Consider the following 57671-nt stretch of genomic DNA (forward strand, 5'->3'; position numbering starts at 1 on the left):
GTGGTGGCAGACCAGGCCGTGCTCAGCTCGTGGCGCTCCGTCGTGGGCTCCCTCGAGGACGACGCGCGGGTCAGCGCCCGCCTCATGGGCTTCGTCTACCTGGCCCAGCCGCAGGGCCTCATCGGCAACACGCTCCTGCTGGCCGTGCCGAACGAGACCACCCGCGAGACGCTCCAGGGCACCCAGGTGGCCGACGCCCTCACGGACGCCCTGACCAAGGAGTTCCGCGAGGAGATCCTGCTGGCCATCTCGATCGACGCGAACCTGCAGCCGCCGCGGACCCCCTCCTCCGAGGCCCGCCGCTCCTCCCTCGCCGGCGGGCCGTCCGGCGCCGCGGCGCCGGACGTCGAGCTGCCCCCGGCCGCGACCGCCGCCACCTCCCGCCGCGCCGTCGCCGAGGAGCTGCCGGGCTTCCGCATCGAGCCGCCGGCCGACGTCGTGCCCGCCGCGACCGCGGCCCCGAGCGGGAACGGCAAGCCGACCCCCGCGCCGCCGTCGACGTCCGCGGAGACCAGCCGCCTCAACGACCGCTACCACTTCGAGACGTTCGTGATCGGCTCGTCCAACCGGTTCGCGCACGCCGCCGCGAACGCGGTGGCCGAGGCGCCGGCGAAGGCGTACAACCCGCTGTTCATCTACGGCGAGTCCGGCCTGGGCAAGACGCACCTGCTGCACGCGATCGGCCACTACGCCCGCCGCCTCTACCCGGGCCTGCGGGTGCGGTATGTGAACTCGGAGGAGTTCACCAACGACTTCATCAACTCCATCCGCCACGACGAGGGCGCCTCGTTCAAGCAGGTCTACCGCAACGTGGACATCCTGCTGATCGACGACATCCAGTTCCTGGCGGACAAGGAGGCGACGGTCGAGGAGTTCTTCCACACCTTCAACACGCTCTACAACAACAACAAGCAGGTGGTCATCACCTCGGACCTGCCGCCCAAGCAGCTCTCCGGGTTCGAGGACCGGCTGCGCTCCCGCTTCGAGTGGGGGCTGATCACGGACATCCAGCCGCCGGACCTCGAGACGCGCATCGCGATCCTCCGGAAGAAGGCGGAGGCCGAGGGGCTTGTGGCCCCGCCGGAGGCGCTGGAGTACATCGCCTCGCGCATCTCCACGAACATCCGCGAGCTCGAGGGCGCGCTGATCCGCGTGACCGCATTCGCCTCGCTCAACCGGCAGACCGTGGACATCGAGCTGGCCGAGCATGTGCTCAAGGACCTGATCACGGACGAGACGGCGCACGAGATCACCCCGGAGCTGATCCTGCACGCCACGGGGGAGTACTTCAATCTGACCCTCGAGGAGCTGACCAGCAAGTCCCGCACCCGCACGCTGGTGACGGCGCGGCAGATCGCCATGTACCTGCTGCGCGAGCTGACCGAGATGTCCCTGCCCAAGATCGGTCAGGTCCTGGGCGGCCGCGACCACACCACCGTCATCCACGCGGACCGCAAGATCCGCGAGCTGATGGCCGAGCGGCGGACGATCTACAACCAGGTCACCGAGCTCACCAACGAGATCAAGCGGAAACAGCGCGGCGCCTGAGCCACCCGCTGTCCCACCCTTGGGCGCCTGAGCCACCCGCTGTCCCACCCTCGAGTCCCGGTTCGAACCTTCGACCGGGACTCGACCCTTCTTCCACATTGTCCACCGGTGTGGACAACTCTGTGGAGAACCCCCGGTGCTGTGGACAACCTCCGCCCCTGTGGATGGCGGAATCAGGCCGCTCACGCCGCGTCCACACCCCTGGGGACGACGACGGTGCACAGGCTGGTGAATCACACGGGTGTCATTCGGTGGTCCACATGTATCCACAGATCTCCACAGCTGAAAACCGCATGATCTCGCGGGTTTCGACGGGTGTGGACGCGCCCTGTGGACAGGAATGTGGACAACTGGGGGGTGGATCCGGGGATGAGTCTGGACAACTCCGGTCGACCCTGTGCAGAGCGGGGCGAGGAGCTCCGGGGCTCGTCCACACCGGATGCACACCCCGAACGAGCGGGCGTCCACACGGTTCCCCCAACCGGATCCGCATGCTGACGCGGCAGAACGGCGTTCTCCACAGGATCCACACCCGCTACCACTCCTTCTGATCCCTCTGGAGAGATTCCGCCAAGCAACATCATCTCCGCGGCCCCGCACCGCGTGGAGCACCTCGAGTGCCCGGGCTGCGCCCGAGCGCTCAGAATCCTTGGAATCACACGCTTGTCATTCGCTTCCGACCTGACACCGTCCGCGCGGACCGCCTATGCTGAGGCCCGCGTGTCGCCGTTCCCCCCGGGCCCGCAATCCCCGTCATCACCCCCAGAGAGGCAGTGCAGCTCGTGAAGTTCACCGTCGAACGCGACATCCTCACCGACGCCGTCTCCTGGGCCGCCCGCTCCCTGTCCCCGCGCCCGCCGGTGCCGGTGCTCTCGGGCCTGCTGATCACGGCCGAGGCCGGCGTGGTGTCCATCGCGAGCTTCGACTACGAGACCTCCGCGCGCCTGGAGATCGAGGCGGACGTCGAGACCGCGGGCCAGGTGCTCGTCTCCGGCCGTCTGCTGAACGACATCGTCCGCTCCCTGCCGCAGGCCCAGGTCACGGTGGAGCTCGACGGCGGCAAGGTGCTCGTCACCTGCCGCTCCTCCCGCTTCTCCCTGGCCACCATGCCCGTCGGCGACTACCCGGCCCTGCCCGAGCTGCCGGCCCCCGCAGGCACCGTGGACGGGGCCGCGTTCGCCCACGCCGTCGCCCAGGTCACCGTCGCCGCCTCCAAGGACGACACCCTGCCGATCCTCACCGCCGTGAAGGTGGAGATCGAGGGCGACACCATGACCTTCCTGGCCACGGACCGCTATCGGCTGGCCATGAAGGAGATCCGCTGGACCCCGGCGGACCCGTCCATCTCGACGTCGCTGCTCATCAAGGCGCGCACGCTCACCGAGGTCGCCAAGTCCCTCGGCTCCGGCGGCGACCTGGAGATCCTGCTCGGTCAGACCGCCGACCTCGTGGGCTTCGCCTCCGGTGGCCGCCGCACCACCTCCGTGCTCGTGGACGGCGAGTACCCCAAGATCCGCTCGCTCTTCCCCGAGTCCAGCCCCATCCAGGCCGTGGTGGACACCGCCGCCCTGGTCGAGGCGTCCCGCCGCGTGGCCCTCGTGGCCGAGCGCAACACCGCCCTGCGCATGGTGTTCACGGAGGGCCAGGTCACCCTGGACGCCGGCACCGGCGACGACGCGAGCGCCAACGAGTCCGTGCCGTGCACGCTCGAGGGCGAGGACATCACCGTGGCGTTCAACCCGTCCTACCTCTCCGAGGGCCTGGCCGTGGTGGACCAGCCGCAGGTGCGCTTCGCCTTCACGTCCGCGCCCAAGCCCGCCCTGCTCACCGGCGTGAACCAGGAGGACGGCGTCGTCTCCGACTACCGCTACCTCGTGATGCCGGTGCGCATCGCCTGACGCAGGGGGCCGGACGCTCCCGTGTACCTGTCCCACCTCACCGTCGCGGACTTCCGGTCCTACAGCTGGGCCGACCTGGAGCTGACGCCGGGGTCCACGGTGCTGCTCGGGGCCAACGGGGTGGGCAAGACCAACCTCGTGGAGGCGATCGGCTACCTCGGCGCCCAGCAGTCCCACCGGGTCAGCTCGGACGCGCAGCTCGTGCGCTTCGGTCGGGACCGGGCCCGGATCGCCGGGCGCGTGCACCGCGGTTCCCGCACCGTCGCCCTCGAGCTGGAGATCCTGCCGGGCCGGTCCAACCGGGTGACCATCAACCGCGGCGCCCCCGTGCGGGCGAAGGAGGGCCTCGGGATCCTGCGCACCGTGGTCTTCGCCCCGGAGGACCTGAGCCTCGTGACGGGGGAGCCGGGTGGGCGCCGTCGTCTCCTCGACCAGCTCATGGTGCAGCTGCGTCCGGCGCTCGGCGAAGCCGCCGCCGACTACGAACGCGTGCTGCGCCAACGCAACGCCCTGCTCAAGTCGGGCCGCGGCTCTCGCCGCTGGGGCCCCGAGGAGGACGCGACGCTCGCCGTCTGGGACGAGCACCTCTGCGCCGCCGGCGCCCGCCTGCTCCACGGCCGCCTGCACGTGCTGCGCCTGCTGGCCCGCCCCCTCCAGGAGATGTACGCGGCGCTGACCAACGGCTCCAAGGCGGCGGCCTACGCCTACGAGTCCACCGTCCCGCTGGCCCGCGGCACCCACGCGGAGGTCCCGGCCGTGGCGGACCTGGCCGCGGACATGCGCCGGACGCTCGAGGCCCAGCGGGAGGAGGAACGGGCACGGTCGCTCACCCTGGTGGGCCCGCACCGGGACGAGCTCGCCCTCTTCCTGGGCCCGGCGCCCGCGCGCGGCTACGCCTCCCACGGGGAGACGTGGTCGCTGGCGCTCGCCCTGCGCATGGCGGCCTACGACGTGCTCGTGGCCGACGACCCGGACCCCGACGCCCGGCCCGTCCTGATCCTGGACGACGTGTTCGCGGAGCTCGACGCCGCCCGTCGTCGCCGCCTCGCCGCGCTCGTCCACCGGGCCGAGCAGGTGATCGTCACGGCCGCCGCGCTCGAGGACGTCCCCGAGGAGCTCACGGCCCACCGCGTGCTCATCCGCCAGGACGCGGAGGGCTCCGAGGCCGTGGCCGCCGCGGCCCCCGTGGAGGGCGACATCCGCGAGCCCCGGCGCGAGGGCGGGGCCGATGGCTGAGACCCCCGCCCCGTTCGAGCCGGACCGGCCGGACCTGGCGCTCGTGCAGCTGCGCCGGGCCCGCGAGGCCGCCCGGGAGCGGGGCGAGGCGCCGCTGCGGGCGCGGGGGACGGGCGCGGGCCTGGCCGGGGCCATGGCGGGCACGACGTCGGCCGGCCGGGAGCGGCAGGACCGTCGGCGCCCGTTCGGGGGTGCGGACCGGGACCCGGCCACGGTGTCCACCGTGTTCGGCCGGCTCATCCGCGACCGCGGCTGGTCCACCCCCGTGGCGGTCGGCTCCGTGCTCACCCGCTGGGCCGAGCTGGTGGGGCCGGAGATCGCGCTGCACTGCCGCCCGGAGAGCTTCGAGGACTCCGTGGTGCGGGTCCGCACGAGCTCCACCGCGTGGGCCACGCAGCTGCGCCTGATGAGCCCCGTGCTCCTGCAGCGCTTCGACGAGGCGCTCGGGCCCGGCGTCGTGACCCGCATCGAGGTGGCGGGGCCGCAGGCCCCGAGCTGGCGCAAGGGGCCGCGCACCGTGCGCGGCGGCCGGGGGCCGCGCGACACCTACGGCTGAGTCCGCGGCCACCCCGCGCCGCCCGACGAGGTCCCGGACACCGCGAGGCCATGGGCGCCGCTCTGGCGCGCTCACAGGGTCGGTGACGGCCCGGGAGGCATGGGCGGTCTCCCGCGCGCGTCCTGAGCCGTGTCCCTGGCCGCTGAGCGGGTGTTCTCCCGCGGCGGACCCCCGTCGATGCGGGCCCTCGGGGTGTCAGGCGGTACACTGGGACCAGTGAGAGGGGGCCGGCCGTCGTCCGTCCCCCGCCCCCGTGGAGCTGCGGGAGCGTGTCGCGTGCCGGTCCTGTCCGGGCGGCGTCGCGCGCCCGCGCGCGGGTCGACCCTGCCGCCGACGTCCGAGGAAGTGAGCCACCCGTGGTTGACGCCATGCCCGAGAACCCCGCGGAGGAGCCGACCGCCGCGTCGGCCGCGCCGAACCCGGAGGCCGTGCCGGACGCCGTCGGGCAGCCCGAGGCCCCGGTGAAGGACCGGAAGGTGCCCGGTGAGTACGGCGCCAGCGCCATCACCGTGCTCGAGGGCCTCGAGGCCGTCCGCAAGCGCCCCGGCATGTACATCGGCTCCACCGGCCCGCGGGGCCTGCATCACCTCGTGTACGAGGTCGTGGACAACTCCGTGGACGAGGCGCTGGCCGGCTACGCCACCGGCATCGACGTCACGCTGCAGGCCGACGGCGGCGTGCGCGTGGCGGACGACGGCCGCGGCATCCCCGTGGACCTGCACCCCACCGAGGGGAGGCCGACCGTCGAGGTCGTCATGACGATCCTGCACGCCGGCGGCAAGTTCGGCGGCGGCGGCTACGCCGTCTCGGGCGGCCTGCACGGCGTGGGCATCTCCGTGGTCAACGCGCTCTCCCGCCGCGTGGACACCGAGGTCCGCCGTCAGGGGCACGTGTGGCGCATGTCCTTCGCGGACGGCGGCGTGCCCCAGGGCGAGCTGGTCAAGGGGGAGGCCACGGACGCCACGGGCACCGTGCAGACGTTCTACCCGGACGCGGAGATCTTCGAATCGATCGAGTTCGACTACGAGACCCTGCGCGCCCGCTTCCAGCAGATGGCCTTCCTCAACAAGGGCCTGCGCATCACCCTCACGGACGAGCGCGTCCAGGAGTCCAACGAGGTCGTCGACGACGAGATCGCGGGCGAGGGCGCCGCCGGCGAGGACGTCGCGGAGAACGGCCTGGCGGAGGACGCGGAGCAGGAGCCCCAGCGCCGCTCCGTCACCTACCTGTACGAGAACGGCCTGCTCGACTACGTCCAGCACCTCAACTCCGCCAAGAAGGTCGAGTACGTCCACGACGACGTCATCGCCTTCGAGGCCGAGGACGCCTCGGACGGCCGCTCCATGGCCGTCGAGGTGGCCATGCAGTGGACCTCCGCCTACTCGGAGTCCGTGCACACCTACGCGAACACGATCAACACCCACGAGGGCGGCACCCACGAGGAGGGCTTCCGCGCCGCGCTGACCTCCCTGGTCAACCGCTACGCGCGGGAGAAGGAGATCCTCAAGCCCAAGGAGGACAACCTCTCGGGCGAGGACATCCGCGAGGGCCTGACGGCCGTGATCTCCGTGAAGCTCTCCGAGCCGCAGTTCGAGGGCCAGACCAAGACCAAGCTCGGCAACTCCGAGGCCCGCGGGTTCGTGTCCAAGGCGGTCACGGACCACCTCGGCGACTGGTTCGAGCGCAATCCGGGCCCGGCCAAGGAGATCATCCGCAAGGCCATCATGGCCTCGCACGCCCGCCTGGCTGCCCGCAAGGCCCGGGACAACGCGCGCCGCAAGTCCCCGCTGGAGTCCTTCGGCATGCCCGGCAAGCTGGCCGACTGCTCCTCGAAGGACCCCGAGCGCTGCGAGGTGTACATCGTGGAGGGCGACTCCGCCGGCGGCTCGGCCAAGCAGGGCCGCAACCCGGAGACGCAGGCCATCCTGCCGCTGCGCGGCAAGATCCTGAACGTGGAGCGCGCCCGCCTGGACAAGGCCCTCGGCAACGCCGAGATCCAGTCGATGATCACGGCGTTCGGCACCAACATCGGCGAGGAGTTCGACATCTCCAAGCTGCGGTACCACAAGATCGTGCTCATGGCGGACGCGGACGTGGACGGCCAGCACATCACCACGCTGCTGCTGACCGTCCTGTTCCGGTACATGCGCCCGCTCATCGAGGCCGGCCACGTGTTCCTCGCGCAGCCGCCGCTGTACCGCATCAAGTGGTCCAACGCCCCGCACGACTACGTGTTCTCGGACGAGGAGCGCGACGCCGCCGTCGAGGCCGGCCTGGCCAAGGGCTGGCGCTACCCCAAGGACAACGGGGTGCAGCGCTACAAGGGCCTGGGCGAGATGAACTACCAGGAGCTGTGGGACACCACCATGGATCCGGAGCACCGCACCCTGCTGCAGGTGACCATGGAGGACGCCGCCGCCGCGGACGCCGTCTTCTCCATGCTGATGGGCGAGGACGTGGAGTCCCGCCGCAGCTTCATCCAGCAGAACGCCAAGGACATCCGCTTCCTGGACGTCTGAGCCGGACCCGCAGACCTGCCTGAGCCGACCACCTCCCCGCCTGAGGGGAGCACGAGAGGACCCGCGTGAGCGACGAGACCACCCCCCAGACCCCGGACGAGCCCGTCGAGGGCGCCCCGACCCCGGGGACCCCGCAGACCGGCCTGGACATCGAGGTCGAGCACTACGTGCTCCCCGAGGGCGCCGCCGACAAGGTCGAGCCCGTCGACCTCGAGTCGGAGATGAAGCGCTCGTACCTGGACTACGCGATGGCCGTGATCGTCGGCCGCGCGCTGCCGGACGTGCGCGACGGCCTCAAGCCGGTGCACCGTCGTGTGCTCTACGCGATGTACGACGGCGGCTACCGCCCGGACCGCGCCTTCAACAAGTCCGCCCGCGTGGTGGGCGACGTGATGGGCAACTACCACCCGCACGGCGACACCGCGATCTACGACGCCCTCGTGCGCCTCATCCAGGACTGGGTCCAGCGCTACCCGCTGGCGCTCGGCCAGGGCAACTTCGGCTCCCCGGGCAACGACGGCGCGGCCGCCCAGCGCTACACCGAGACCAAGATGGCCCCGCTGGCCATGGAGATGGTCCGGGACATCGACGAGGACACCGTCGACATGCAGGACAACTACGACGGCAAGCAGCAGGAGCCCGTCGTCCTGCCCTCCCGGTACCCGAACCTGCTGGTCAACGGCTCCTCGGGCATCGCCGTCGGCATGGCCACGAACATCCCGCCGCACAACATGCGCGAGGTGGCCGCGGGCGTGCAGTGGTACCTCGAGCACCCCGAGGCCACCCGCGAGGAGCTGCTCGAGGCGCTCCTGGCCCGCGTGCACGGCCCCGACTTCCCCACGGGCGCCCAGATCCTGGGCCGCAAGGGCATCGAGGAGGTCTACCGGACCGGCCGCGGCCCCATCACCATGCGGGCCGTGGTCAACGTGGAGGAGATCCAGGGCCGCACGTGCCTCGTGGTCACCGAGCTGCCCTACATGACCAACCCGGACAACCTCGCCGCGAAGATCGCGGAGATGGTGCGGGACGGCAAGATCAACGGCATCGCGGACATGCGCGACGAGACCTCGGGTCGCACCGGCCAGCGCCTGGTGATCGTGCTCAAGCGCGACGCCGTGGCCAAGGTGGTGCTGAACAACCTCTACAAGCACACCGAGCTGCAGTCGAACTTCTCGGCGAACATGCTCGCGCTCGTGGACGGCGTGCCACGCACCCTGTCCCTGGACGGCTTCGTCCACCACTGGGTGAAGCACCAGATCGACGTGATCGTGCGCCGCACCGCGTTCCGCAAGCGCAAGGCCGAGGAGCGCGCGCACATCCTGCGCGGCCTGCTCAAGGCGCTGGACATGCTGGACGAGGTCATCGCGACGATCCGCCGTTCGGCCTCGGCGGACGTGGCCCGGGAGGCCCTCAAGGACCTCCTGGACATCGACGACGTCCAGGCCCAGGCCATCCTGCAGATGCAGCTGCGCCAGCTCGCCGCCCTGGAGTCCCGGAAGATCCAGGACGAGTACGACGACCTCATGGCGAAGATCGCCGAGTACAACCGGATCCTGGAGTCCCCGCAGCGTCAGCGCGAGGTCATCTCCGAGGAGCTCGCCGAGATCGTGGCCAAGCACGGCGACGACCGCCGCACCGAGATCATGGCCGGCTTCGACGGGGACATGTCCATCGAGGACCTGATCCCCGAGGAGGAGATGGTCGTCTCCATCACCCGCGGCGGCTACGTCAAGCGCACTCGGATCGACCAGTACCGGTCCCAGGGGCGCGGCGGCAAGGGCGTGCGCGGGGCGACGCTGCGCGGCGACGACGTCGTCGAGCACTTCCTGACCGTGTCCACGCACCACTGGCTGCTGTTCTTCACGAACTTCGGCCGCGTGTACCGCATCAAGACGTACGAGCTGCTCGAGGCCGGCCGCGACGCGAAGGGCCAGCACGTGGCCAACCTGCTCGCGTTCCAGCCGGACGAGCGGATCGCCCAGATCCAGCCGCTCGTGGACTACGGCCGGGCCCCGTACCTCGTGCTCGCCACGCGCGGCGGCCTCGTGAAGAAGACGCCGCTGCTGGACTACGACACGAACCGCACCGCCGGCCTGATCGCCATCAAGCTGCGCGAGGGGGACGAGCTGGTCTCGGCCCGCGTGGTCTCGCCCGACGACGACCTCATCCTGATCTCGCACAAGGGCCAGTCCCTGCGGTTCACCGCCACGGACGAGGCGCTGCGTCCCATGGGCCGTGCGACCTCGGGCGTGACCGGCATGAAGTTCCGCGACGACGACTCCCTGCTGACCATGGACGTGGTGGAGGAGGACGGCTACGTCTTCACCGTCACGGACGGCGGCTTCGCCAAGCGCACCCACGTGGACGAGTACCGCCTGCAGAACCGCGGCGGCCTCGGCATCAAGGTCGCCAAGCTCGTGGACGACCGCGGCGAGCTCGCCGGCGGTCTCGTGGTGCGCGAGGACCAGGAGGTCCTCGTGGTGATGGCCTCGGGCAAGGTGGTGCGCTCCGCCGTCGCCGGCGTGCCGGCCAAGGGCCGCGACACGATGGGCGTGATCTTCGCCAAGCCGGACAAGCGGGACCGGATCGTCGCCGTCACCCTGAACAACGAGCAGGAGATGGAGGCGAAGGCGGACGCCGAGGCCGAAGCGGGGCCGGATGTACCCTTGGACGCAGACATCGACCCGACCGACCCCGTAGCCGCACCGGAGGACGTCCTGACGCAGGACGCCGGTGAGGGTGCAGACGGAGGAGAGCAGTGAGCACGTCCGCGTCGTCGCGTCCCGGCCAGGGACGGAGCACCGGGAAGGCCGCCGGGCCGCGGTCCGGCCGTCCGGTGCGCAAGGCCAGCGGGTCCTCGCAGGAGGACCTGGTCCGCGCCGTCCCGAAGGCCAAGGTGCGCCGCGCCCGCCTGGTGCTGACCCGGGTGGATCCGTGGTCCGTGCTGAAGCTGGCGTTCCTGCTCTCGGTGGCGCTGGGCATCCTCACGGTGGTGGCGGCGGTGGCGCTGTACTCGCTGTCCGACGTCCTCGGGATCTTCGACAGGGTCAACGACGTGATCGGCACTGTGCTCGGCTCTGAGGCCGGGCGCTACACCGTGGCGTCCCTGGCCCCGCTGAGCACCGTGACCTCGCTGGCCACCGTGCTGGCCGTGGTCAACGTCATCCTGCTGACCGCCCTGGCCACCCTGGCCGCGCTGCTCTACAACCTCTGCGCGAGCCTCGTGGGCGGCATCGGCGTCACGCTGGCGGACGACTGAGCCGACCCTCGCCGACGCCCCGCGCGGATTTGCGCGGGGCGTCGCCGTTCCTGTACAGTTATCTCCTGTTGTGAACGGCGTCAGCCGTGACCGACGGTGAGGGCGTATAGCTCAGGCGGTTAGAGCGCTTCGCTGATAACGAAGAGGTCCCAAGTTCAAGTCTTGGTACGCCCACTCCCACCACACAGAGCCCCGGTCCGCTGGGGCTCCGTTCGTCTCCGGAGGTCTTCCCATGGGTCGACTGGCACGCGTGGCCCTCGTGGTCGGCGCCGCGGCAGCCGCCTATGGGGCGCGTCTCTGGCGGGAGAACAGTGCGGGGAAGGACGTCTGGGCCACGGCCACGGACGACCTGCCGGAGGACGCGGACGGCGTCGAGCCGGCACCGGAGGACTGACCGGTCCTCACGGGGGCATGGCGCAATTGGTAGCGCACCTGCTTTGCAAGCAGGGGGTTAGGGGTTCGAGTCCCCTTGCCTCCACCGATGAAGGGCCCGGGAGTCGTGAGACCCCCGGGCCCTTCCGCATGTCCGGGGTGGCCGCCGGCGCCGGCACCGTGGGCAGAAACCGGCGACCCGGGGGCTCCTGGGGCACAAACCGCAGGACTTCGGGCCCCGTGGGCAGAAGAGAGGGCGTTTCTGCCCACGGAAGGACGGGCACGGCCTGCCCCGACCCCCCGCCGCCGGACCCGCCCACCGCGCCCGTCGCCGTCGTGCGTGGTGTTGGATGGTCCGGTGAACACCACCATCGAACCCCAGCCCCCCGTCCGGCCCGCCTCTGGGCAGGGCACCCCGGCCTACGCCCGGGTGCCCGCGAGCTACTACGACATCTTCGTGGGCGTCTTCATCGCCCTCCTCATCCTCTCCGGCGTCACCGCGGCCAAGCTCTTCTACGGCCCCACCGTCCCGGTCGTCTCCGACCTCTTCTACGACGGCGGCCCCCTCATCTTCGACGGCGGCGCCTTCCTGTTCCCGTTCGCGTACATCGTCGGTGACATCCTCGCCGAGGTGTACGGCTGGCGCCGGGCCCGCCGGGCCATCGTCCTCGGCTTCGCGATGCTCGTGCTCGCCGCCCTCACCTACACGGTGGTCTCCTGGACCACGCCCGTCGAGGGCTTCGAGGTGTGGGACCAGGCCCTCGCGCCCATGCTGCGGATCACCGTGGCCGGCTTCGTCGCGTTCCTCGTGGGCTCCCTGCTCAACGCGTCCATCGTGGTCCGCCTCAAGGAGCGCATGAAGGAACGGCACGTGGCGTTCCGGCTCATCCTCTCCACCGTGGTCGGCCAGTTCTTCGACACCCTGATCTTCTGCACCATCGCCTACGCCGGCACCATCTCGCTGCTGGAACTGGCGAACTACACGGTGACCGGCTTCGGCTACAAGACGCTCGTGGAGATCCTCATCGTGCCGGTGACCCTGCTCGTCATCCGCGCCCTCAAGCGCCGGGAGCCCACCTACCGGGCACCCGGCTTCGAGATCCACCGCGACGAGAACCCCGCCGTCGCCCCGCCCGCGTCCCGCTGACCCGCACGGGCCCCGGCGTCGGCCGCGCCGGGGCCCGTCCGTCGCGCGCACCCCGCCCACCGACTACCGTCGGTGCCATGGGCAAGGACCTCTTCGAGCACGAGCAGCAGCAGACCCTCAGCCGCGAGCAGGCCGCCTCACGCCTGCGCGACCTCGCCGACCAGCTCTCCCGGCAGAACGAGGTGCGGATCGAGCACGGCGGCCGCGACGTCGTCGTCACCGTCCCGGACCGCGTGGGCCTCGAGGTGGAGCTCGAGGTCGAGGAGGGCGGCGACGCCGAGCTGGAGATCACCCTCAGCTGGTGACCGGCCCCGGGCCGGCCGCCGCCTCCCCGTGCCTCAGAACGTCCAGGGCTCCCCGGGGGCCAAGCGCCGGTAGTCGGTCACGCCCTCGGCGAGCCCCGAGAGCACCCCGTCCACCACGCCCTTGCCGTCCTCGCTGAGGATGCCGTCGTGGATGGGGCGGGTGTGCGTGGCCGCGATGGCCCGCATCTGGTCCACCACGTCCGCGATGCGCAGCCACGGTGCCGCGGCGGGCAGCAGGAGCACCTCGACGTCGGCGTCCGGCACCGTGAACGAGTCGCCGGGGTGCAGCACGGCCCCGTCCACGAGGTAGGACACGTTGACCGGGCGCGGCACCTCGGCGTGGATCACCGCGTGCTCCCCGCCGAGCACCTCCACCCGGAAGCCGGCGGCCTCGAACGTCTCCCCGGGGACGGCCGTGTGCACTCGCCCGGCGTCGAGTCCCGCCTCCGCCAGCGGACCCGTGAGGTCCCGTGGCGCCCACACGTGCGCCTCCGTGCCGGCCACGGCCCTGGCCAGCTGCTCGGGGACCACGTGGTCCGGGTGGCCGTGCGTCACGAGGACGGCGTCGGCGCCGTCCAGGACCGCCGCGTCGCTGAACGCGCCGGGGTCGAACGCGAGGCGTCGGCCGGCCTTCTCGAGGCGGACGGCCGAGTGGCCGAAGAGGGTCAGGGTCGTGCTCATGCGGATCACTCCTCCGCCCGGCGTCGGGATCCCGGGCAGTCCCAGCCTCCCGCGTGCTCCCGGCGGCGGACAAGGCCCGCGCCCCGTTCGACGGCCGCCCACCGGGCCCCGCCCCGACCGGCCCCCGGACGCGCGACGGCCCGCGCCCCTCGGTCCTGCCGAGGATGCGCGGGCCGGGCGCCGTCCGCTGCGCGCTCAGGGCGCGGGGAAGCGAGTCAGCGCTGCTGCCCGGGCTGGACGCCCAGCACCTTCGCGTTGGCAGCGGCCACCGGGTCCGGGGCGGCGGTGTCCACCCGCACGCCCTGGCCCGCCGCGGCCGAGCCGGCCTCGGCCACGACCTTCTGCTGCTGGGCGTAGGGGTTGTTCGCCTCCACCACCGGGATGTTCGCGGTGATCGGGCCCGGGACCGGGGCGGTCCACGGATCCTGCACCGGCTTGGTCAGACGCCACAGGGCGTAGCCGGCGCCGGCCGCGGCGGCCGCCATGCCCGCGACGATCCAGGCGCGGCCGCCCGAGCGAGAGGCCCGGCGACCGGCGGCACGGTTCAGGTCCTTCTCGGCCGCGCCGGCGTACTGCTCGGCACCCTTGCGCAGGCGCTTCACGATCGCCTTGTCCCCGGTGAGCTTGATCAGCGCCTGCTCCAGGGCGTCCGGGACCTCGACGTCGTGGGCGGTCTTGCGGGCGTGCGCGGCGCCGTCGGCCAGGCGGGCGGCGGCCACGGGGAGGACCTCCTCCTTGCGGCGCTGGGCGTAGTCACCGGCGTCGGCCAGGCGGGCCTGCACCTGCGGGGCCACCTTCCCGCCCTGCTCCTGCAGCGCGGACAGGCCCGTGGCGAGGAGACCGGCGAGGGTCAGGCCGCCCGCCGCGGCGGCGTCCTTGGCCTGGCCGGCACGGTCGCTGAACAGGGCGGCGGACCGCTGCGCGTCCTTGCGGGCGCCCTTGGCGGCCCTCTTCGCGTCCTTGCGCAGGCCCTGGGCGGCCTGGCGGCCGTCCCGGCGCAGCTGCTTGGCCTTGCGGCCCCCACGCCGGCGACCCTTCTTCGCGGCCTTCTCGGCGTCCTTGCGCGCGGCGGCGAACTGCTGCTGCACGTCGTGGCCGGCGTCCTGCGCCTGGGCCTGCAGGTGCTCGAGGAAGTCCTGGACGGTGTCCACACCCTTGGCGACGGCGGGGGCCAGCAGCCCGTACTGGTGCGCGACGGCCTCGCCGGCCTTCCGTGCCCCGCGCTCGACGACGGGGCCGTACTCCTTCTTGGCGTCCTGGGCCTTGCGGCGGCCCTCCTCGGCCGCGGCGGAGCCGCCGATCAGCCCGTAGGCCGCGGCCACCTCGCTCCAGGCGCGGGTGGACTCCACCTTCGGGGCGGCCCAGTGGCGCAGGTTCTCCGCCTGGCGTGCGACGAACGTGTTCGTGCCGCCGTCGTGCTGGATCTCGTCGTGCAGGGTCTTGCGAGCCATGTGATGCCTCCCGTGGGTTCTGGATGGTCGTTGAACGCGGTGGTCCTCGAGGGCCAGCCTAGTGGCCGACCCCCGCAGTGGCACGGGTCCCGGCACGCCGGGAGTGCGTACGCCGATCGCGGAAGATCCCGACCCCGGACGGCGGGATCCGGACGGCCCGCCGCCGCGGATGGAACAATGGGGCGCATGGCGAACAAGACGCACACCGCGACCATCCACACGAACCACGGCGACATCGTCGTCGAGCTGTTCGGCAACCACGCCCCGAAGACCGTGAAGAACTTCGTGGGCCTCGCCACCGGCGAGCAGGAGTGGACCCACCCGCAGACCGGTGAGAAGAACAACGGCGCCCCGCTGTACTCCGGCACCGTGTTCCACCGGATCATCAAGGACTTCATGATCCAGGGCGGCGACCCGCTCGGCATGGGCATCGGCGGCCCCGGCTACCAGTTCGGCGACGAGATCCACCCCGAGCTGCAGTTCGACCGCCCCTACCTGCTGGCCATGGCCAACGCCGGCCCCGGCACCAACGGCTCGCAGTTCTTCATCACCTCCGTGCCCACCGGCTGGCTCAACGGCAAGCACACCATCTTCGGCGAGGTGAAGGACGAGGCCTCCCAGAAGGTCGTGGACGAGCTCAACGCCGTCGCCACCGATCCCCGTGACCGCCCGCTCGAGGACGTCGTCATCGAGTCCATCGACATCGACGAGGCCTGAGTAGCCCCTCGGTGAGCACCACCCCCTCTGACCCGCACGGCCCGGACTCCGCGGACGGCACACCCCCGGTGTGCCCGCGGCACCCGGGCCGTGCGGCGTATGTGCGCTGCGCCGTCTGCCGGCGCCCCGCGTGTCTCGACTGCCAGCGTCCCGGCTCCGCGGCCGGACCGGTCTGCGTGGACTGTGCGTCCGGCGTCGTGGCCGGCCCCGCTCCGACGGCGGCCCCCGCCGGCGCCGCCGCGTCGGTCCCGGCCCGACGGCGGACGGGCTTCGCCGCCTCGCCCGTCACCTGGATCCTGCTGGCGGTCACGACGGTGGTCTACGCGGCGCAGTGGATGACCCGGGATCAGGCGTCCGGCGTGACCGAGGCGCTCTGGTACGCCGGGCTCTACACGTCCCCGTACGGCATGGAGCCGTGGCGGATGGCCTCCTACGCGCTCGTGCACGACGTCTCCGGCCCCACACACCTGCTGCTGAACATGCTCGCGCTGTGGGTGATCGGGCGCGTGCTCGAGCCCGCGCTGGGCTGGTGGCGGTTCCTCGCCCTCTACGTGCTCTCCGCCGTGGGCGGTGCGGTGTTCGCGCTGTGGGTCTCGGACCCGCTGCAGCCCGTCGTCGGGGCGTCCGGCGCCGTGTACGGCATGTTCGCGGCCCTGTTCCTGCTCACCCGGGTGCGGGGCGGGCAGGTGCGCTCGATCGCCGTGCTGATCGGCCTGAACCTCGTGTTCTCGTTCCTGCTGCCCGGGGTGGCCTGGCAGGTGCACGTGGGCGGGCTGCTGACGGGCGCCGTCGTCGCCGTCGTGTTCTCCCTGGCCGGCGGGCTGAGCCCCGGCCGCGCGCGCGTGCCGTCCGTGGGCGCCCAGGTGGCCGGCCTCGTGGTCGTGGCGGCGGCGCTGGCGGCGCTCACGGTGCTCGGCGCCGCACGGGTCACGGTGGCCGGCCTGCTCGGCTAGGCCGCCGTCCCCGGAGTTCTCCACAGGCGGGTGTGCACTTCTTCCCACAGGGGTGTCCACACCTGTGGACAACTCCGGGGACAACTCGTCTCCGGGCCGGATCGTGCGGATCCCTCATCCACAGGGTTGTCCACCGCTGTGGAGAACTACACGCGTGTCATTCGCTCCAGCGGGACATCATCAGGAACCCGACGAGCGCGAGGCCGAAGCCCACGAGGATGTTCCAGCCGCCGATCTGCACGATCGGGAAGAGACCCTGGGTCAGGTAGTAGACGATGATCCAGAGCAGGCCGAGGATCAGCAGGCCGAACATCACGGCCTTGTACCCGGGGGAGAGGGGCTTCGGACCCGGGCCCACGTCCCCGAGGTCCGTTCGCACGGCGGAGCGGCTGCGGCGGGCGGCCTCGAGCTCCTCGCGCTTCCGACGGGCCGAGTCCTTGCGCTTGCCGGCGGGTGCTGCCACGGGTCTTCTCCTCGGGTGGGGGGTGGTGGGCGCCCCCACCGGCGGAGACCGGGGCGGGGACGGTATCCTGCTGACCTGCCCAGGACCGGGGTCAGCGACATGCCCGGCCAGTCTATGCACCCCGCTCCCCCGCGGCGGGGAGGAAAGAGCGCCCCCGTGCAGAGCCCCGAGGTCTCCGTCCTCGTCGTCGACAACTACGACAGCTTCGTCTACACCCTGGTGGGCTACCTCGAGCAGCTCGGGGCCCGCACCACCGTGATCCGCAACGACGAGGTCACCCCCGCCCGCGCCCTCGAGCTCGCGGCCGAGCACACGGCGGTGCTCATCTCGCCCGGGCCGGGCGCGCCCGCCGACGCCGGTGTCTCCCTCGACCTCATCCGCTCCGCCGCCGACGGCGGCCGCCCGCTCTTCGGGGTGTGCCTGGGGCACCAGGCCATCGCGGAGGCGTTCGGCGCCACCGTGACGCACGCGGAGTCCCTCATGCACGGCAAGACGTCCCTGGTCCGCCACGGCGAGCACCCCATGTTCGAGGGCGTCCCCTCGCCGTTCACCGCCACCCGCTACCACTCGCTGGCCGCCGTGCGGCCCACCGTGGACGAGGCGGTCCTGGAGATCACCGCCGAGACCGAGGACGGCGTCGTGATGGGACTGGCCCACCGCACCGCGCCCCTGTGGGGCGTGCAGTTCCACCCCGAGTCCGTGCTCACCGAGGGCGGCTACCGGATGCTCGGCAACTGGCTCGAGTCCGTGGGGCTCTCCGGGGCCGCCGAGCGCGGTGGCCGGCTCTCCCCCCTCGTCCGCCAGGACTGACCGGCCCGGGGCCCGGTTCGCGGGTCCGACGGCGCCCCGTCCGCTCAGGTGGACGGCGGCGGATCGATCGAGGGCTCGGGGTCCGGCGTCAGTGTCGGCAGCGGGTCCACCGGCGTCGCGGTGGGCGACGTGCTCGTCGGCTGCCCGGTCGGCTCCGACGGGGCCGCCGACGTCGGCGACGGGCTCTGCGTCGGCGACGGCGTCTCGGTCGTCGTCGGCTCGGGGCTGGGCGTGGCCGAGGCGGACGGCGAGGGTGACGGCTCCGCGCTCTCGGAGGGCTCGGGGCTCTCCGTCGGCGGGGGGCTCGGTGACGCGGACGCCGACGGCGTGGGCTCGGGCGCCGCGCTGGACGGCGGGGCCGGCTCGGAGGGCTCGACCGTGGGCGCGATCCACGAGGAAGCCGTCAGGGTCAGGGAGGAACGGTTGTCCACGCGGACGCCGGCGGGCGGATCCTGGGCCACGACCGTGCCGGTGTCGGTGGTCGCGCCGTCCTCGTCCTGGATCCGCACCCGCAGCTCGGGGGCGCTCAGCGCCAGCTGACGCCGCGCGTCCGGAGCGCTCATCCCCACCACGTCCGGCACGGCGACCATGCCGCTGGACAGGTGCAGCACCACGGAGGAGCCGGGCGGCACGTGCGTGCCCATCGCGGGGTCGGTGCGGGCGAGCAGCCCGCGCTCGAGTCGGCCGTCGTCCTGGTACTGCACGGAGGAGACGCGCAGGCCCAGGCCTTCCAGCTCACGGCGGGCCGCGTCCTCGGACAGCCCGTGCAGGGAGTCGGGCAGCGCGATGCCCTCCTTGCCGCGAGACACCCGGATCCGCACCTCGGCCCCGCGAGGCACCTCCGTGCCCGTCGGCGGGTCGCTCTGGGTGACGGTCCCGTCCGGGGCGTCGGCCATGTACGCGGACGAGGCGATGGCCACCAGGCCTGCGTCCTCGAGCGCCGCGACCGCCTCATCCTGCTGCAGCCCCACCACCGCGGGCACCACCACCGTGGTGCGCAGGGCCGCCGCGAGCCACGGCGCCAGGACCAGGGCCAGCGCCACCAGGACCACGCCGGCCGCCAGGAGCGTGCGCCGGCGGAGGCGCCGGCGGACGCGACGGGGTGTGGCCGTCGCCGGTGCCGGCGTGTCCCCGGGCGCCGTTTCGGGCCGGGGCGTCGCGGCCGCACCGGGCGCACCCGGCGTCACGGGCTGGCCGGCCGTCACCGGGCGGGGACCGTCCATGGCGGCGGCGGCGGCCAGCTGCGCGGCCGAGGCGGCGCCGGGCAGTCCCGCACCCGCGACGGCGTGGTTCGCCGCCTGGGGCTGTGCGGTGTCCGGCTCGGCCGGGACGGGGGGTGTCGGCCGGGTCAGCGGGACCGCGGCCGTCGGCACGTCGGCGTCGTCGGCCCCGTGCTCCGCGGCCGCGGCGCCCGGCACCGCGCCGCCCGCGCCGACGAGGGCGGGAGGGACGCCATCGTGCGGCGGGGTGTGATGGCCGGGGCCGGCGTGCGGATCCGCGGCGGCCTCCTCGAGGGCCGCGAGGAACGCGGTGCCCGTGGGGAACCGGTCCTCCGGATCCTTGCGCAGGGCGCGCAGCACCACGGGGTCGAACGCGGGCGGCAGGTCGGGGTCGACGTCGGAGGGCGCCGGCGGCTCCTCGCGCACGTGCTGGTAGGCCACGGCCAGCGGCGTGTCACCCGTGAAGGGGGGTCGGCCCGTGAGCAGCTCGAACAGCAGGCAGCCGGCCGCGTAGAGGTCGGCGCGGCCGTCCACGGTGCGGCCCGTCGCCTGCTCGGGGGCCAGGTAGAGGGCCGTGCCCACCACGGCCTGGGTCTGCGACGTGGTGGCGGAGGTGTCGGCCAGCGCATGGGCGATCCCGAAGTCCATCACCTTCACGGCGCCCGTCTCCGTGACCATGACGTTCGCGGGCTTCACATCGCGGTGGACGATGCCCTCCTCGTGCGCGTGCTCGAGCGCTTCCAGCACGCCCCGGGTCCAGGCCACGGCACGGTCCGTGCCCACGGCGCCCTCGGCGTGCAGGATCTCCCGCAGCGTCCGGCCGGAGACGAGCTCCATCACCAGGAACGGGCAGTCCACCGGATGGAGGCCGTCCTCGAGGGAGACCTCGCCCGTGTCGTACACCGAGACGATCGAGGGGTGGTTCAGGGAGGCCGCCGAGCGTGCCTCCTTGCGGAAGCGCGCCTGGAAGTGCGGGTCGCGCGCCAGGTCCCGGCGCATCAGCTTGACCGCCACCGGGCGGTGCAGCCGCAGGTCCTCGCCGCGGAAGACGTCCGCCATGCCGCCGCGCCCGATCAGCTCACCGATCCGGTACCGCCCGTTCAGGGTCCTCTGCTCGTCCACAGACACGTCCGCGTGCTCGTCCCGCCCGCCGCTCAGGCGGAGGGCGTGGCGTCGGCGGACGAGGCCTCCGCGCCACGCGCGTCAGCGGACGGGTCGGTGGTGGGCTCGCCCGTCGGCGCCGTGGACTCCCCGGAGGACTCCGTCGTCGGATCCCCCGTGGGCGTCGTCGGCTCCTCGGACGGCTCCGGCGTGGGCTCCGGGTCGGCGGTGGCCGTCGGGGATTCGGCGGTGGGGGACGGGCTGGGCTCGTCCGAGGCCGACGGGCTCGGCTCGGCGCTCGGCTCCTCCGACGCGCTGGGCTCCGGGTCCGAGGCGGGCTGGGACGCCTCGCGGGTCGGCGCGGCGTCGGACCCGCCGGTGGCCACGATCAGCTGCACGTGCGTGTCGTAGCGGTGACGCTCACCCTCGCCGGGCACCACGCGCACCACCTCGCCGTCGGCGCCGTCGGCGGACGGGTCGTCCACCCGGTCCACGGTGAAGCCGCGGTCGCGCAGCGTCTGGATCGCGCTCTCCACGGGCTGGCCCACGAGGCCCTCCGGGATGACGCCCTCACCGGTGGAGACGGCCAGCGTGACGGTCTCACCGCGCCGCAGCGCCCCGACGGGGTTGATCTCCTCGACGGTGCCCTGCGGGCTCTGCGCGTCGCGGTCCTCCTCGCGCACCGCCAGGCCGAGGCCCTCGAGCTCGGTGCGCACCTCGCTCACGGGGCGACCCCTGTACGCCTCCGGGTCCACGCGCACGGACGACTCCTCCTGCGAGGTCGCCGGCGCCGAGCCTCCGACGCCGCGGCCACCCGTGAGCAGCGGCCACAGCAGCGCCCCCAGCAGGGCGAACACCACGAGCCCGAGCAGTGCCCACAGCGGCCAGCGGTTGGCGCGTCGCCGGCGGGCGGGCGCGGAGCCGCCCCCGGCGGGCGGGCCCGGATCCACGACGTCGCCCGGGCGGGTCTGCGGGTCGCGCACGGCGGCGATCTCGTGGTCGCGTGTGCTCGCGCTCGCGGCGGCGCCGGCCGCACCGGCCGCGCCCACGGCCGCCGCACCGGCGGCGCCGGGGCCGCGGGCGTCGTCGTCGGTGCGGGGCTGGGCCGCGGTCACCGGCAGCGCCGCGGTGGCGGGGGAGCCGTCCGTCCGGGTGCCCTCGGCGCGGGGATGGGTGGTGCGCATGCCGTCGTAGTCCAGGGGAGCGGTCTCGGCGCCCGAGGGGTCGGCCACGCCCTGCTCCTCGAGGAAGACGGCCAGGCCGGGCACGGCCTCCACGGCGCCGCGGGTGTCCTTGCGGCGCAGCGCGTCGGCGGCCTCCGAGAGCGCGGTCGCGTCCGAGGGCCGCTCCTTGGGGTCCTTCGAGAGCATGCACATGATCAGGGCGCGCACCGGGGCCGGGACGGTGTCCGGCAGGGGCGGCGGGGTGTCGTTGACCTGGGCGAGGGCGATCGCGATCTGGGACTCGCCCGTGAACGGGCGATGCCCGGCGAGGGCCTCGTAGCCGATGATGCCCAGCGAGTAGAGGTCGGAGGAGCCGGTGGCCTGCTGCCCCGTGGCCTGCTCGGGCGCGAGGTACTGGGCGGTGCCCATCACCTGGCCGGTGGCCGTGAGGGGGACCTGGTCCGCCAGGCGCGCGATGCCGAAGTCCGTCACCTTCACCCGGCCGGTGGGCGTGATCATGAGGTTGCCGGGCTTGACGTCGCGGTGCACGAGCCCCTGGGCGTGGGCCGCCGAGAGCGCGGCCGCCGTCTGCGCGATGATCCGCAGGGTCCGCTCGGGGGAGAGCACCTTCTCCTTCTCGAGGATGGAGGACAGCGGCTGGCCGGGCACGAGCTCCATGACGAGGTAGGCGGAGCCCTCCTCCTCGCCGTAGTCGTAGACGTTGGCGACGCCGGGGTGGTTCAGCAGCGCGGTGTGCTGGGCCTCCGCCCGGAAGCGGCGCAGGAAGTTGGGGTCACCCGTGTACTCCTCCTTGAGGATCTTCACGGCGGTGTTCCGGCCCAGGACCTTGTCCCGCGCCTTCCACACCTCGCCCATGCCGCCGATCGCGATGCGATCGGTCAGCTGGTACCTGCCGCCGAGGGTGATGCCCGATGTCGGCCTCATTCCGTGACCACCGCTTCCATGATTGCCTTCATGCCACTGACGATTGTCTGATGTCCAACCCCCGGCGGCTCGTCCTCCACCACGATCGTCACGGCCGCCCGAGGGTTCTCGCTCGCGTCGAAGCCGGTGATCCAGGAGTGCACGTTGCCCGTGTCTCCGACCTCGGCCGTGCCCGACTTCGCCGCGATCCGCACCGTGTCCGACTGCACGGATCCCAGGATGCCGTCCTCCACCGCCGAGACCATCATGTCCGAGACCTGCCCGGCCACCTCGGGGGTCGTGGCCCGGCCGCGCTCACGGGGGCTGAACTCCTGCACCGTGGTGAGGTCCGAACGGCGGACCGCCTTGATCAGCTGCGGCTCCATGACCACGCCGTCGTTCGCGATGCCGGCGGCCACCATGGCCATCTGCAGCGCGGTGGCCTGCACGTCCCGCTGGCCGATCGAGGACTGCGCCAGCGCGGCGTCGTCCAGGTCGGAGGGGAACACGGAGGCGGTCACGGGCAGCGGGTAGTCGAAGGAGTCGTTGAAGCCGAACCGCTCGGCGACCTCCCGGATCCGGTCCTGGCCCAGCTCGACGGCGGCCATGGCGAACGGCGTGTTGCAGGACTGCGCCAGCGCCCACGTGAGGGTCTGACGCCCCACGGTGTTGCACGGTGAGCCGTCGTAGTTGGGCAGCTCCGTGGTCGTGCCGGGCAGCGTCCACGCGGCGGGGATGTCCACCGTCCCGTCCGGGGTGTAGTCACCGGACTCGAGCATGGCCACCGCGTCGATCAGCTTGAAGGTGGAGCCGGGGGACACGAGCTGCTCCGCGGCGCGGTTGCGGTACGCGCTGGCGCCGGGGATCTGGTCGATCGCGGCCATGGCCGACTGCGCCTCGGTCGCGCTGTGCGAGGAGAGCGCGTTGGAGTCGAAGCCCGGCTTCGACACCATGGCCAGGATCTCGCCCGTCGTCGGGTCCGTGACCACGGCGGAGGCGCGCACGCCGTCCGGGAGCGCGTCGTACGCCAGACGCTGCAGCTCGGGGTCGATCGTCAGCTCCACCTGGTCGCCCTCGGGCGTGGCACCCGTGATGATCTCCATGGCGCGGTCCACGAACTGGGACGTGGGGGTGCCGGAGAGCTGCTCGTTCATGGCCGCCTCCAACCCGTCGGTGCCGTAGGTGAGCGAGTAGAAGCCCGTGAGCGGGGCGTACAGCTCGGGCTCGTGGTAGACGCGCTGGTAGTGGTACGCGTCGTCGGAGGGGACGGACTCGGCGATCGGCTCGCCGTCCACGAGGATCGGCCCGCGCGGGGCGCCGAACTCCAGGAACATCTGCCGCGAGTTCAGGGCGTGCGTCTTGAGCTGGTCCGCGGCCAGCACCTGGATGACGGACGCAGCCAGCGCGAGCACCAGGATCATGGCCGCCATGACGGTCCACGTGCGTCGGATCGCCTCGTTCACCGCTCCTCACCTCCTCCCGGGGGCACAGCGGCCGCCGGGAGCGCCGTGCCGGGGTCGAGGTGGCCGGCGCCGGGCCCGGAGGCGTTGACCATCCCGTCCACGACCACGGGACGGCGGGCGGCGTTCGAGATGCGCAGCACGAGCCCCACGATGATCCAGTTGGCCAGCAGCGACGATCCGCCGGCGGCGAGGAACGGCGTCGTGAGGCCGGTGAGCGGCAGCACGAGGGTCACGCCGCCCATCACCACGAACACCTGCCACGCCATGGTGAAGGCCAGGCCGGAGGCGAGCACCTTGCCGAACGCGTCGCGCACGCCGAGGGCGGCGCGCATCATGCGGGTGACGAGCAGGAGGTACAGGACGAGCACGGCGGCCAGGCCCACGAAGCCGAGCTCCTCGCCGATGGCCGTGAGGATCATGTCCGAGAAGGACAGCGGCACCTGGGTGGGGTTGCCCGCGCCGAGGCCGGTGCCCATCAGCCCGCCCGAGGCCATCGCGAACAGGCCCTGGACCACCTGGTAGGAGCCGCCGAAGTCGCGATGGTAGATCTCGGGGTCGAAGGCCCTCAGCCAGATCTCGAACCGGGCGGTCACGTGCGGCATGAACAGGAACGCCAGCGCCGCGCCGAAGGCGATCAGGCCCAGGCCGAGGAGGATCCAGGAGGCGCGGGACGTGGCGATGTAGAGCATCGCCATGAACATGCCGAAGAATAGCAGGGCCGAGCCCAGGTCGCGCTGGAACACGAGCACGCCGAGCGCCAGGAGCCAGCCGGCCAGCAACGGGCCGAGGTCCCGGGCGCGGGGGAAGGTCACCGGGCCCACGCGGCGGCCGGCCAGCAGGATCAGGTCGCGGTTCGCGGAGAGGTAGCCGGCGAAGAAGATGGCCAGCGTGATCTTGGCGATCTCGCCGGGCTGGAAGGTGCCGAAGCCGACGTCGATCCAGATCCGCGCCCCGTACATGCTCAGGCCCAGTCCGGGCACGAGCGGCAGGAGCAGCAGCACGCCGGACGCGGCGAGGAACAGATAGGGCCAGCGACGCAGCACCCGGTGGTCGCGCACCAGGAACACCAGGGCGGAGGCCACCAGGACGGCCAGGACGGACCACACGAGCTGCGAGGTGGGGTTGGCCATCGCGGCGTCCTGGCTCAGCCGGTGGATCATGGCCAGGCCCAGCCCGTTGAGCAGGGCGGTGATCGGCAGCATGAACGGGTCCGCGTACGGGGCGCGCAGCCGCAGGACCACGTGCAGCACGAGGGTGGCGGCGCCGAAGACGCCCAGGGGCACCCAGGCGGTGGAGTCCAACGCGGCGTCCGTGCCGATCGTGCCCAGCAGGTCCGCCCCCAGGGCGATGGCCAGGGCGGCCAGCAGCAGGACCAGTTCGATGTTCCGGCGCGGGCGCGCGGGGGAGATCACCTCGGTCACGGGGCCTCACCTCCCGTCGCGCTCGGGGACACCGCCGGGCTCGTCGGCGCGGCGGAGCCGGACGCGTCGGAGGGGCGGGCGGAGGACGACGACGGCGTCGCGCTCGGCTGGGCCCGTTCGGAGGGCTCACCGGCGGGGGCGGGGGCGTTCGGGTGCAGCGAGTCGCGCAGCTCGGCGACGATCTGCTCCGCGTGGTCCACGTCCCGGGCGGCCATGCCGGCGTTCACGCGGTCGCGTGCGTATGCGGGCAGCGCGTCCACCGGGAGGTCGGTCTGGCGGTCCACGTGGGACAGCTCGAGCGGGCCCAGCCGCTGGGAGACGCCTTTGAACACGGCGATCCGGCCGTCGTTGGCCCCCACGTAGTACTGCGTCTGGGTCCACAGGTAGCCCCACACGGCCACGGCCGCGAGGGTGAGGGCGAGCAGCGTGGTGAACACGGGGATGAACCAGCCGCGGCGGTACTGCACCGGGCGGTCGTCCTTCCCACGCCGCCGACGCGCGGCCCTGCCCTCGGAGCCGCCGGCGGGCCCGGAGGGCGCCGGGGCCGGGGTGGGGGCCGTGGTCGAGGCCTCGGCGGCCTCGTCGGACGGGTGGTCGGCAGCGGTGGCGGTCGGTGTGGCGGCGGAGGAGCCGGCGGCGACCGCGGTGCCGCTCGGCGCGGCGGGCGGGGCGGACGCGTCCGGACGCGGGGCGGCGTCGGGATCCTGCCCGTCCGTCAGGACGGCCGCGGTGCGCCGGGGACGGTTCTCCGGCACGGGCGTCTCGCCGAGCAGGGCGGCGGCGCGGCGGCGCGTGGAGCTGCGGGTGACCACGGGGATGCGATCGGTCTTCACGGCGTTGGAGGCCGCGCCGACGAGCAGGTGGGGTCGTGCGTCCAGGTCCTCGCGCAGCAGCAGGCCGGAGACCGGGCCGACCTCGGGCGGGTGGGCCGCGGCGAGGGCTTGCTCGGACAGGTGGACGTCCGGGACGGGGGCCAGCTCCTCCGCCGTGCCCTCCGCGATCTCGAACGCCACCACGGTGACGTTGTCCGGGGCACCGCCCTTGAGGGTCAGGTCCACGAGGGTGTCGACGGCCTGGTTGAGAGCCTCCGAGTCCCGCAGCACCTCGTGGATCTTCTCGGGGGAGACCACGTCCGTGAGGCCGTCCGAGCAGAACAGCCAGCGCTCTCCGGGGGCGACGGGCACCTCGAACACGTCCAGCTCGGGGGAGGCGTCCACGTCGCCGAGCACGCGCATGAGCACGTTCTTGTTCGGGTGGAACGGGGCCTCCCCGGCCTCGAGACGCCCCTCGTCCACGAGCTTCTGCACGAACGTGTGGTCCGTGGTGACCTGGGAGAACTCGCCGTCCGCGAGCCGGTAGGCCCGGGAGTCGCCGATATGCGCCATGTACAGCGTGGTCCCCGCGAGCAGGCCGGCGGTGCACGTGGTGCCCATGCCGGCGAGCTTGGGGTTGGCGTGCACCAGCTCGTTGAGGATCAGGTTGGCGTTCTGGATCTCGTCCGGCAGCACCGTGGCCGGGTCCTCGTAGCCCACCGCATCCAGCGGGGCCAGGTCCAGCACCGTGGACGCGCTCGCCACGTCGCCGCCCACGTGCCCGCCCATGCCGTCCGCGAGCACGGCCAGATGACGGCCCACGTAGGCGGAGTCGTCGTTCTTGGCACGGACGCGGCCGACGTCGGAGCGGGCGGCGTAGCGGAGGACGAGGGTCATGGGTCAGGCCTCGAGCTCCATGACGGTCTTGCCGATGCGGATGGCCGTGCCGGGGCCCACGGGCAGCGCGCGGGTGACGGGGGCGCCGTTCACGTAGGTGCCGTTCGTGGAGCCGAGGTCCTCGAGGAACCACCGGGTGCCCTGCGGGAACAGCCGGGCGTGGCGGCCGGAGGCGTAGTCGTCCACGAGCACCAGGTCGGCGTCCTGGGCGCGGCCCATCAGCAGGGGACGGCCCTCCAGAGCGATGGTCTGCCCGGCCTTCGGGCCCTCGACCACCCGCAGGGTCCGGGACAGCCGCGGGGCCGGCGTCGTCGGCGCGGATGCGGCGGGGGACGGCGTCGACGCGGGCGCGGGTCGGTCGACCGCGGACGAGCCCGCCCCGGCGACCCCGGCCGCGGGCACCGCGGTGACCAGGCCGGCGTCGCGCTGGGCCTGCTGGAGGCGCGTCTTGTTGCGCCGGCCGACCACGAGGTCACGGCCCTGCGCCATGACGATGGAGATGATCAGCACCCACAGGGCCAGCAGCAGGCCCATGCGGAGCACGGCGACGGCGAGCTCGCTCATGCGCGGCCCCCCGTCCCGCCGAAGAACAGCAGCTCGGTCTGGCCGACGGTCACCACGTCCCCGTCGCGCAGGGTGACGGAGCCGTCCACGCGGCGGCCGTTGACGAGCACGCCGTTGCGGCTGCCCAGGTCCAGGAGCGTGACCGTGGAGCCGACGGTGAGCAGGCGCAGGTGCTCGCGGGACACCGAGGAGTCCGGGATCACGAGGTCGGCACGCTCGGCCGAGCGGCCGAGGATGAGGTCGTCCCCGTCCAGGGGGAGCATGCGGCCGTCCAGCTCGAGGGCCGGGCCGGCGGGCACGGTCACGGGGCGGCCCATCACGACGGTCGGCTGGTCGGCGTGGGCGGGGGCGGCGGTCGTGGTCGGGGCGGCGGCCCGGCGGGGCGCCGGACGGGGCTCGACGCGCGGGGCGGGGGAGGGCTCGCGGGGTGGAGCCGCCGGCAGGTCCTCGACCAGTCGGTCCGGCGCCGCGGCGGTGGCTCCCGGGCCGTGGGCGGTGGCGGGCGAGGCGCCGTCGTCGTGGGGGGCCGGGGCGGTGAGCGAGCCGTCGTCCAGGCGGGTGACCACGCGCAGGTCCCCGGCGCGCACGTCCGCGTCCGGGTGGAAGGCGACCCGGACCGTGCCGGGCAGCGCATAGCCCTGGGAGTCGGCGTGGCGGATGACCTCGTCGCACAGCTCGCTGGCGAGGGTGGACCCCCACGAGCGGGCGCGCTCGAAGTCGGCGGGGGAGAAATGGACCACGTAGCTGTTGGGCGCGACCGTGTGGCCCTCGGACAGCGCGAACGACTCGTCGTCCATCGCCTGTCGCAGGGCCGAGGCGATCTCCACCGGCTTGACCGCCCGCGGACCGCCGGCCGAGAAGGCCGAGCGCACGGCCCGCTCCAGGCCGCGTTCGAGGTTGTCCAGAAGTCCCACGACGGGGCCCCTTTCCACAGTTGTCCGTCCCGATACTACGGGCCGGGCTGGGAGACCGCCGAGAACAGCGGGATTCTGCGGGGTGGAGAGCGGGTGGGAGAGGTGCCGGAGGGGGCGCGCCACGGGCGTGGCGGGGACGCGGGGGTGGGCGTCGGGGTCGATTTGCACGCCCGGGCGGGCGGGGGTTAGAGTATTCCTCGCTGCCTGTGACGGTCGCCGGATGTCCGGAGCCGAGATCAGGAAGCCGCTCGCGCGAGTGGCGGAATTGGTAGACGCGCTGGCTTCAGGTGCCAGTGTTCGCAAGGACGTGGGGGTTCAAGTCCCCCCTCGCGCACCGAGGACGAAGGCCCCGGAACCACACGGTTCCGGGGCCTTCGGCGTTCCCGGGCTGGTCCGGGCGGGCGGCCCTCACGGCTTGACGCACACCACCGGGACGCGCGCCTCGAGGATGATCTGCTGCGCGGCCGATCCCAGCAGCAGCTTGCCCACGGGGGAGCGGTGCTTCACGCCCACCACGATCCGGCTCGCACCCACGCGCTCGGCGTGCTCGAGCAGGTCGCCGACGGCGTCCCGGCCGCGCTCCTGGGCGTGCGCCACGGACACGGCGACGCCGGCCTCGCGCGACTCCGCCTCGTCCGGCTCGGTCCCGTCGAGGGAGAACCAGACCACGTCCTCTCCGCGCAGGGCCGCCTCGGCCAGGGCGGCCCGCCAGGCCGCGGCGCTCTCGGGGGTGCTGGTTCCGGTGCTGATGATCGTCATGGGGACCACTGTGCGTCATGGTCGCGGTCCCCGTCACCACCCGGACCGGTTGTCGTCGGTCACTCTTCGGACGCAGAGCGCACGCGGCCCCGCTGCGCTGTTACCGTGACCTCCACCACTCGCACCTCTCCCCGGCGCCACTCCCTGGCGGCGGGGTGTCTCTGTTAGGAACCGCCATGTCCTCCACCTCCCCCGACGGCCCCCCGCGCCGACGCACGGGGATCGGCCGGATCGTCTTCAGCGTGATCGCGGTGCTCACCGTGCTCGCGGCCTCCGCCTTCTCCGTCCGCTCGGCCTCGGGAGGCAACGACATCCGCACCAACCTGACCCTCATCGCCCCCGCGGCCGCCGGCGGCGGCTGGGACTCGTTCCAGCGCGAGCTGCAGCAGACCATGCGCGTCAACGGGCTGGTGAACAACGTCCAGGTGGTCAACATCCCCGGTGCCGGTGGCAACATCGCCCTCGGCCAGCTGACCACGCTCGAGGACGCGAACAACCTCATGGTGGGCGGCACCGGACAGATCGCCGCCCACGCGGCCCGTGGCACCGGCCCCGAGCTCTCCCAGGTCACCGCGGTCAGCCGCGTCGTCGAGGAGTACAGCCTCGTGGTGGTCCCGGCGGACTCGCCGTACCAGAGCATGGACGACCTGGTGACCGCCTGGCGCGCCGATCCCGCCCACGTGGCGTGGACCGGCGGCGGCTCCTTCGACCAGCTCGTCATGGCGGACATCGCCCGCACGGCCGACGTGCCGGTCGCGGACACCACCTACATCCCGTCCGACGGCGGCGGCGAGGCCATCCAGGCCCTGCTCAACGGCACCGCCCAGGCCTCCGCCGGCGGCTTCGCGGACATCTACCCGCAGGTCCAGGCCGGCCGACTGCGCGCCCTCGGCGTGGTGGCGGCCGAGCCGCTGGCCGGCGTCGAGGAGATCCCGACCCTGCGCTCCCAGGGCTACGACGTCACGCTCACCAACTGGCGCGCCCTGTTCGTGCCCCCGGGCGTCTCCGCGGAGGAGCGCACCGAGCTCGAGGCCCTCATCGCCGAGGCGGTGGACACCCCCGAGTGGAAGGAGGCGGTGCAGCGCAACTACTGGAACCCCGTGCCCCTCTCCGGCGCCGAACTCGAGGAGTTCATCGCCGCCGAGAAGGAGCGCATCGGCACGCTGACGGAGGAGATCAAGTGAGCCACGCATCCACCGTCCCCCCCGCCGCCGACGCCCCCTCCCGCTGGGGGCGCGCCGCCGGGCTCTCCGGACTCGTCATGCCCGCCGTGCTGGCCGCGTTCAGCCTCTACCTGCTGGTGGGGTCCCTGGCCATGGACACCGACGGCGCCGACTTCCCCGGCCCGGACTTCTTCCCGCTGATCCTCGCGGTCGCGGGCCTCGTGATCGCCGCCGCGCTCGCGGTGGAGGTCGTGCGCGTGCGCCAGGCCCCCGAGGGCCAGGCCGACGCGGACGGCGAGGTCGGCCAGGCGGCCGGCCCGCTGACCCTGTTCCACTCGGACTTCGGCGCGCTGGCCTGGTGCTTCCTCGGCTTCCTCGCGTTCGCCGTCCTGCTGCCCTGGCTGGGGTGGATCCTCGCCGGGGCGCTGCTGTTCTGGTGCGTCACGCGCGCGTTCGGCGCCCCGCACCCCGTGTTCGACATCCTCGTCGCCCTGTTCGTCTCCTCGCTGGCCTACCTCGGCTTCGCGGTGGCCCTGGGCCTGACCCTGCCCTCGGGCATCCTGGGAGGTGGCTTCTGACATGGAGACCCTCGGACTCCTCATGGAGGGCTTCGCCGGAGCCCTCACCCCCATGAACCTGCTCTGGGTGGTGCTGGGCTGTCTGCTCGGCACCGCGGTCGGCGTGATGCCCGGACTGGGCTCCTCGATGGCCGTGGCCCTGCTGCTGCCCATGACCTTCGCCCTCGAGCCCACTGCGGCGTTCATCATGTTCTCCGGCGTGTACTTCGGCGGCCTCTTCGGCGACTCCACCATGGCCATCCTCATGAACACCCCCGGCCAGGCCTCGGCCATCGCCTCCACGTTCGAGGGCCACCGCATGGCCCAGGACGGCCGGGCGGCCCAGGCCCTGGCGACGGCGGCGCTCGGCGCCTTCATCGGCGGCATGGTGGCCTCGGTGTGCGTCGTGTTCCTCGCCCCCGTCCTGGCGGAGTTCTCCACGAGCTTCGGCCCCGCGGAGTACTTCGCGCTCGCGCTCTTCGCGTTCGTGGCCACCTCCTCGGTGGTCGCCGACTCGGTGCTGCGCGGCCTGGCCTCCCTGGTGCTGGGACTGGGCATCGCCGTCGTCGGGATCGACGCGGTGACCGGCACCGAGCGCTTCACGATGGGCTCCCCGCAGCTGTTCGACGGCATCCCGCTCGTGACCGTCACGGTGGCGATCCTCGCGCTCGGCGAGGTGTTCCACGTGGCCTCCCGGGTGCGCCGCGAGCACGAGGACCTGCGCATCCGTCGCACCGGCCGGCCGTGGCTGTCGGGCGCCGAGTTCCGCGAGGCCGCCCCGGCGTGGCTGCGCGGCACGGCGATCGGCCTGCCGTTCGGCATCGTGCCGGTGGGCGGCTCCGAGGTGCCGACGTTCCTGGCGTACTCGGCCGAGCGGCGCCTGGACCGGCGCCGGGCGCATCCGCAGTTCGGCCGCGGCGCGATCCGCGGGCTGGCGGCCCCGGAGGCCGCGGGCAACTCGACCACCGGCATGGCGATGGGTGCCCTGCTCACGCTCGGCCTGCCCGTCTCCGCGACGGCGGCCATCATGCTGGCGGCGTTCCGCCAGTACGGGCTGCAGCCCGGCCCCCTGCTGTTCGACCGCAGCCCGGACCTCGTGTGGGCGCTGTTGGCGAGCTTCTTCATCGCGATGATCGTGCTGCTGGCGATCAACCTGCCGTTCGCGCAGCTGTGGGCCAAGCTCCTGCTCATCCCGAAGCACTACCTCTACGCGGGGATCACGCTGTTCTGCGGGCTGGGCATCTACGCCACCACGGGCGCGGTGTTCGACCTGCTGATGCTTCTGGGGATCGGCGTGCTGGGCTTCCTGATGCGGCGGTACGGCTACCCGCTGGCGCCGCTGATGATCGGCATGGTGCTCGGCCCGCTCGCGGAGACCAGCCTGCGCGACGCCCTGCTCAGCTCGGTGGGCGACCCGGCCGTGCTCGTCTCCACCCCCATCACGTGGGTGATCTACGGGATCCTGGCGATCGTGCTGGCGTTCTCGGTGCGGGCCGCCGTCGTGCGCCGGACGCGTCAGGACGTGTGAGCGGAGGCGGGATCCGCGCCCCCCAAGGCAACGCGGGTTGAGTTGTCACCGGTGTGCGGCCTCCGCACCCGTGACAACTCAACCCGCGTTTCTGGTGGGCGGTGGCCCCGCTCAGTAGTGGTACGTGTCCGAGGGTGCCGTGATCGCGTTGTCCTGGTCCGGATACCGCGTGGAGTGCACCCCGAACGCGGCGGCCAGCCCGAGGATCTTCTCCGCGCGGGCCTTGCGGGGCAGGTCGGAGCCGTTGCGGATCTCGCCGCCGTCGGCCTCGAAGTCCGCGAGGAACTCGTGGGCCCACGCCAGCTCCTCCTGGGACGGGCTGAGCCCTTCGTTCACGGCCGCGCACTGCTCCGGCGCGAGGCACAGCTTGCCGGTCATGCCGAACTCCGCGGTCACCGCCGTCGCCTCGGCGAGCTTCACGCCGGTGGAGCCCACGGTGGGCCCGTCGATCGCGCCCGGCAGCCCCGTGGCCTTCGCCGCGATCGTGAACTGGGACCGCGTGTACGCCAGCGCCATCGGCGACTCGCCCAGGCCGGTGTCACGGCGGAAGTCGCCGATCCCGAAGGCCAGCCGGAACGTGCCCTTCGCGGCGGCGATCGAGTCGATCCGCTGCAGCCCGCGCGCCGTCTCCACGAGCGCCACGACGGGCACCCCGGGCAGCCGTCGGGCGGTCTCGTTCACGTGGTCCGTGGACTCCACCATCGCCAGCACGACGCCGGCCAGGCCGCCCTCGGCGACCGGCCCGCCCAGGTGCGCGGGAAGGGCCGTGGCGAGCGCCTCGACGTCCTCCTCCCACCACCGCGAGCCGTAGCCGTTGAGCCGCACCCAGCCGGTGTGACCGGAGGTCAGCCACGCGACGGCGTCCGCGCGGGCCCGGTCCTTGTCCTTGGGGGCCACGGCGTCCTCGATGTCGAGGATGACGATGTCCGCGGCCGAGTCCTCGGCGGGCTGGAACCGCTCGGGCTGGGCGGCGTTGACCAGCAGCCAGGAGCGGGCGAGCTCCGGGTCGATGCGCTGGCCGGGCACGGCCTGGAACGCGGGGGAGGGGGTGATCGCGGCGGGCAGGGTCACGGTCATGAAAGGGCTCCTTCACGGGGCTGGGGCGTCGGGCCGAGGTCGCGGGCGGGGTGCCTCGCGCGGCGGACGGCCGGGGGACGGACCAGGTGGGCCCTGAGCGAGCGGCGTCGGTTCGACGCCGAAGGGCGCCGCGGGTGTGCGGCGCGTCCACAGCACAGTACACGCCGCTGTGTCCGACGTCACCCGGGTGAGCGTGGATCTCGGCTCAGAAGGGGTGACGGGTGACCGGGGAGCGCGTAGCGTTCATCGGGGTCCGGACGACGTCGGCCGCGCAATGGGGCGCGGCCCTCCGCGCGTCGGTCGGGCCGCGACACATCCCTGCCCACCGGACCACGAGGACGCTCAATGACGAGGATCCCCGCCGAGGACGAGGCCGTGACGGCCCCCTCCTCCCCGCTCGACAACGCCCTGGCCCAGCTCTCCGCCGCCGTGAAGACGCTCGGCTACGACGAGGGCCTGCACCAGATGCTCGCCGCCCCCCGCCGCGAGATGGCCGTCTCCATCCCCCTGCGCAGCGACGACGGCTCCACCGAGGTGCTCCGCGGCTACCGCGTGCAGCACAACTTCTCCCGCGGCCCGGCCAAGGGCGGGGTGCGCTTCAGCCTGGACGTGGACCTGGACGAGGTCCGCGCGCTGGCCATGTGGATGACCTGGAAGTGCGCCCTGCTGGACGTGCCCTACGGCGGCGCCAAGGGCGGGGTGACCATCGACCCGCGCCAGTACTCGAAGGCCGAGCTCGAGCGCGTGACCCGTCGCTACACCTCCGAGATCCAGCCGATCATCGGCCCCGAGGTGGACATCCCCGCCCCGGACGTGGGCACGGACGAGCAGACCATGGCCTGGATGATGGACACCTACTCGGTGAACGTCGGCCACACCACGCTCGGCGTGGTCACCGGCAAGCCCGTCTCGCTCGGCGGCTCGCTGGGCCGCGCCTCCGCCACCTCGGCGGGCGTGGTCCACGTGGCGCTCGCCGCGCTCGAGCACCTCGGCATCGAGCCGTCGCGGGCGACGGCGGCGGTCCAGGGCTTCGGCAAGGTCGGCGCCGGCACGGTCGAGCTGCTCGAGGCGGCCGGCGTGAAGGTCGTGGCCGTGTCGGACCAGTACGGCGCCGTGCGCGACGACGAGGGCCTGCACTACGACGCCCTGCAGAGGCAGCTCTGGGACACCGGCTCCGTGAAGGACACCCCCGGCACCGCGTCCATGGACGCGGACGAGCTGCTCGAGATGGACGTGGACCTCGTGGTCCCGGCCGCCGTGCAGTCCGTGCTGACCGAGGAGAACGCCCCGCGCGTGCGCGCCCGGCTGGTGGTGGAGGGCGCCAACGGCCCCACCACGGGCGAGGCCGACCGCATCCTCGCGGAGAAGGGCGTCCTGGTCGTCCCGGACATCCTGGCCAACGCCGGCGGCGTGATCGTCTCCTACTTCGAGTGGGTCCAGGCGAACCAGGCCTACTGGTGGAGCCGTGAGGAGGTGGACGAGCGCCTGAAGCAGCGCATGGTCGCCGCGTGGCAGGCCGTGCTGGCCACCTCCGAGAGCCGCCGCGTGAGCCTGCGCGAGGCCGCCACCCTGACCGCCGTGCAGCGCGTGGCCGAGGCCCACCGCACTCGCGGCCTCTACCCGTGACGGGGGGCGGCCCCGCCGCCTGACCCCGCGCCGACGGCCCGGAACCCCCACAGGTTCCGGGCCGTCGTCGTGGGTGGGCGCGGCCCGATGGGCCCCCGCGGCCCGTGACGTCCGTCTCTCTTTCGAATTTTGACGACCAGGCATGGACAACCCGCCCGGATGATGTTTAAATTTGAAACAAGTTCGGAGGCCACGGAGCCCTCGCCCCCCGCGGCGGCCCACCCCGGACACACCAGACAGATCCGCTTCAGAAGGAGCACCCCATGAACGCCATCACCACCGGAACCTGGAATCTCGACGCTGCCCACTCGGACGTCGACTTCGTCGTCCGCCACGCGGGCATCTCCAAGGTGCGCGGCACCTTCCACGCCGTGGAGGGCCAGCTCGTCATCACCGAGCAGTTCACCCAGTCCTCCGTCGACGTGACCGTCGACGTCGCCTCCATCAGCACCAAGAACGAGGGCCGCGACGCCCACCTGCGCTCCGCCGACTTCTTCGACGTGGAGCAGTTCCCCACCATGACCTTCCGCTCCACCGAGGTCCGCGGCGAGCCCGAGGAGTTCACCCTGGTCGGCGAGCTGACGCTGCACGGCGTCACCCAGACCGTGGAGCTCGAGGCCGAGTTCGGCGGCCAGGACAAGGATCCCTTCGGCGCGACCCGCGTGGGCTTCGAGGCCACCGGCGAGATCTCCCGCAAGGACTTCGGCCTGACCTGGAACGCGGCCACCGAGGCCGGCGGCGTCCTGGTCTCGGACAAGGTGAAGCTCGAGATCGGCGCCGCCTTCGTGCTGCCCGAGGCCGACGCCCAGGCCTGAGCCTGAGTCGACCTCGCGCGTCGAGACCGGGTCCCTCGATGAGGGGCCCGGTCTCCTCGTAGGGTGGGGCCCATGATGGCTTCGAAGACCCCGCACCAGAACGTCACGTTCGACCTGCCCACCAAGGACGCCGGCCAGGACGGCGACCGGACGGGCCACGGCTACCTCGCGCTGCCCGCCTCCGGGAAGGGTCCCGGCGTGATCGTGATCCAGGAGTGGTGGGGCCTGGTGGACCACATCAAGGATGTGTGCGACCGCCTCGCCGACCTCGGCTTCGTCGCGCTCGCCCCCGACCTCTACGGCGGCTGGATCGCCCACGACGGCGACGAGGCCGGCGAGATGATGCAGAACCTGCCCGCCGAGGAGGGCGCCCGTCAGCTCGCCGGCGCCGTCGACTGGCTCCTGGCCCGGGACGAGGTGACCTCGCAGACCGTGGGCGCGATCGGCTTCTGCATGGGCGGCGGCTTCGTGCTCGCCCTCGCAGCCCAGCAGGGGGACAAGGTCTCCGCCGCCGTGCCCTTCTACGGCGTGGGCCAGGGCGTGCCCGGCGACTTCTCCGGCGTCACCGCCGCCGTCCAGGGCCACTACGCCGAACAGGACGACTCCTTCCCCGTCGAGGACGCGCGGAGGCAGGAGCAGCAGATCCGCGAGGAGTCCGGGGCCGACGTCGAGTACTTCTACTACGACGCCCCGCACGCCTTCCACAACGACGAGAACCCCCAGGGCAACCACCGGCCCGAGGCCGCGGCCCTCGCCTGGGACCGCGCGGTCTCCTTCCTGAAGGAGAAGGTCCGCTGAGCGGCTCCCGTGGCGGCCGGGGCGGGAAGTCCCGCGCGAGCAGGGGCGGCCCCGCCCGGTCCACCCGCTCCGGCGGCGGGCGCGGCGTGGCCAAGGGCGTGAAGCCCGCGGGCCGCGCCGGAGGTGAGGGCCGGCGTCGTCCCGCGCCCGCGCCACCGGCCGACCTGCCCGTCCCGCCTGAGACCCTCTTCCTGGCCACCATCCCCGGGGCCACGCCGTCCACGTGGGTGGAGCGGTTCACCACCCGCCAGCGCACGGTGCAGCTCGTCAACCACGACGACGCCGCCCAGCTGGCCCACCTCGCCCACGACGACGCCGGTCAGCCCCGCCACTTCCTGCCGCAGCTGGGCTACGTGCGGCGCCGCCGCGACGTGCCCGCCGAGGAGTTCCTGCGCGCCGGCGGCGTCGACCCGCGGCACGTGCACCTCGTGGGCGTGTACTCCGAGCTGCCGGTGGTGTGCGTGGGCAGGGACCACCTGCTCGCCGCGTGGGACGTGGACGCGGACGGCCCGGTGTCGCCCGCCGAGCTCGACCCGGACGAGGAGCTGGATCCCGCCCGCTTCGCCCCGGCCCCCAGCGCGGAGCCGATGGACGCCGCCGAGCTGCCCGGCGCGGGCGAGCGGATGGCCCTGGAGATCGCCGCGTCCGGCGCCGGCCACGTCGTGCTGCCGATGTCCGTGGCCCGCATGTTCGGCCGCAAGGACGTGATCGTGCTGCCGCTGGCCTCCACCCTCGACGACACCGTGGGCCTGTCCCGCGCCGACCGCGAGGCCGCCGCCACGCGGTCCGCGCTCGCGGACGAGCAGGCGCGGACCGAGGCGGAGGCGGGCGCCGCCGTCGTCGACGGGCCGGATTCCGCGGGTCAGGGCGACGACGACGCCCGCCACCCCGGCTGGGACGTCGCCCTGGCCTGGCTCAAGGCGGTCGACTCGGAGCTCGTGCAGGCGTTCGTGGGGGTGGCGCGCGGGCGAAGGGGCGCCAGCTCGCGCTGAGGGCAGGCCTGCCTATGCTCGGAATGACCCGCATCACACTCAAGGAGGGCGCATGTCCGAGCATCAGCAGCACGTCGGTCGCCGGGACCCCCGGATCAGCGACGAGGCCATCGAGCGGGGCCGCCGCGCCCACGAGCTCGACCGCGCGCACGTGTTCCACTCGTGGAGCGCGCAGCGCGACCTGAATCCCATGACCATCCTCGACGCCGAGGGGTCGTGGGTGTGGGACGGCGAGGGTCGGCCCATGGTCGACTTCAGCGGGCAGCTCGTCTTCACGAACGTCGGCCACCGCCACCCGAAGATCGTGGCCGCGATCCGCGAGCAGGCCGAGACGCTGGCCACCGTGGCCCCGCAGCACGTCAACGACGCCCGGTCCGAGGCGGCCCGGCTGATCACGGAGCGGCTGCCGGAATCCATCAACCACGTGTTCTTCACGAACGCGGGCGCGGAGGCCAACGAGCACGCGGTGCGGATGGCGCGCCTGCACACGGGCCGGCACAAGGTGCTCTCCGCGTACCTCTCGTACCACGGCGCCACGCGCCTGACGGCGAACCTGACCGGCTCCCTGCGGCGCGTGGGCTCGGACTCGGCCTCCGACGGCGTCGTGCACTTCCAGCCCGCGTACACGTACCGCTCCGCTTTCGGCTCGGAGAGCGACGAGCAGGAGGCCGAGCGCGCGCTGGCCCACCTGCGCGACGTGATCGAGCTCGAGGGCCCCTCCACCGTGGCCGCCGTGGTCCTCGAGGCCGTCCCCGGCACCGCGGGCATCTTCCTGCCGCCGCCGGGCTACATGGCCGGCGTCGGGGAGCTGTGCCGCGAGCACGGGATCCTGCTGATCATCGACGAGGTCATGGTCGGCTTCGGCCGCGTGGGCGAGTGGTTCGGCCATCAGCTCACGGGCGTCACCCCGGACATCGTCACGTTCGCCAAGGGGGTCAACTCCGGGTACGTGCCGCTGGGCGGCGTCGCCATGAGCGACGACGTCTACGAGAGCTTCGCGACCACGCCCTACCCCGGCGGCCTGACCTACTCGGGCCACCCCCTCGCGTGCGCGGCCGCCGTCGCCGCGATCACCGCGATGGAGGAGGAGGGCATGGTCGCCCACGCGAAGCGGATCGGCGGTCAGATCATCGGGCCGCGCCTGGCCGAGATCGCCGCGGCCCATCCGAGCGTGGGCGATGTGCGCGGCGCCGGCGCGTTCTGGGCCGTCGAGCTGGTGAAGGACCGGCAGACCCGGGAGCGGCTGGCCCCGCTCGGTCAGGTCGCGCCCGTGATGGGGCGGATGATGGCCGAGGCCAAGGACCGGGGGCTGCTGCTGTTCATGGCCGAGAACCGGTTCCACCTGTGCCCGCCGCTGAACATCTCGGACGAGGACCTGCGCTTCGGCCTCGACGTGCTCGACCAGGTCCTCACCCTCGCCGACGAGGAGGTCGCGGCCGGCTGACGGGCACTGCCCCCAGCCCCGCCTCGCCCCGCCCCCGCCCCGCGCAGCCCAGCCCAGCCCAGCGCTTTCGAACGTGAAATGGGGGTTCTCAGCGCTTTCGGTCGTGAGATTGGCCCTATCTCACGACCGAAAGGGCGCGGCGGGTCGGGGTCGGGGGTCAGCCGAGTCGCCCGGCCTCCGAGGCCTCGAACTGCTCCTCGTCCTCGGGCACCGGCTCGGTGCCGCGGGCGCGGGCGATCGCCGTCATGAGGTGGTACACCACCAGGGCGGCGACCGTGCCGAGCGTGATGCCGCCGAAGACGAGCCCGCCCACCACGAGCTGGGGGTCGGCGATCGCGATGATCAGGCCCGCACCCGCCGTCATGAGGTTCACGGTGTTGGAGAAGTCCACGCGGTTCTGCACCCAGATGCGCACGCCCATCATGCCGATCATCCCGTAGAGGATGATGCCCGCGCCGCCGGCCACCCCGGCCGGGATGGTGGCGACGGCGGCCCCGAACTTCGGCAGGAACGCGAGGGCGATCGCGGTGAGGCCGGCCACCCAATACGCCGCGGTCGAGTAGACGCGCGAGCTGGCCATCACGCCGATGTTCTCCGCATACGTGGTGGTGCCGACGCCGCCGCCCGCGCCGGAGAGCATGGTGGACAGGCCGTCCGCGATGAGGGCACGGCCGGTGAGCGGGTCCAGGTCGCGCTTGGTCATCAGCCCGACGGTCCTGACATGGCCGATGTTCTCCGCGACCAGCACGAGCACCACGGGCAGGAACAGGGGCAGCAGGTCCCAGCGCAGCTCCGGGCCGTGGAAGGGCGGCAGCCCGATCCAGGCGGCCTCCCCGACGGCGGCGAAGTCCACCTGGCCCTGCGCGAGGGCCAGCAGGTAGCCCACCACGATGCCCACGAGGATGGACAGGCGGCCCAGGAGTCCCCGGAACGCCACCGCCGTGAGCACCACCGCCAGGGCCGTGCCGAACGTGGTGACGGGCACCTCCTGCATGGCCGTCGTCGTGGCGCCGGCGAGGTTGAGGCCGATCAGGGCCACGATCGTGCCCATCACCGCCGGCGGCATGAGCGCGTGGATCCAGCCGGTGCCGGCGCGGTGCACGATCGCGCCGATCACCGTGAGCAGCAGGCCCGTCACGAGGATGCCGCCGAGCGCGGCCCCCGTGCCGCCGATCGTGGCGGCGGCCGTCAGCGGTGCGATGAACGCGAACGAGCTGCCCAGGTACGAGGGCAGGCGGTTGCCCGTGATGACCAGGAAGAGCAGGGTGCCGAGGCCGGAGAAGAGCAGCGCCGTCGTCGCGGGCATGCCGGTCAGGGCGGGCACGAGCACGGTGGCGCCGAACATGGCCATCACGTGCTGCACGCCGATGCCCACGGTCCGCGGCCAGCTCAGCCGCTCGTCCGGGGCGACGACGGTGCCCGGGGTGATGGTGCGGCCGTCGCCGTGGAGGCGCCAGCCGGGGCCGCGTGAGGGCCGGGTGGGGGTGGGGGACATGGCCGCCTGCCGAGGGGTCGGGGATGGGGGTGTCGGGCGTTTCTCGGGGGCCTGGAAGCCTGCGCACAGCCCCGGTTCCGCGCCGGTGATTAGGGTACCGTGGGGCGCGTGGCTCAGTACTGTGGTGTGATCGGAGAGGCGCTCGTCGACGTCGTGGTCTCGGACACCGCGACCCCCCGCGTGCACGTCGGTGGCAGCCCCCTGAACGTGGCCGTGGGCCTGAGCCGGCTGGAGCGGCCCGTCCTGTTCGCCGGCCGCCTCGGCCGCGATGCGCACGGGGACATGATCGCCTCGCACCTGCGGGAGAACGGCGTGCGCTGCCTGCTCGGGCCGGATGCCGCAGCCACCTCCGTGGCCACCGCCCGCCTGGACCCCACGGGTGCCGCCAGCTATGAGTTCGAGCTGGACTGGACGCTGCCGCCCGCCGCCGCGCTCGCCCGGGACTTCGACGACGCCGCCGGCGGCCCCCTGCACCACATGCATGCCGGTTCCATCGCCACCATGCTCGCCCCCGGCGACGCCGAGGTGATGGCCCTGCTCGAGCGGATCTCCGCGGTCACGACCATCAGCTACGACCCCAACGTGCGGCCCACGATCGTGCCGGACCGGGCGTTCGCCCGCGCCCGCGCGGAGGAGTCCGTGCGGCTGGCGGACGTGGTGCACGCCTCGGACGAGGACATCGCGTGGCTGTACCCGGACCGCCCGCTGCGCGAGTCGCTGCAGGCGTGGCAGCAGATGGGCCCGGCGTTCGTGGTGATGACCCGCGGCGCCGAGGACATCGTGGCCGTCACCGCGCACGGCGTGGTGGAGCGCCCGATCGTGCCCGTGGACGTCGCGGACACCGTGGGCGCCGGTGACTCGTTCACCGCCGCCCTGCTCGCCGCCCTCGACGACCGCTCCCTGCTGGGCGCCGCGAACCGCGGCCGCCTGCACGCGATGGACCCGGCCGACGTCGAGTCGGTGCTGATCTACGCCTCCCGCGCGTCGGCGATCACGGCCTCCCGCCCGGGCGCGGACCCGCCCACGCGGGCCGAGTTGGCGGACTGATCCCACGCTCGCCCGTCCCCGCACGAATCTGTTGCGCATCTGACCCTTCCGGCGGGTGGGGACGCTCCCAGAAGGGTCGGAGACGCAGAAGATCCCGGCCGCCTCAGAGCAGGCCCAGCCCTCGCACGGCGTCGCGCTCGGCCTCCAGCTCGGCGACGGTCGCGGCCAGCCGCCCGCCCTCACCCGGCAGCACGGACTCGTCCGGCTCCAGCCCCGGCACGATCCGCCACGCGGTGCCGCCGTCGGAGGTCACGGGGAACGAGCTGATCAGCCCCTCCGGCACCCCGTAGGAGCCGTCCGAGACCACCGCGGCCGACGTCCGGCGCGGCGCACCGTCCGCGTCCACACCGGTGCCGAGGGTCCAGTCGCGCAGGTGATCGATCGCCGCGGACGCCGCCGACGCCGCCGAGCTCGCCCCGCGCACCTCGATGATCTCCGCGCCCCGCTTCGCCACGCGCGGCACGAACTCCTCGCCCGCCCACACCGGGTCCACCACCTCGAGCGCCGGCTGCCACGTCCCGTCCACCCGCACGCGGGCATGGGTGAGGTCCGGGAACTGGGTCGCGGAGTGGTTGCCCCAGATCGTCACGCCGGCCACGTCCGTCACCGCGACGCCGGCCCGCGCCGCCAGCTGCGCCACGGCCCGGTTGTGGTCCAGCCGGGTCAGCGCCGTGAAGCGCTCGGCCGGCACGTCCGGGGCGTGCGCGGCGGCGATCAGCGCGTTGGTGTTGGCCGGGTTCCCGACGACGACGACCCGCACGTCCTGCGCCGCGTGGTCGTTGATCGCCCGGCCCTGCGGCCCGAAGATCCCGCCGTTCGCCTCGAGCAGGTCGCCGCGCTCCATGCCCTTCGTGCGCGGCCGCGCGCCGACGAGCAGCGCGTGCCGGACCCCGTCGAAGGCGCGGGCCGGGTCGTCCGTGACCTCCACGTCGGCCAGCAGCGGGAAGGCCGCGTCAGCGAGCTCCATGGCGGTGCCCTCCGCGACGCCCCGGGCGGCCGGGATCTCGAGCAGGCGCAGCCGGACCGGGGTGTCCGGGCCGAGCATCCCGCCGGCGGCGATGCGGAAGAGCAGCGCGTAGCCGATGTTGCCTGCGGCGCCGGTGACAGTGACCGTGCGGGGCGTCGTGGACGCGGGGTCCGGGGCGGTGTCCTGTGCGGTGGTCTGCTGTGCGGTGTCCACGCCCCCATCGTGCCCCTGCTCGCCCGCGGAGGACACCCCGGCCCGCCGCACGGCCCCGGCCTAGACTGGGCGCATGCCCGCCCTGCCCCTGCCCTCGCGTCGTCCGCGGATGATCGCGACGGACCTGGACGGCACCATCATCGGGTACCGGCACACGCGGTCGGGGCGCCTGAGCCCGCGCACCATCACGGCGCTGCGGGACGCCCACGACGCCGGCGTCGAGGTGGTGTTCGTGACCGGCCGCCCCCTGCGCTGGCTCGGCCCGCTGAGCGCGCAGCTCGGTCCCGTCGGCCCGGTGATCTGCTCCAACGGCGCCGTCGTCGTGGACACCGCCACGGACGACGTCCTGATCGCCCACCCCATGCCCGTCGAGGCCGTGTGGACCGCCACGGACCGGCTGCGCGCCCTGGACCGCACCGTGTCCTTCGGCGCCGAGACCCTCGAGGGCTTCTTCTGGGAGCACGCGTTCTCCGAGCGCGCCGAGTTCCGGGCCGAGGTCCACGCGGCGGCCACGCTCGAGGCCGCGCTGCCGGGTCGGCTGGGCGTGGTGAAGCTGCTGGCCCGCTCGGACACCCTGGCCCCGGACGCCTTCCTCGCCGCGGCCCGCGCCGAGCTGGACGAGCTCGTGAGCGCCACGCACTCCGCGCCCGGCATCGCGCTCGTGGAGATGTCCGCGCCGGGCGTGCACAAGGCCGCGACCCTCGCCGAGTTCGCCGCGAGCAAGGGGGTCGCGCCGGCCGACGTCGTCGCGTTCGGGGACATGCCCAACGACCTGGAGATGCTCCAGTGGGCCGGTCTCGGCCTGGCCGTGGCCTCGGGCCACCCGTCGCTGCTGGCCGCGGCGGACGGCGTGGTCGGGGCGTGCGACGACGACGGGGTGGCCGCCACCGTCGAACGCCTGCTGGAGCTGCCCGCGGACTGAGCCGCGGGCCGCCCCCGGCGGTCAGAGGAACTCATCTCCTACGACGCGACTTCTTGGCGACGAGCCACCGGACGGTCGGGCCGCGTTCCGGGCCCGCAGGATCCTTCATGACGACACCGGCATCGCGCAGGTCCGCGAGCAGTTGGCGGGCCTGCTGGACGTCCAGATCGAACATGTTTCGGATGGTCTTGTTTGTGATCCAGCCGTATTCGTCCAAGTGCGCCTCGACCCGTCGCCGCGCCTGGTCTGCCTTGGTCCTGTGTGTCACCGCCGTCCCCAAGCCGGCTGCGGTGAGAGGGAGGAGCCGCCATGCGGCCTTCCGACTCGATGGTGAGGAAGAGCGTTCGAACAGCGCGTGCGGCGCCGTCGAGAGTGTATCAACGCGATGAGAGGCCTCGTCGACGGGAACCTGCAGAATGCGCGCCGCTTCGTCGGCGGAGAGAGAAGGCCGTCGGCACAAGTGATCGAGGAGGAGGATGGCATCGACATTCTCGCGTAGCTCAGGCGGCAGGGTGGCCAGAAAACGGGCGAATGCGCGGTTCGGCGCGCCGGTGCTGAACCGCACGGTCACGGAATAGTCATCCGGCTCGATGACCGGCTGCGTTTGCCCCACTCGGATTTGCTCCCGAAACATCCGATCGATGCCTCGTGAGGTGCGCTCTGCTAGTCCGAGCTGTTGGAGGAGGGACATCAACTGCGGGTTCCGCGGCGTCGACACGGTGCTGAGGAGACGGTCCGGATCCACGCCGTAGGGGAGCGAGCCTGGAGAGTGCACCGTCAAGGTGGTGGCACTGTGGTCGATGACAACGCGGTCCCGCACTCCGTAGTCACGGTGGACCAGCGCGTTCGTGACCGCTTCCTCGACGGCGAGGGGCGAGAAGTCGGGGAGCGCCAGTTCCTGACCCGTCGGCAAGGGGATCGAGGTCACTTCCGGATTGATGGCGGTGTTGATGAGCCCCATGACGGTGGTGAGTGCCTGGGCCACGGGGAGTCGCAGCCGGCGTGTCGAAGGCTCGGCTCCGGGTGCAGGGCGGGTCAAGAAGTCCACGGTGTCATGATCTGGTGGGCAGAGGACGAGCTCTCCCGCCACGAGTAGGTTTCCTTGGCCGTCGACCGCCCCCAGACTGCGGAGAAGGTCGTCATCGTGCAGATCCGCGAGCTGGCGTCGAAGGTCCGGGAGTCGGCGCAACAGATCTCGCACATGGTCAAGGGCATCGCTGCTGACGTCCTTGGGGCCCCGTTCGGAGCGGCGCGCAGTGAAGTCCGGATTCCGACGGGTGTAGCCGAGGTGGCGTCGAGCCGCTTCCGACATGGGATGGCAGTCGGTCCCCCGGCGTTGATGCGCGACGCCTTTGGAATTCGTCACGAGGTCGAGGCCTTCGACGACGCGGATCACGAGGATCCGATGCTCGTGACGGTGCTCCTCACGGATGTCCACCGTCACGGGCGGTGTGGTGTTGTGGTGCAATCTCGCGCGTAAATCGTTGCGGTCGGCCGAGGTGCCCGTGAAGGCTTCCGGGCCGCTCGACTTGTCGTCGACTCCCAGCACGATGTGACCACCGTCTGCGTTGGCGAAGCAGATGACGGCTGTCGTCAATTCATCGATGAGCTGGGCGCGCGGGTTGCCGCGGAATTCCGCCACGGTGGCCGGGTCACGTTTGAAGTCGAGGGTCTGACTTTCCAGGTCGGCGGCGGTGGCCCCCCGCTCCAGGGCATCGAGGGCGCGGGCCACTTCGTCGAGTTTAGTCACGAGTTTATCGTAAGGGCAGAACTATCTCCGCGTCTATAAACTCGCGAGGAGCCGCGGGCCGCCCCCGGCGGGTCAGAGGAACTCGTACGGGTCGAACGCCTCGACGTCGATCACGCGCAGGCGCGGCAGGGACGAGTCGAACGCGCCCACCGCGTGCTCGAGGTCGAAGAACTCGACCCCGGGGATGCGGCGCAGCTCGTGGGAGAGGAACTCCTCGAAGCCCATGATCCCGGTGCGCCGGCCCGGCGTGGCCGCGAGGTCGGTGAGCTGGGGGGCGAAGTCGGCGTCGTGGCTGACGAGGACGACGTCGTCCTCCCGGCCCAGCAGCGCCTCCGCGGTGCGCTGGATGCCGATGTCCACGACCTTGCCCTCGCCGCGCAGCATGATCGGCTGGAAGCCGAGGGCGGTGAGCGCCTGGACGAACGGGATGGGGATCTCGCCGTCGATGGCGAGGAAGAACAGGCCCTTGACCGGCTGGTCCCAGCGGTCCTCGAGGTAGCCGAGCAGGCGCTTCCAGCGCGGCCGCTCGTCGGGCTGGGGGCGCCGCTGCAGGATGGACGTGCCGAGGGTGGCGTCGATGTTCTCGCCGTCGATCAGCAGGTAGGTGGTTCGCTCGCTCACGCTCTCGAGGCTACCCGCTGGGGTGGACGTCGGTCAGCGCCCGCGGCCGAACGGGGCCGTCAGCAGGCGGACGACGCCCTCGAGCGGCCCCGCGCGGAACGGGCCGATACGCACGACGGCCCGCCACAGCAGCGGCAGCAGCAGCGCGCCGGCGACCAGCACGGCCAGGTTGAACCACGTGTCGTCCGTGCCCGTGGCGCTGCGCCATGGGCCGGGACCCAGCCGCAGCACCCACCCGAGGTACCACAGGTGCGCCACGTACACGGACAGCGTCATCGCGCCCGGCACGGCCAGCAGCCCGGCCCGCCGCGGCATGAGGGCCGCGCACGCGCCGAGCACGGCCAGCACGAGGCCCGTGTCCAGCAGGGCCTCCGCCGGGGTCGCCGTGTAGGGCACGGGCGCGGCGCCGGTCTGTGTCCGGGACAGGGCCAGCACGACGCCGGCCAGCGCGATCCCCCCGGCCGCCCAGCCGAGTCCCGTGAGCCGCGCGCTCCGGGCCGGGGCCGCCGTCGTCGTGCCGTGGACGGCGGCGACCAGCACCGCCCCCAGCAGCGCCCACGCGAGGAACAGGGGGAGACGGTACGGGCCGTCCGTGAGGAACGCGGAGACCCACGGGGTCAGCGTCGCGCGGCTCAGCCCGAGCGCCTGCGCGGCGGGGAGGAGCCGGTCGACGACGTCGGCCGTCGGCGTGGCGGCGAGCAGGAGGCCACCCCCGCCGCTGAGGAGGGCCAGCACGAGGTGCGCGCCGAGCGGGAGGGCGGCCAGCAGCGCCATGAGCACCGTGAGCACGGCCAGGTGCGCCAGCACGTTCACGACGGCCGCCCCGAAGTGCCCGGTCAGCCACACCGCCCCGAACAGGGCGGCCGCCCGCACGAGCGCGCGGGGCACGGCCCGGCCACGGCCCAGCCACTCCGCCTCGAGGCGCGCGCCCACGCCCACGAGCGCCGCGAACAGGGGCGCGGTGAGGTGCTCGGAGAGGTGGAGCACCCCGCCCGGGCCGCCGGTGGGCGCCGTGTGGGCGACCATCATCGAGACCAGGGCCAGACCGCGCGCGACGTCCACCCAGACCAGGCGGCCGCGGGCGGTGGGGGTGACGGCGGGGACGTGGGACGAGCGGGCGGACACGGCGACCTCCGGGGTGGGGGACTCAGTCCAGGACGCGGGTGAGGTCGGCGTCCTCGTAGCGGACCGGCTTCGAGCCGGTGACGAGCTTGTGGCCGAGCCACAGCGCGAGGAACAGGGGCAGGCCGATGTACGCGGTGGCCACGGCCACGAGGTCCACGTCGCCCATGAATGCCTGGTAGTTCTGCCCGAGGATCACGACAGCGCACATGACCAGCGCGACGATCGGGCCCAGGGGGAACAGGAACGCGCGGTAGGGCAGGTCCTTCGGGTCGTGGCCCTGCGCGACGTAGGCCCGCCGGAACCGGTAGTGGCTCCAGGCGATGCCCATCCACACGATGAACCCGGCCAGGCCCGAGGCGGAGACGAGCCACACGTAGGCGGCGCCGTCCCCGACGAACGTGGTCAGGAAGCACGCCGCGCCCACCACGGTGGTGGCGTAGAGGGCGTTCATGGGCACGCCGCGCCGGTTCACCTTCGCCAGGAAGCGCGGGGCCTTGCCGGAGTCGGCCAGGGCCCAGAGCATGCGGGTGGAGGCGTACAGGCCCGAGTTGCCCGCGGAGAGGATGGCCGTGAGGATCACGGCGTTCATCACGGAGGCGGCGGCGAGCACGCCCGCGTTCTCGAAGACGAGCGTGAACGGGGAGATCGAGATGTCCTCGACGTCGCTGCCCAGCAGGTGGGGGCTGGTGTAGGGGATGAGGAAGCCGACGACGGTGATCGCGCCGACGTAGAAGAGCAGGATGCGCACGAACACGGTGCGGATCGCCTTGGGCACGTTCTTCTCCGGATCCTCGGCCTCGCCCGCGGCCACGCCGACCAGCTCGGTGCCCTGGAAGGAGAAGCCGGCCACCATGAAGATCGCCAGGATGCCGGCGCCGCCGCCCACGAAGGGGGCCTCGCCGTCGGTCCAGTTGTGGAAGCCGGGGGAGGAGCCGCCGAGGATGCCGACGATCATCAGGACGCCGAGCACCAGGAAGATCACCACGGTGGCGACCTTGATGAGCGAGAACCAGAACTCGCTCTCGCCGTAGGCGCGCGTGGAGAGGGCGTTGAGGCCGAAGAGCAGCGCGAGGAAGGTCGCGGACCAGATCCACGAGGGCACGTCCGGGAGCCAGTACCGCATGATCAGGGCCGCCGCGACGAGCTCGGCGGCCACCGTGATCGCCCAGTTGTACCAGTAGTTCCAGCCGATGGCGAAGCCGAACGAGGGGCTCACGAAGCGGGTCGAGTACTCCTCGAACGCGCCGGAGACCGGCAGGTACGTGGACATCTCACCGAGCGACTGCATCAGCAGGAACACCATGAAGCCGATGGCCACGTAGGCCACGAGGGCGCCACCGGGTCCGGCGGTCGCGATGGTGTTGCCCGAGGCCACGAAGAGACCCGTGCCGATGGCGCCGCCCATCGCGATCATCGTCAGATGCCGGGATTTGAGGGTGCGCCGCAGGGAGCCGCCCTCGGGGGTGGAGTGGGCGGCGGAGGCGGGCGGCGTCGACGGGGACGTCCGGGGTGCGCTGGTGTCCACGGTGGCCTTTCGGTGGGAGAGCGGTCGGACGCGCGTCGAACGCCGCGGCATCCCACCCTGCTGCACGGTGGTAGAAGGGTATCCCGGCCGGGAGCGCCCGTCAGGCGGCGGGGGCGAGTTCGGCGCGCAGTGCGGCCGTGAACGCGTCCACGTCCTCTTCGGTCGTGTCGAAGCCGCACACCCAGCGCACCTCGCGCCGCGCCGCGTCCCAGTCGTAGAACCGGAAGCGGGCGCGCAGCCGGTCGGCCACGCCCTCGGGCAGGACGGCGAACACGGCGTTGGCGTCCGTGGCCTGCGTGAGCTCGACGCCGGCCAGCGAGCCGTCGGCCACCCCCGCCTCGATGCCGGCGCGCAGCCGGGCGGCCATGGCGTTGGCGTGGCGGGCGGAGCGCAGGTACAGGTCGCCGTCGAACAGCGCGAGCAGCTGCGCCGAGACGAAGCGCATCTTCGAGGCCAGCTGCATCTGGTTCTTGCGCAGGTACACGAGGCCGTCCGCGGCGTCCGGGTCGAGCACGACGACGGCCTCGGCCAGCAGCGCCCCGTTCTTGGTGCCGCCGAGGGAGAGCACGTCCACGCCGACGTCGGTGGTGAAGGCGCGCAGCGGCAGGCCCAGGGAGGCCGCGGCGTTGGCGATGCGGGCGCCGTCCATGTAGACGCGCATCCCGTGTTCGTGGGCGTAGTCCGTGATGGCCTTGACCTCGTCCGGGGTGTAGACCGTGCCGAGCTCGGTGGACTGGGTGAGGTAGACGACCAGGGGCTGGGCGCGGTGCTCGTCACCCCAGCCCCAGGCCTCGGCGGCGATCAGCTCGGGGGTGAGCTTGCCGTCGTCGGTGGCCACGGGCAGCAGCTTGATGCCGGCGGACTTCTCGGGCGCGCCGCCCTCGTCCACGTGGATGTGCGCGGTGTCCGCGCAGATCACCGCGCCCCAGCGGGGCAGCATGGCCTGGAGCCCGACGACGTTCGCCCCGGTCCCGTTGAACATCGGCCACGCGGTGGCGTCCTTGCCGAAGTGCTGGGCCACGACCTCCTGGAGACGCGCCGTGTACACGTCCTCGCCGTAGGCGACCTGGTGGCCCCCGTTGGCCTCGGCGAGCGCCGCGAGCACCTCCGGGTGGACGCCGGAATAGTTGTCCGAGGCGAAGCCCCGCTCCTGCGGATCGTGGATCCTCTGCATGTCAGTTACGTTCCCTTCTCCTGGAGCGTGAGGACGGCGTCGTTCAGCGCGCCCGCCTCAGCCTCCCACAGTCGCATGTACTCCTCGGCCAGCCGTTCCTCGAGCCCGGCGAGGGACTTCACGCGGAACACGACGGCCGCCGAGCGCAGCGGGGTCTCCGCGTCCCGGGCGGCCTGGGCCCAGCCCTGCGCCACCGCGCGGGTCCATGCTTCGCTCGCCGCCTTCACCGCGGCGTAGTTCGCGCCGCCGGCGAGCGGCCGGGTCACCGCCGTGGACGAGACGATCGCGAGGCGTCCGGCGGACGAGGCCCGCAGGTCGTCGTCGAGGGCCCGGCTCACGTGCCGCAGCGCCGTGAACGAGGCCTCGAGGGCGCGGTAGTCCTCCTCGGTCTGGCCGGCGAGGCCCCCGCCGCCGCGCCAGCCGCCCACCAGGTGGAGCAGGCCGTCGATCCGGGTGCCGCGGGCGTGCAGGTCCTCGACGAGACCGCGGACGGCGGCCTCGTCCGTGAGGTCCAGGGCCGCGGTCTCGGCGCCGAGCTCGGCGAGGGGGGCGAGCTTCGCGGCGTCGCGCCCGGTCGCGACGACGTGCGCGCCGGCGTCGAGGAGCGCGCGGGCGGCGACCCGGCCCGAGACGCTCGTGGCGCCCGCGATCAGGACCACACGGTCGGTCAGGGCGGCCACGGGTCAGGCGTCCGTGCCGCGGATCCCGGCGGTGGACTCGATGACGCCGCTCATCTTCTTCTCGAGGGCCTCGAAGAACATGGACAGCGGGAACTCGTCGTCGAGCACGAGGTCGGTGTAGCCCTTGGGCGGGCCGGCGAGCACCTCGCGCGGCAGGCCCTGCGCCCACACGGAGGCCGGGTGCGGGGTGACCACGGAGGCCACGAGCTCGTAGGCCTGGAGCCAGTGCACGGTCTTGGGGCGGTCGATGGACTCCCAGTAGAGCGTGTCGATGGCGTCGCCCAGCTCGACGACGGCGTCGGCGAGCCGGTCCCAGTCCACGCTGAGGGCGACGTCCCGCCACTGGATCACGTCCTTGCGGTGCAGCCAGGCGAAGAGCAGCTGGCCGCCGAGGCCGTCGTAGTTGCGGACGCGGGAGCCGGTGAGGGCGAAGCGGAAGACGCGGTCGAAGAGGACGGCGTGCTGGACGAGCCCGGCGTGGCGGCGGGTCTGCTCCTCGAGCGCGGTGAGCTGCTCGCCCGCGGCGGCGCGCGCCGTGAGGCGGCGCTCGATCGCCACGCACTCGCGGAAGGCGGTCATGTCGCAGCGCATCTCCTCGAGCGTGTAGAGGAAGAAGGGCATGCGCTGCTTGATCATGAACGGGTCGAAGGGCAGGTCGCCGCGCATGTGCGTGCGGTCGTGGATGAGGTCCCACATCACGAAGGTGCCCTCGGCGAGCTCCTGGCTGGAGAGCAGTTCGGCGAGCTCGGCCGGGAGCTCGAGCTGGGTGATCTCGGCGGCGGCGGTGACGACCCGGCGGAAGCGGGCGGCCTCGCGGTCCTGGAAGATGGCGCCCCATGTGAAGGTGGGGATCTCGCGCATGGCCACGGTCTCGGGGAAGAGCACGGCCGAGTTCGTGTCATAGCCGGGGGTGAAGTCGATCAGGCGCAGGGAGACGAAGAGGCGGTTGCCGTAGTCGCCGGCCTCGAGCTCGGCGATGAACTCGGGCCAGATGGTCTCGACGACGAGGGCCTCCACGTGCCGGTCCGGGGAGCCGTTCTGCGTGTACATCGGGAAGACCACGAGGTGCCGGACGCCGTCGACGCGGTGCTCCTGCGGCTGGAAGGCGACGAGGGAGTCCAGGAAGTCGGGCTCGGCGAAGCCGCCGTCGGCCCAGCGGGCGAAGTCGCGGGGCAGGGCGGCGAGGTAGGCGGCGTCGTGCGGGAAGAGTGGGGCGAGCTCCTCGACGGCGGCGACGATGGTCTCCACGTGCTCGCGCGCGGCGGCGTGGTCCGCCGGGTCTGGGATGGAGCCGTCCTTGACCTGCAGGGGATGCAGGGCGGTCGCGGCGGCCTTGAGGCGGAGCCAGGCCGGGTGGGTCTCGACGGTGCGGGCGTCGGCCGGGGCCTCCGGGACGACGCCGTCGGTCCGGGCGGGCTGCAGAGTGGTGGACATGGAACCCTCCTGAGGTCGAAGCGCCGGAAAATATCCGGTGACGCGGATCACTTGCCGGAAGGTTTCCATGAGCGCACGGGGCTGTCAACCCAGCGGCCGGGACCGGCTGATAGCGTGCGGCGCATGGACGACCCTGTCGACGCGCGGCTCGCGGCCGCCGTCTCCCATGACCCGCGCGCCACGCTCGCCCAGCTCTCCGAGCGGGTCGGCCTGTCGACCTCCGCGGTGCAGGCGCGCCTGCGCCGGCTCGAGAGCACGGGCGTGATCAGGGGCTACCGTGCGCTGCTCGACCCCGAGGCCGTGGGCAGGCCGCTCTCCGCGTTCATCGAGATCAGCCCGCTGGACCCGCGCCAGCCCGACGACGCCCCCGAGCTCCTCGAGTCCATCGCGGCGATCGAGGCGTGCCACTCCGTGGCCGGCGATGCCGCGTACATGCTCTTCGTGCGCGTGGGCTCGCCGCGCGAGCTCGAGGCCCTCGTGACGGAGATCCGCCAGAGGGCGTCGGTGTCCACCCGGACCACCGTGGTGCTGCAGACCTTCTACGAGCACCGCCCCATGCTGGAGCTGCCGGCGGAGGACTGAGGGCGGGCGCTTCGGCCCCTCCTGTCACGCGAGAGGTCGGAATGAGGGCCGATCTGACGCTCATTCCGACCTCTCGCGTTCCCGGCCGCGGCAGTGGAGCGCTCACCGCCCGGCCCCGCTACCGTGATCCCGTGCGTCCGACCTCGCCCCGTCCCGCCCCCGCCTACCTCACCGACTCCGTCCCCGCCCGTCGCGGCCACCCGCTGGGGTTCGCGCACCGGGGCGCCGCCGTCGACCGGGAGAACTCGCTGGCCGCGTTCGTGGACGCCCACGCCGCCGGGTTCACCTACCTCGAGCTGGACGTGCGCACCACGGCGGACGGCGAGCTCGTCGTCTTCCACGACGACACCCTGGACCGCGTCAGCACCGGCCGCGGCCGGCTGCGCGACCACACGTGGGAGCGGCTGGCGGACGTCACGGTCGGCGGGGAGCCGCTGCTGCGCTTCACCGAGCTGCTCACGGCACTCCCCGGGGCACGCCTGAACGTGGACCTCAAGGACCGCGCGTCGGCCCCGGCCCTGGCCCGCATCCTCGCCGAGCACGGCGCCTGGGACCGCGTGCTCGTCGCCTCGTTCCATGACTCGCGGCGCCGCCTCTTCCGGCGCGCCCTCGCCCGCCTCGGCCACCCCGAGCGGGCGTACGGGCCGGAGCGGGTGGCGACGTCGGGCGGGGCGGCCGCCATCGCGGCGCTCGTGACGCTGGGCCCGCTGGGACTGACCCGCTGGCTGCGCCGGTACGCCCTCGACGTCGACTGCGTGCAGGTGCCGGTCCGGCACGGCCGGGTGCCCGTGGCCACCCCCGACTTCGTGCGCCGCTGCCACGCGGCGGGCCTGCCGGTGCACGTGTGGGTCGTGGACGAGCCCGCGGAGATCGAGCGCCTGCTCGACCTCGGCGTCGACGGGATCATGACAGACCGTGCCGACGTCCTCGCCGAGGTCTACGCCCGCCGCGGGCTCTGGCCGCAGCGCTGATCCCCGCCCCCTCAGAGCATCTTCGGCAGCAGCGCCCGCTTCATCCGCCCGTACGGCGGGTAGGCGGTCTTGAGCGTGTCCACCTGGTCCGACTTCGTGATGGACGGGCGCAGGTGGGAGAACGTCTCGAAGCCGTGGATGCCGTGGTACGCACCCATCCCGGACGCGCCGATCCCGCCGAACGGCAGCGTCGCGATGCCGGCGTGCAGCAGGCCGACGTCGTAGCCGAGGCCGCCGGCCTGCACCTGGTCGTCGAACGCGCGGTGGTAGCTCGGCCGGTCCGTGAAGAGGTAGGCGGCCAGCGGGTGCGGGCGCTCCGCGATGAAGTCGAGGGCGTCCTGGAAGGTGTCCACGGTCAGCACGGGCAGGACCGGGCCGAACAGCTCCTCCTGCATGAGCGCGCCGTCCGGCTTGACGCCCGTCACCACGGTCGGCGCCATGTACCGCCCCGCCGCGTCCACGTCGCCGCCGACGAGCAGCTCGGCGCCGGCGTCGAGGTCCGCCTGGAGCATCTCCCGCAGCCGCTCCGTGTGCTCGGCGGAGATGAGGCGGCCGTAGTCCTTCGACGCGCGGGGGTCGTCGCCGTAGAACTCGCGCAGGGCTGCGGGGAGCTCGGCGGTCACCTGGCGCAGCGCGGCCTCGCCGACGGCCAGCACGTAGTCCGGGGCCACGCACGTCTGGCCCGCGTTGGTGAACTTCGCCCATGCGATGCGGCGGGCCATCGCGCCCGTGTTCCGCGACGGCGTCACCACCGCCGGCGACTTGCCGCCCAGCTCGAGCGTCACGGGGGACAGGGTCTTCGCCGCCGCCTCGTAGACGATCCGGCCCACGCGCTCCCCGCCGGTGTAGAGGATGTGGTCCCACGGCTCCGCCAGCAGCGCGGTGTTGCACTCCTTGCCGCCCGCCACCACGGAGACCAGCGCGGAGTCCAGGTACTGCGGCACCAGCTCCCGCAGCGCCGCCGCCGTGGCCGGGGCCTTCTCCGACGGGCTGAGCACCACCGTGTTGCCGGCCGCCAGCGCGCCCACGACCGGGGCGAGCGCGAGCTGCACCGGGTAGTTCCACGCGCCGATGACCAGCACGAGACCCTTGGGTCGCGGCCGGACCTCCGCGCTCGCGGGCCGCAGGGCCAGCGGCAGCTTCACGGGCCGCGGCTCCATCCAGTCGGTCAGGTGCAGCAGCGCATGGTCCACCTCGGAGCGCACCGAGACGATCTCCGTGATCAGCGCCTCGGTGGCCGGCTTGCCCAGATCCGTGCCGAGCGCCGCGACGAACCGGTCCGCGTGCTCGGTCAGCATCCGCTTCAGGCCCTTGAGCTGGCGCACCCGCACCGCGCGCGGGTGGGCGGCGCGGGAGCGGGCGGCGGCGCGCAGACGCTCGACGGCGGCCCGCGGCTCCTCGGGTCGGGGCCCGGCCGGCGCGATCGGCAGGGCCTCGGTGGGCAACGGCTCGCGGACCGGATCGTCGGCGGGGGTGTCGGGGGAGTCGGTGGTCAGACCGGGGGGCTGCGTGCTCATGTCGGCCACGCTACCGAGCGGCCCTGTGCGACGGCAGGGCGTGGCGCCGTCGTCGTCCCCGCACGACCCGCGCACTTTCGTGTGGAAGACGGCGCCCCCAGGGCCTTTTCGTTCGAGAAACGGCGCGCGCCCGTCCGTTTCCCGAACGAAAGCGGTGCGACACGCCGCCGTTTCCCGAACGAAAGCGGGCGGGGGGGGGTCAGCCGATGACCGCGTCCACCAGCTTCTGCGCCTCCGCCTGCACCTGCTTCAGGTGCTCGGGGCCGCGGAAGGACTCCGCGTAGATCTTGTAGACGTCCTCGGTGCCGGAGGGCCGCGCCGCGAACCACGCGTGCTGCGTGACCACCTTGAGCCCGCCGATCGGGGCGTCGTTGCCCGGGGCGTTGGTCAGCGTCGCGAGGATGGTCTCACCGGCCAGCTCGGTCACGGGGACGTCGTCGGGGGAGAGGGTCTTCAGCTTGGCCTTCTGCTCGGCGGTCGCGGGGGCGTCGATGCGCGCGTACGCCGGGTCGCCGTGCAGGGCCACGAGGTCGCGGTACCGCTCGGACGGGGACTGGCCCGTCACGGCGATGATCTCCGCGGCCAGCAGGCACAGCAGCAGCCCGTCCTTGTCCGTGGACCACGGGCTGCCGTCGAACTGCACGAAGGACGCGCCCGCGGACTCCTCGCCGCCGAACACGCCGGTGCCCGTCAGCAGGCCCGGCACGAACCACTTGAAGCCCACCGGCACCTCCACGAGCTCGCGGCCCAGGTCCCCGGCCACGCGGTCGATCATCGAGGAGCTCACCAGGGTCTTGCCCACGCCCGCGCTCTGGGGCCACTGGTCGCGGTGGCGGTAGAGGTAGTCGATGGCCACGGCGAGGTAGTGGTTCGGGTTCATCAGCCCGCCGTCGGGGGTGACGATCCCGTGCCGGTCCGCGTCGGCGTCGTTGCCGGTGGCAACGTCGAAGGGCACCTGCCCGTCCGCGTCCGGGGTCATCCGCTCGATCAACGAGGCCATCGCGTTCGGCGACGAGCAGTCCATGCGGATCCTGCCGTCCCAGTCCAGGGTCATGAACCCGAACCGCGGGTCGACCTCGGGGTTCACCACGGTCAGATCCAGCCCGTGGCGGTCGGCGATCTCGCCCCAGTACGCCACGGACGCCCCACCCATGGGGTCGGCGCCGATGCGCACGCCCGCCTCGCGGATCGCCTCCACGTCGATCACCTGCGGCAGATCGGACACGTACCGGTCCAGGAAGTCGAAGCCGCCCAGCTTCGCGTGGCCGGCGACGTCGGCGCCCGCCACCCGGTGCACGCCCGCCAGCCCGCCGGCGAGCAGCTCGTTGGCGCGGTCGGCGATCCACGTGGTCGCCTCGGTGTCCGCGGGGCCGCCGTGGGGCGGGTTGTACTTGAAGCCGCCGTCCGCGGGCGGGTTGTGCGAGGGGGTGATCACGAGGCCGTCCACGAGGCCGGCGTTGTCCCCGTCCACCGCGAAGCCCGACGGCGACAGCTCGCGCCCGGCGTTCAGGTGCAGGATCGCGTGGGACACGGCGGGGGTGGGCGTGTAGCCGCCGCGGGAGTCGACGAGCACCTCGACGTCGTTGCCGAGCAGCACCTCGACGGCGGTGTCCTGCGCGGGCCCGGACAGGGCGTGCGTGTCCTTGCCGACGAGGACCGGCCCCGTGATCCCGTGGTGCGCGCGGTACTCGACCACGGCCTGCGTGATGGCGGCGATGTGGTCGTCGTTGAACGAGGTCGTGAACGCGGAGCCGCGGTGGCCGGAGGTGCCGAACACGACCTTCTGCGCCGGGTCCGTCGGGTCCGGGTGACCGGTGCGGTACGCCTCCAGGAGGGCGTCGACGTCGATCAGGTCCTGCGGCAGGGCGGGGGTGCCGGGACGCTCGGCGGCGGGCAGGGCGGCGGTGTTCTCGGTCATGTGCCACACCTTGGCACGGGCGGGCGGACGGGGGAAGACGCGCGGCCCAGCGGGACGACGCCGACGGTCACTCCCGGCAGCCGGCGCACAGCCCCCAGTAATAGACCTCGGCCTCGTCGACCGCGAAGCCGTGGTCCTCGGGGGCGTCGAGGCACGGGGCGGAGCCGGTGCGGCACGGCACATCCACGACCGTGCCGCAGCCGCGGCACACCAGGTGGTGGTGGTTGTCGCCCGTGCAGATCTCGTAGCGGGCCGGGGAGCCGGCGGGCTGCAGGGAGCGCACGAGCCCGGCCTCGGTGAGCGCGTGGAGGCAGTCGTAGACGGCCTGGTGCGAGGTGCCGGGCAGGGCCCGACGGACGGCGGCCAGCACGGTGGACGCGTCCGCGTGGGGGTGGTCGGCGAGGGCGGTCAGCACCGCCAGGCGGGGCCGGGTCACGCGCAGGCCGACGCCGCGCAGCAGCGTGCGCTCATCCTCGTCCCGCGTCGTGGTCTCCATGCCAGTCGATCCCAGCCGGTTCTCTGGAACATGTCAAGAAAGGGCGGGCCGCTTCGCCCCCGGCGCACCGGCCATTCCCCG

General features: G+C 73.0%; 49 protein-coding genes and 3 tRNA genes. 28 read left to right on the plus strand and 24 right to left on the minus strand.

Annotation, left to right across the window (positions count from 1 at the left end; all coding sequences use genetic code 11):
- The 12 genes from dnaA to AC0VX4_RS00060 all read left to right on the plus strand — a co-directional run bounded on the left by dnaA (position 1) and on the right by AC0VX4_RS00060 (position 12840).
- The gene (gene dnaA, locus AC0VX4_RS00005) at positions 1-1548 is read left to right on the plus strand and encodes a chromosomal replication initiator protein DnaA (RefSeq protein WP_065572740.1); all 1548 of its coding nucleotides are present in this window, start codon (positions 1-3) and stop codon (positions 1546-1548) included.
- A 782-nt stretch (positions 1549-2330) separates the two neighbouring features.
- Positions 2331-3446, plus strand: a complete 1116-nt coding sequence (gene dnaN, locus AC0VX4_RS00010; protein ID WP_049161451.1) for a DNA polymerase III subunit beta — start codon at positions 2331-2333, stop codon at positions 3444-3446.
- 21 nt (positions 3447-3467) lie between these two features.
- On the plus strand, positions 3468-4682 hold the full coding sequence (gene recF / locus AC0VX4_RS00015) for a DNA replication/repair protein RecF (RefSeq protein WP_475464427.1): 1215 nt from the start codon (positions 3468-3470) through the stop codon (positions 4680-4682).
- Positions 4675-5238 carry a DciA family protein gene (locus AC0VX4_RS00020; RefSeq protein WP_475464428.1) on the plus strand — a complete coding sequence of 188 codons (564 nt, stop codon included), beginning with the start codon at positions 4675-4677 and terminating at the stop codon, positions 5236-5238. The genes recF and AC0VX4_RS00020 overlap by 8 nt, the downstream gene beginning before the upstream one ends.
- 368 nt (positions 5239-5606) lie before the next feature.
- Positions 5607-7757, plus strand: a complete 2151-nt coding sequence (gene gyrB, locus AC0VX4_RS00025; RefSeq protein WP_475464429.1) for a DNA topoisomerase (ATP-hydrolyzing) subunit B — start codon at positions 5607-5609, stop codon at positions 7755-7757.
- A 65-nt stretch (positions 7758-7822) separates the two neighbouring features.
- The gene (gene gyrA, locus AC0VX4_RS00030; protein ID WP_475464430.1) at positions 7823-10519 is read left to right on the plus strand and encodes a DNA gyrase subunit A; all 2697 of its coding nucleotides are present in this window, start codon (positions 7823-7825) and stop codon (positions 10517-10519) included.
- Positions 10516-11016: a DUF3566 domain-containing protein gene (locus AC0VX4_RS00035; RefSeq protein ID WP_049161422.1), complete on the plus strand. Its 501-nt coding sequence runs from the start codon at positions 10516-10518 to the stop codon at positions 11014-11016. Before gyrA ends, AC0VX4_RS00035 begins: the two co-directional genes overlap by 4 nt.
- A gap of 100 nt (positions 11017-11116) precedes the next feature.
- Positions 11117-11190 (plus strand) — tRNA-Ile (locus AC0VX4_RS00040).
- 58 nt (positions 11191-11248) lie between these two features.
- Positions 11249-11410 carry a hypothetical protein gene (locus AC0VX4_RS00045; RefSeq protein ID WP_010079767.1) on the plus strand — a complete coding sequence of 54 codons (162 nt, stop codon included), beginning with the start codon at positions 11249-11251 and terminating at the stop codon, positions 11408-11410.
- An 11-nt stretch (positions 11411-11421) separates the two neighbouring features.
- Positions 11422-11494: transfer RNA gene (locus AC0VX4_RS00050), tRNA-Ala, on the plus strand.
- Positions 11495-11746: 252 nt separating this feature from the next.
- The gene (locus tag AC0VX4_RS00055; RefSeq protein WP_475464431.1) at positions 11747-12535 is read left to right on the plus strand and encodes a queuosine precursor transporter; all 789 of its coding nucleotides are present in this window, start codon (positions 11747-11749) and stop codon (positions 12533-12535) included.
- 77 nt (positions 12536-12612) lie between these two features.
- Positions 12613-12840, plus strand: a complete 228-nt coding sequence (locus tag AC0VX4_RS00060; RefSeq protein ID WP_475464432.1) for an amphi-Trp domain-containing protein — start codon at positions 12613-12615, stop codon at positions 12838-12840.
- Between the two features lie 33 nt (positions 12841-12873).
- Here AC0VX4_RS00060 and AC0VX4_RS00065 read toward each other — a convergent pair whose 3' ends face one another.
- Together AC0VX4_RS00065 and AC0VX4_RS00070 are read right to left on the minus strand one after the other, a co-directional pair.
- Positions 12874-13521 (minus strand): MBL fold metallo-hydrolase, encoded by a 648-nt coding sequence (locus AC0VX4_RS00065; protein WP_144825027.1) that lies wholly within the window; start codon positions 13519-13521, stop codon positions 12874-12876.
- A gap of 215 nt (positions 13522-13736) precedes the next feature.
- Complete coding sequence (locus AC0VX4_RS00070; RefSeq protein WP_475464433.1) at positions 13737-14972, minus strand: hypothetical protein; 1236 nt, start codon at positions 14970-14972, stop codon at positions 13737-13739.
- A gap of 186 nt (positions 14973-15158) precedes the next feature.
- Between AC0VX4_RS00070 and AC0VX4_RS00075 the strand changes: the two genes are divergently transcribed.
- Positions 15159-15689, plus strand: a complete 531-nt coding sequence (locus AC0VX4_RS00075; RefSeq protein WP_010079725.1) for a peptidylprolyl isomerase — start codon at positions 15159-15161, stop codon at positions 15687-15689.
- A gap of 176 nt (positions 15690-15865) precedes the next feature.
- Positions 15866-16642: a rhomboid family intramembrane serine protease gene (locus tag AC0VX4_RS00080; protein WP_060775352.1), complete on the plus strand. Its 777-nt coding sequence runs from the start codon at positions 15866-15868 to the stop codon at positions 16640-16642.
- Between the two features lie 157 nt (positions 16643-16799).
- Here the strand turns inward: AC0VX4_RS00080 and AC0VX4_RS00085 are convergent, their stop codons facing one another.
- Complete coding sequence (locus AC0VX4_RS00085; protein WP_060775353.1) at positions 16800-17105, minus strand: cell division protein CrgA; 306 nt, start codon at positions 17103-17105, stop codon at positions 16800-16802.
- A 156-nt stretch (positions 17106-17261) separates the two neighbouring features.
- Here AC0VX4_RS00085 and AC0VX4_RS00090 point away from each other — a divergent pair, with 156 nt between their 5' ends.
- The gene (locus tag AC0VX4_RS00090) at positions 17262-17915 is read left to right on the plus strand and encodes an anthranilate synthase component II (protein ID WP_002858195.1); all 654 of its coding nucleotides are present in this window, start codon (positions 17262-17264) and stop codon (positions 17913-17915) included.
- 44 nt (positions 17916-17959) lie between these two features.
- On the opposite strand, the gene AC0VX4_RS00095 is transcribed toward AC0VX4_RS00090, so the two are convergent.
- Genes AC0VX4_RS00095 through AC0VX4_RS00125 form a run of 7 tightly spaced genes read right to left on the minus strand, consistent with a single transcriptional unit; the run spans position 17960 to position 28394 of the window.
- Positions 17960-20257 (minus strand): protein kinase domain-containing protein, encoded by a 2298-nt coding sequence (locus AC0VX4_RS00095; RefSeq protein WP_206407445.1) that lies wholly within the window; start codon positions 20255-20257, stop codon positions 17960-17962.
- Between the two features lie 32 nt (positions 20258-20289).
- Positions 20290-22344, minus strand: a complete 2055-nt coding sequence (locus AC0VX4_RS00100) for a protein kinase domain-containing protein (protein WP_363738487.1) — start codon at positions 22342-22344, stop codon at positions 20290-20292.
- Positions 22341-23786: a peptidoglycan D,D-transpeptidase FtsI family protein gene (locus tag AC0VX4_RS00105; protein WP_049161442.1), complete on the minus strand. Its 1446-nt coding sequence runs from the start codon at positions 23784-23786 to the stop codon at positions 22341-22343. The genes AC0VX4_RS00100 and AC0VX4_RS00105 overlap by 4 nt, the downstream gene beginning before the upstream one ends.
- The gene (locus tag AC0VX4_RS00110) at positions 23783-25207 is read right to left on the minus strand and encodes an FtsW/RodA/SpoVE family cell cycle protein (protein ID WP_060774520.1); all 1425 of its coding nucleotides are present in this window, start codon (positions 25205-25207) and stop codon (positions 23783-23785) included. Before AC0VX4_RS00110 ends, AC0VX4_RS00105 begins: the two co-directional genes overlap by 4 nt.
- Positions 25204-26916: a PP2C family protein-serine/threonine phosphatase gene (locus tag AC0VX4_RS00115; protein WP_206399796.1), complete on the minus strand. Its 1713-nt coding sequence runs from the start codon at positions 26914-26916 to the stop codon at positions 25204-25206. Before AC0VX4_RS00115 ends, AC0VX4_RS00110 begins: the two co-directional genes overlap by 4 nt.
- Before the next feature lie 3 nt (positions 26917-26919).
- Entirely contained in the window at positions 26920-27480 is a 561-nt protein-coding gene (locus AC0VX4_RS00120; protein WP_020624445.1) for an FHA domain-containing protein FhaB/FipA, read from the minus strand.
- Positions 27477-28394 carry an FhaA domain-containing protein gene (locus AC0VX4_RS00125; RefSeq protein WP_060774522.1) on the minus strand — a complete coding sequence of 306 codons (918 nt, stop codon included), beginning with the start codon at positions 28392-28394 and terminating at the stop codon, positions 27477-27479. The genes AC0VX4_RS00120 and AC0VX4_RS00125 overlap by 4 nt, the downstream gene beginning before the upstream one ends.
- Before the next feature lie 250 nt (positions 28395-28644).
- Here AC0VX4_RS00125 and AC0VX4_RS00130 point away from each other — a divergent pair.
- Positions 28645-28728, plus strand: a tRNA-Leu gene (locus AC0VX4_RS00130).
- Positions 28729-28802: 74 nt separating this feature from the next.
- On the opposite strand, the gene AC0VX4_RS00135 is transcribed toward AC0VX4_RS00130, so the two are convergent.
- Positions 28803-29153, minus strand: coding sequence for a universal stress protein (locus tag AC0VX4_RS00135; RefSeq protein WP_002858206.1), 351 nt, complete (start codon positions 29151-29153; stop codon positions 28803-28805).
- A gap of 176 nt (positions 29154-29329) precedes the next feature.
- Here AC0VX4_RS00135 and AC0VX4_RS00140 point away from each other — a divergent pair, with 176 nt between their 5' ends.
- Genes AC0VX4_RS00140 through tctA form a run of 3 tightly spaced genes read left to right on the plus strand, consistent with a single transcriptional unit; the run spans position 29330 to position 32401 of the window.
- Entirely contained in the window at positions 29330-30337 is a 1008-nt protein-coding gene (locus AC0VX4_RS00140; RefSeq protein WP_049160752.1) for a tripartite tricarboxylate transporter substrate binding protein, read from the plus strand.
- Complete coding sequence (locus tag AC0VX4_RS00145; protein ID WP_049160748.1) at positions 30334-30894, plus strand: tripartite tricarboxylate transporter TctB family protein; 561 nt, start codon at positions 30334-30336, stop codon at positions 30892-30894. Before AC0VX4_RS00140 ends, AC0VX4_RS00145 begins: the two co-directional genes overlap by 4 nt.
- A gap of 1 nt (position 30895) precedes the next feature.
- Entirely contained in the window at positions 30896-32401 is a 1506-nt protein-coding gene (tctA, locus tag AC0VX4_RS00150) for a tripartite tricarboxylate transporter permease TctA (protein ID WP_002858211.1), read from the plus strand.
- 111 nt (positions 32402-32512) lie between these two features.
- Here tctA and AC0VX4_RS00155 read toward each other — a convergent pair whose 3' ends face one another.
- Positions 32513-33478, minus strand: coding sequence for an HpcH/HpaI aldolase/citrate lyase family protein (locus AC0VX4_RS00155; RefSeq protein WP_060774525.1), 966 nt, complete (start codon positions 33476-33478; stop codon positions 32513-32515).
- Between the two features lie 345 nt (positions 33479-33823).
- Here AC0VX4_RS00155 and AC0VX4_RS00160 point away from each other — a divergent pair, with 345 nt between their 5' ends.
- The 5 genes from AC0VX4_RS00160 (at position 33824) to AC0VX4_RS00180 (ending at position 39153) form a co-directional block, all read left to right on the plus strand.
- Positions 33824-35104, plus strand: coding sequence for a Glu/Leu/Phe/Val family dehydrogenase (locus AC0VX4_RS00160; protein WP_475464434.1), 1281 nt, complete (start codon positions 33824-33826; stop codon positions 35102-35104).
- Positions 35105-35367: 263 nt separating this feature from the next.
- A complete protein-coding gene (locus tag AC0VX4_RS00165; RefSeq protein WP_475464435.1) occupies positions 35368-35919 on the plus strand; it encodes a YceI family protein in 552 nt (183 codons plus the stop codon).
- A 72-nt stretch (positions 35920-35991) separates the two neighbouring features.
- Positions 35992-36717 carry a dienelactone hydrolase family protein gene (locus tag AC0VX4_RS00170; protein ID WP_002858216.1) on the plus strand — a complete coding sequence of 242 codons (726 nt, stop codon included), beginning with the start codon at positions 35992-35994 and terminating at the stop codon, positions 36715-36717.
- 86 nt (positions 36718-36803) lie between these two features.
- A complete protein-coding gene (locus tag AC0VX4_RS00175) occupies positions 36804-37709 on the plus strand; it encodes a hypothetical protein (protein ID WP_002858217.1) in 906 nt (301 codons plus the stop codon).
- A gap of 52 nt (positions 37710-37761) precedes the next feature.
- Positions 37762-39153 carry an aspartate aminotransferase family protein gene (locus AC0VX4_RS00180; RefSeq protein WP_002858218.1) on the plus strand — a complete coding sequence of 464 codons (1392 nt, stop codon included), beginning with the start codon at positions 37762-37764 and terminating at the stop codon, positions 39151-39153.
- A 157-nt stretch (positions 39154-39310) separates the two neighbouring features.
- On the opposite strand, the gene AC0VX4_RS00185 is transcribed toward AC0VX4_RS00180, so the two are convergent.
- Positions 39311-40648 carry a uracil-xanthine permease family protein gene (locus AC0VX4_RS00185; protein WP_002858219.1) on the minus strand — a complete coding sequence of 446 codons (1338 nt, stop codon included), beginning with the start codon at positions 40646-40648 and terminating at the stop codon, positions 39311-39313.
- 126 nt (positions 40649-40774) lie between these two features.
- Between AC0VX4_RS00185 and AC0VX4_RS00190 the strand changes: the two genes are divergently transcribed.
- Entirely contained in the window at positions 40775-41695 is a 921-nt protein-coding gene (locus AC0VX4_RS00190; RefSeq protein ID WP_036335284.1) for a carbohydrate kinase family protein, read from the plus strand.
- 103 nt (positions 41696-41798) lie between these two features.
- Here AC0VX4_RS00190 and AC0VX4_RS00195 read toward each other — a convergent pair whose 3' ends face one another.
- On the minus strand, positions 41799-42875 hold the full coding sequence (locus AC0VX4_RS00195; RefSeq protein ID WP_036335286.1) for a malate dehydrogenase: 1077 nt from the start codon (positions 42873-42875) through the stop codon (positions 41799-41801).
- A gap of 73 nt (positions 42876-42948) precedes the next feature.
- Here AC0VX4_RS00195 and AC0VX4_RS00200 point away from each other — a divergent pair, with 73 nt between their 5' ends.
- Positions 42949-43797, plus strand: coding sequence for an HAD family hydrolase (locus tag AC0VX4_RS00200; protein WP_002858222.1), 849 nt, complete (start codon positions 42949-42951; stop codon positions 43795-43797).
- Positions 43798-43828: 31 nt separating this feature from the next.
- Here the strand turns inward: AC0VX4_RS00200 and AC0VX4_RS00205 are convergent, their stop codons facing one another.
- The 7 genes from AC0VX4_RS00205 to AC0VX4_RS00235 form a co-directional block, all read right to left on the minus strand.
- A complete protein-coding gene (locus AC0VX4_RS00205) occupies positions 43829-45547 on the minus strand; it encodes an RNA-binding domain-containing protein (protein ID WP_002858223.1) in 1719 nt (572 codons plus the stop codon).
- Positions 45548-45619: 72 nt separating this feature from the next.
- The gene (locus tag AC0VX4_RS00210; protein WP_002858225.1) at positions 45620-46168 is read right to left on the minus strand and encodes an NYN domain-containing protein; all 549 of its coding nucleotides are present in this window, start codon (positions 46166-46168) and stop codon (positions 45620-45622) included.
- A gap of 33 nt (positions 46169-46201) precedes the next feature.
- Entirely contained in the window at positions 46202-47293 is a 1092-nt protein-coding gene (locus tag AC0VX4_RS00215; protein ID WP_002858227.1) for a hypothetical protein, read from the minus strand.
- A 22-nt stretch (positions 47294-47315) separates the two neighbouring features.
- The gene (locus AC0VX4_RS00220) at positions 47316-48818 is read right to left on the minus strand and encodes an amino acid permease (protein WP_002858232.1); all 1503 of its coding nucleotides are present in this window, start codon (positions 48816-48818) and stop codon (positions 47316-47318) included.
- Between the two features lie 100 nt (positions 48819-48918).
- Positions 48919-49992: a threonine aldolase family protein gene (locus tag AC0VX4_RS00225; RefSeq protein ID WP_002858235.1), complete on the minus strand. Its 1074-nt coding sequence runs from the start codon at positions 49990-49992 to the stop codon at positions 48919-48921.
- A 5-nt stretch (positions 49993-49997) separates the two neighbouring features.
- Complete coding sequence (locus tag AC0VX4_RS00230; RefSeq protein WP_406906167.1) at positions 49998-50672, minus strand: SDR family NAD(P)-dependent oxidoreductase; 675 nt, start codon at positions 50670-50672, stop codon at positions 49998-50000.
- A gap of 3 nt (positions 50673-50675) precedes the next feature.
- The gene (locus AC0VX4_RS00235; RefSeq protein WP_475464436.1) at positions 50676-52106 is read right to left on the minus strand and encodes a DUF6421 family protein; all 1431 of its coding nucleotides are present in this window, start codon (positions 52104-52106) and stop codon (positions 50676-50678) included.
- Between the two features lie 123 nt (positions 52107-52229).
- Between AC0VX4_RS00235 and AC0VX4_RS00240 the strand changes: the two genes are divergently transcribed.
- Together AC0VX4_RS00240 and AC0VX4_RS00245 are read left to right on the plus strand one after the other, a co-directional pair.
- Positions 52230-52688: an Lrp/AsnC family transcriptional regulator gene (locus AC0VX4_RS00240; protein WP_002858239.1), complete on the plus strand. Its 459-nt coding sequence runs from the start codon at positions 52230-52232 to the stop codon at positions 52686-52688.
- 131 nt (positions 52689-52819) lie between these two features.
- On the plus strand, positions 52820-53659 hold the full coding sequence (locus AC0VX4_RS00245) for a glycerophosphodiester phosphodiesterase family protein (RefSeq protein ID WP_002858242.1): 840 nt from the start codon (positions 52820-52822) through the stop codon (positions 53657-53659).
- A gap of 11 nt (positions 53660-53670) precedes the next feature.
- Here the strand turns inward: AC0VX4_RS00245 and AC0VX4_RS00250 are convergent, their stop codons facing one another.
- From AC0VX4_RS00250 to AC0VX4_RS00260, 3 genes are all read right to left on the minus strand, one after another.
- Positions 53671-55176: an aldehyde dehydrogenase family protein gene (locus AC0VX4_RS00250; RefSeq protein ID WP_475464437.1), complete on the minus strand. Its 1506-nt coding sequence runs from the start codon at positions 55174-55176 to the stop codon at positions 53671-53673.
- Positions 55177-55375: 199 nt separating this feature from the next.
- Entirely contained in the window at positions 55376-57094 is a 1719-nt protein-coding gene (pgm, locus tag AC0VX4_RS00255) for a phosphoglucomutase (alpha-D-glucose-1,6-bisphosphate-dependent) (protein WP_475464438.1), read from the minus strand.
- A 67-nt stretch (positions 57095-57161) separates the two neighbouring features.
- Positions 57162-57590, minus strand: a complete 429-nt coding sequence (locus tag AC0VX4_RS00260) for a Fur family transcriptional regulator (protein WP_002858246.1) — start codon at positions 57588-57590, stop codon at positions 57162-57164.
- Positions 57591-57671 lie beyond the last annotated feature (81 nt).

The sequence above is a fragment of the Micrococcus sp. 63XJN7_8_ISO-PGPR-S23-253 genome, from assembly GCF_056173425.1.

What these genes read in the sequence shown, in the direction of transcription:
- AC0VX4_RS00155 (WP_060774525.1), bottom strand. Translation starts at nt 33,478, where the DNA reads ATGACCGTGACCCTGCCCGCCGCGATCACCCCCTCCCCCGCGTTCCAG.
- AC0VX4_RS00060 (WP_475464432.1), top strand. Translation starts at nt 12,613, where the DNA reads ATGGGCAAGGACCTCTTCGAGCACGAGCAGCAGCAGACCCTCAGCCGC.
- AC0VX4_RS00235 (WP_475464436.1), bottom strand. Translation starts at nt 52,106, where the DNA reads ATGTCCACCACTCTGCAGCCCGCCCGGACCGACGGCGTCGTCCCGGAG.
- AC0VX4_RS00165 (WP_475464435.1), top strand. Translation starts at nt 35,368, where the DNA reads ATGAACGCCATCACCACCGGAACCTGGAATCTCGACGCTGCCCACTCG.
- AC0VX4_RS00070 (WP_475464433.1), bottom strand. Translation starts at nt 14,972, where the DNA reads ATGGCTCGCAAGACCCTGCACGACGAGATCCAGCACGACGGCGGCACG.
- AC0VX4_RS00135 (WP_002858206.1), bottom strand. Translation starts at nt 29,153, where the DNA reads ATGACGATCATCAGCACCGGAACCAGCACCCCCGAGAGCGCCGCGGCC.
- AC0VX4_RS00225 (WP_002858235.1), bottom strand. Translation starts at nt 49,992, where the DNA reads ATGCAGAGGATCCACGATCCGCAGGAGCGGGGCTTCGCCTCGGACAAC.
- AC0VX4_RS00185 (WP_002858219.1), bottom strand. Translation starts at nt 40,648, where the DNA reads ATGTCCCCCACCCCCACCCGGCCCTCACGCGGCCCCGGCTGGCGCCTC.
- AC0VX4_RS00140 (WP_049160752.1), top strand. Translation starts at nt 29,330, where the DNA reads ATGTCCTCCACCTCCCCCGACGGCCCCCCGCGCCGACGCACGGGGATC.
- gyrB (WP_475464429.1), top strand. Translation starts at nt 5,607, where the DNA reads ATGCCCGAGAACCCCGCGGAGGAGCCGACCGCCGCGTCGGCCGCGCCG.
- AC0VX4_RS00075 (WP_010079725.1), top strand. Translation starts at nt 15,159, where the DNA reads ATGGCGAACAAGACGCACACCGCGACCATCCACACGAACCACGGCGAC.
- AC0VX4_RS00115 (WP_206399796.1), bottom strand. Translation starts at nt 26,916, where the DNA reads ATGACCCTCGTCCTCCGCTACGCCGCCCGCTCCGACGTCGGCCGCGTC.
- AC0VX4_RS00100 (WP_363738487.1), bottom strand. Translation starts at nt 22,344, where the DNA reads ATGAGGCCGACATCGGGCATCACCCTCGGCGGCAGGTACCAGCTGACC.
- AC0VX4_RS00240 (WP_002858239.1), top strand. Translation starts at nt 52,230, where the DNA reads ATGGACGACCCTGTCGACGCGCGGCTCGCGGCCGCCGTCTCCCATGAC.
- AC0VX4_RS00200 (WP_002858222.1), top strand. Translation starts at nt 42,949, where the DNA reads ATGCCCGCCCTGCCCCTGCCCTCGCGTCGTCCGCGGATGATCGCGACG.
- AC0VX4_RS00065 (WP_144825027.1), bottom strand. Translation starts at nt 13,521, where the DNA reads ATGAGCACGACCCTGACCCTCTTCGGCCACTCGGCCGTCCGCCTCGAG.
- AC0VX4_RS00260 (WP_002858246.1), bottom strand. Translation starts at nt 57,590, where the DNA reads ATGGAGACCACGACGCGGGACGAGGATGAGCGCACGCTGCTGCGCGGC.
- AC0VX4_RS00020 (WP_475464428.1), top strand. Translation starts at nt 4,675, where the DNA reads ATGGCTGAGACCCCCGCCCCGTTCGAGCCGGACCGGCCGGACCTGGCG.
- AC0VX4_RS00045 (WP_010079767.1), top strand. Translation starts at nt 11,249, where the DNA reads ATGGGTCGACTGGCACGCGTGGCCCTCGTGGTCGGCGCCGCGGCAGCC.
- AC0VX4_RS00120 (WP_020624445.1), bottom strand. Translation starts at nt 27,480, where the DNA reads ATGAGCGAGCTCGCCGTCGCCGTGCTCCGCATGGGCCTGCTGCTGGCC.
- AC0VX4_RS00160 (WP_475464434.1), top strand. Translation starts at nt 33,824, where the DNA reads ATGACGAGGATCCCCGCCGAGGACGAGGCCGTGACGGCCCCCTCCTCC.
- pgm (WP_475464438.1), bottom strand. Translation starts at nt 57,094, where the DNA reads ATGACCGAGAACACCGCCGCCCTGCCCGCCGCCGAGCGTCCCGGCACC.
- AC0VX4_RS00180 (WP_002858218.1), top strand. Translation starts at nt 37,762, where the DNA reads ATGTCCGAGCATCAGCAGCACGTCGGTCGCCGGGACCCCCGGATCAGC.
- AC0VX4_RS00250 (WP_475464437.1), bottom strand. Translation starts at nt 55,176, where the DNA reads ATGAGCACGCAGCCCCCCGGTCTGACCACCGACTCCCCCGACACCCCC.
- tctA (WP_002858211.1), top strand. Translation starts at nt 30,896, where the DNA reads ATGGAGACCCTCGGACTCCTCATGGAGGGCTTCGCCGGAGCCCTCACC.
- AC0VX4_RS00170 (WP_002858216.1), top strand. Translation starts at nt 35,992, where the DNA reads ATGATGGCTTCGAAGACCCCGCACCAGAACGTCACGTTCGACCTGCCC.